Below are 57,671 nucleotides of genomic sequence, written 5' to 3' on the forward strand. Positions count from 1 at the left end.
CTGTTGATCTCGCTCCGGAACTTCTGGGCGATCTACGACATCTCCAAGAAGACCGGAAAGATCCGCTGGCAACTCGGAGGCAAGAAGAGCGACTTCACCCTCGGCTCCAACGCGGACTTCTACTGGCAGCACGACGCGCGATTCCGGCCGGGAAACAAGATCAGCATGTTCGACGACGGCTGCTGCAACCAGCCGGACGGTACACCGGAACAGGAATCTCACGGCCTGATCCTGGACCTGGACTTCGACCACCGCCGCGCTACCGCCGCGCGGACCTACTACCACCAGCCACCGCTGTTCTCGGCTTCCCAAGGGAACACCCAGGCCCTTCCCAACGGCAACGAGTTCATCGGATGGGGCCAGAGCTCGTACTACTCGGAATACGCGGGCGCAGGAAGCACCGAGGGCAACGGCTCACGGAACCTGCTGTACGACGCCCAACTGCCGGGCTCGAACATCTCCTACCGGGCCTTCCGGAACACGTGGGTCGGCAAGCCCTACTATCCGCCGAGCGCAGCGGCGAAGACCGAGAACAGGCACAGCGTCGTCCACGCCTCCTGGAACGGTTCGACGCAGACCACAGCGTGGCGCGTGCTCGCAGGCCGGAACCCCGATTCCCTGTCGGTGGTGGTACGACACGCCAAACGGACCGGGTTCGAGACGGCGATCCTGACGGACAACCCAGGACCGTACTTCCAGGTCGAGGCGTTGGATGAAAAGGGGCACGTCCTCAAGTCCTCCGCCATCGTGACCCTGGCCCGCTGAGGGCCGACACATGAAAAGCAGGTTTGTGTACATGATCAACCCACCCATACACACTCCTCCTCCCGGGCACTCGCCCCACACCGGCCCTCCGAAGGGGCCGGGCCGGCAGGGTCGCCGTCGGAGCGCCTTCCTGCGCAGGGAGCGAGCGTGCGTACTCGTGCTGCTGTTGGTCGCGCTCCTCACCGGCGGCTTCGTCGCTCCCTCCGGAGGAGGCCCGGTGGGCCCCGACGGCTCGACGGGGGCAGCGGGCAACGGAGACGTGGTAGGTACCCCCACCCCCCTGCGCAACCTGCCCCGGACGATATCCGCCGTGGCCAACGGCGAACTCGTCGTTTACCGGATGCCGGGCATCAAAGGCCACCAGATCAATGCGACGGCCATGCTGTTCCTTCCCGAGAAGCCACCTCCGGCGAACGGATGGCCGCTTGTCGTGTGGGGGCACGGCACCACCGGATGGGCGCCGGAGTGCGCGCCGAGCGTCCAGCTCCAGCAACACGGCACATGGGCCGACCATCCGAACGACGCCGTGCTGGCGGCCATCCTGAAGATGGGCATCGCCGTGGTCGCGCCGGACTACGAGGGGATGGGACCGGTGTCCGCGGGCGTCACGGAGGGACACGGCTACTACAACCTGTCGAGCGAGGGCAACTCCATGGTCTACGCCGCGGTCGCCGCGCGGCGCCACCTGGGCGACAGACTGTCCGGACAGTGGGCCCCGGCGGGGTGGTCGGAGGGAGGATTCGCAGCGCTTGCCGCCGCCTACACGTCCGGCTCGGCGGCGAAGGCGGACCCCGATCTGGAGTACCGGGGCACCATCGCCCTCGCCCCGGTTCCGGATGTTCCCGCCATGAACAAGATCTTGTGGCAGGACATCGACAACGCCTCCCAGTCCGGGCTCCCGCCGACAGAACACCAGCTTGAGCAACTGGTCTTCGCCAACGCGGAGACCGTCTACTTCACGAAGACCCAGCGCTACGCCGGCTACGACATCGACCCGGCGCAGATCTACGGCCCGAACATGCTGAAGATCTACCAACAGGACTGGCGGACCTGCTCGGACGACCTGAACGATCTCGTCAACCAGGATATCCAGGACTATCTGAACGCCTCTCCGTCCCACCGCCTGACCACTTATCCAGGGATCCGCGGAGACGCCCCCACCTCTCTTCCGGAGAACAGACGGTACTTCGAGCAGAACCAGGGCAGGCTCGAAAGCTCGACCCTGCCGGGTTCGGTCCTGTGGCTGTACGGGACCGACGACATCACCAGCCCGAACACCGTCACCTACAACGTCGTCAACAAGATGGTGGCCAACGGCAACGACATCAACCTCTCCGTCCTGGAAGGGGCGGGCCACTACGAGGTCCCCCTCGTCGGCCTACCGCTGGTCCAGGCCCGCCTCGAACAACTCTTCGGGGTGGGGTGATGACGCGTCGGCCCGGTCTCGCGCAGTCGGCCGAGCCCGCGGGCGGGGGGCGTCGTGGCGGCGGAACAGGGCGCTCGGCCACCACATCCAGCGGCCCGCGTCCAGGGTCAGCGCGGTGACCAGGACCGAGCGGACGACCAGGGTGTCCAGCAGCACCCCGAACGCCACCGCGAAGCCGAGTTCCGCCGCGAACACCAGCGGCAGTGAGGCCATCGCCGCGAAGGTGCCCGCCAGCACCAGACCCGCCGAGGTGATCACACCGCCGGTGGCGGACAGACCGGTGAGCGCGCCGCGCCGGGTGCCGTGCCGGAGGGTCTCCTCGCGCACCCGGGTGACCAGGAAGATGTTGTAGTCGATGCCCAGGGCGACCAGGAACACGAACGCCAGCAGCGGGAAGGAGGCCTCCTCCCCGGCGAAGTGGAACACGCGCTCGAACACCAGGGCGCTCACCCCCATCGCCGCCCCGAACGACAGCACCACCGTCGCCATCAGCAGCAGCGGGGCGACCACCGCCCGCAGCAGCAGCGCGAGCACCAGGAACACCACCACCAGCACGATGGGGATGATCACCGTCGAGTCGCGGTCGGCCGCCTCCCGGGTGTCGAGCAGCACCGCCGTGGTCCCGCCGACCTGCGCCCGCGCGCCCTCGACCTCGTGGACGGCGGCCCTGGCCCGCTCGACCGCCCGCATCGCGGCCGTACCGCTGGGATCGTCCCGCAGCTCCCCGAGCACCAGCGCCTCACCCCCCTTGACCACCGGCGCGGCGACCCGGGCCACCCCCGGGACACCGGACAGCGCGCTGCGCACGCCCTGCGCCGCGTCCGCCCGTGCCACCACGAGGACGGGGTCGCCCGAGCCGGCCGGGAAGTGTCGGGCGCGGATCTCCTCGCCGACGACCGTCTGCGGGCGGCCGGTGAACTGGTCCTTGCCGGCCAGCCCGTCGGCCCGCAGTGCGAACATCCCGAGCGTCATCGCGCCGAGGACCAGCGCGGTACCGGCCCACACGAGCCGCGGCCGCCCGGAGACCGCGGCGCCCACCCGGGCCCAGACGCCGTCCGTCACCGCACCGGCGGGTGTCGCGTCGTACGACGGGATCATCGGCCAGAAGATCCAGCGGCCGCAGACCACCAGCAGGGCCGGCATCAGGGTGGTCATGGCGAGGAGGCCGACGAGGACGCCGACCGCGCAGGCCGGGCCCAGCCCCTGGGTGGAGTTGAGGGAGGCCAGCATCAGCAGCGTCAGGCTGACCGCGACGGTCGCGGCGCTGGCGACGATCGCGGGACCGGAGCGCCGCAGGGCCCGGGCCATCGCCTCGTGCCGGTCCTCGTGCCGCCGCAGCTCCTCCCGGTACCGCGAGGTGAGTAGGAGGGCGTAGTCGGTGGCGGCGCCGAAGACCAGCACGGTCAGGATGAAACCGGTCTGCTTGTTGATGGTGAGTCCGGCGTTCTTCGCCAGGACGTAGATCACCGCCTCGGAGGTGACCAGCGCCGCGCCCGCGGTCAGCAGTGGCAGCAGGGGGAGGACCGGGCTGCGGTAGGTGAGCAGCAGGATCAGGACCACCACGGACGCGGTGATCGCCGTCAGCCCGCCCCCGCCGCCGAAGGCCTTGATCGAGTCGGCGGCCTGACCGGCCGGCCCGGTGACATGGAACCCGAGACCGCCGCCCGCGTCCCCCTTCCTCCCCTCACCCACCTCGGTCAGCGCGTCGACGACCTTGCCGATCCCCTCCCAGCCCGTCCGGTCCTTGTGCACCTGGACCACTGTCTGGATCGCCCGCCCGTCCGCCGACGGCACGGGGCCCTGCGGCGCGCCCTGGACCCCTTCGACCTCCCGGAAGGCCTCGGCGTCGGCCCGGGCCCTCGCCAGATCGGCGGCGGTGACGCCCCCGGGCCGGTCGTAGACCACGATCGCGGGCACGGTGTCGGCGGGCTGGAACCGCGCCACCCGCTCGACGACCCGCGTCGACTCCGCGTCGCCCGGCAGCCAGGCCGAGTTGTCGTTCTGCTCGACCTCGCCGAGCCGCCCGGCCAGCAGCAGGGCCGGGACCAGCAGGACCGCCCAGAGGGTGAGGACGACCCACTTGCCGACCCGCCCGCTCGGCAGGGTCGCCAGGGTGCGCGCCTTCACAGGGACCTCGCCGTGGTGTCGATGTGGGAGAGCTTGTCAGGGTTGGCGACGGCGTAGATCCCGCACACCCGGTCCCCGTCCGGGGTCAGGTCGAGGACCAGGACCGCGTACGGGGTGTCGCCGGCGAACAGCAGCGCCGAGGGATCGCCGTTGACGCTGCGGTAGGCGATGCGCAGGCCCTGCCCGGAACGCGGCGCGACCGAGGCGAGCAGCCGGGCCACCTTGTCCCGGCCCCGCAGCGGCCGGGGGCCTCCCGCGCCCTTGCCTCCGCCGTCGCCCCACAGGGTCACGTCCGGCGCCAGGAGCCGCAGCAGGGCGTCCAGGTCACCGCCGAGCGCGGCGTCCAGGAACCGTTCGGTCACCTCCCGCCGGACCTGCGGATCGGGCTCGTAGCGGGGGCGCCGGGCGTGCACGTGCTCCCGGGCGCGATGCGCGAGCTGACGGATCGCGGACGGGCTGCGGCCGAGGATCTCCGCGATCTCGGTGTGCGGGTAGCCGAACACCTCGTGCAGCACGAACACCCCCCGCTCCAGCGGGGTGAGGGTCTCCAGGACCACCAGCAGCGCCATCGACACCGACTCGGCGCGCAGGGCCGCGTCGGCGCCGTCGCCCGGGACCGGGACGTCGGTGAGGGGCCCGACGAGCGGCTCGGGCAGCCAGGGCCCCACGTACGTCTCCCGGCGGCGGCTGACGGCGGCCCGGTGGGCGAGGGCCCCGTTCACCGCGATCCGCACCAGATAGGCGCGCGGATGCCCGATCGCCTCCCCGCCCTCCGCCGCGTGCTCGTGCCGGGCCGCCCACGACAGCCAGGTCTCCTGCAGCACGTCCTCGGTGTCGGAGACGCTGCCGAGCATGTTGTAGACGATGGAGAACAGCAGCTCCCGGTGGTCGGCGAACACCTGGGTCGCGGTGTGCGCCCTCGGCTGCGATGGGTGGGACATCGTGGGCCTCCCGTAGTGGACGCTTCCGTCGCGGATGCTTTCCGAACCGAGAGGGCGCCGGGCGCCCGGAGTGTGACATCACCGGGTGGACATGTGACTCACCTCTCACTCATGGGGTGCTACAGCGACCGGGCCGCCTCCAGTACGGGGGTCAGCGAGGGCACCGTGACCTCGCAGCCCGCCTCGCGCAGCCTCTGCTCGACCGTGGGATTGCGGGCGAGGCCGATGAACCGCAGGCCCACCTGCTGGGCGGCGGTCAGCTCGGCGAGCGTGGAGCCGATCAGGACGCCGGTGCGGGCCGGGGTGCCCTGTGGGCGCAGGGCGCGCAGCAGACAGTCCGGGTGCGGCATGAGCCGGCCTAGGTCGTCGGCGCGGCCGTGCACGCCCGCGAGCAACGGCAGCCGCAGCGATTCCAGATGCCGCCGGACAGCCTGCTCGCAGACGTCCGTGGCGACCCCCACCCGGCGCCCGGCGGAGTGCAGGGCGCGCACCAGGGCCAGGGAGTGATGGGTCGTCGGCGCGTCCGGTACGGTCCTGAGCTCCAGCTGGTCCAGCCGTTCCCGCATGAGCGGCCCGAGCCGGTGGTGAGCGAAGGCCCGCAGGACGTCCAGCGGATGCACGAACAGCTCCCGGGCCGCCCCCGCCTCTCCGGCCGCCCGCCCGCGCGACGCGTCCTCGGGATCGCGGTGTTCCGCCACCACCCGCAGCAGCTCCAGAGCGGCCGCGCGGGCGCTCGTCGCCGTGAACAGCCGCACCAGCGGCCCGTCGAAGCCGAACAGGACGGTCTCGGCGTCCCCGAGCAGCTCGGAGAGGGGGCGGGCGGTGGTGGACGAGGGGGGGATCTCCGGCGGCGGGGCGTAGTCGGGCGCGAGAGTGACCGTGCACGTGACGTTCAGCCCCGGCACGGGCCACCGCCCCAGCTGCGAGTTGACGGCCCGCTGCGCGCCCGCGGGCCGCCGTACGGAGTGATGGCGGGTGATCCGGGGTGCCGCTTCCCGGAAGTGCTCCAGCAGCCGCTCCGCCACCCCGGTGACCTCCGCCCGCACGAACGCCACCGGATCGGCGACCCGCCACGACAGCTCCACGGCGGCGGTGAAGTCGCCCTTGCCGGAGCTGGGCAGGGAGACCTGGTGGACGGCGTGGTGCGGGGTGAGGTCCACCTCGTAGTACGTCACCGGCCGGGGCGTGCCGCCGCCGTGCGGGTCGGCCGGGTTCAGCGGGGTGAGCGGCCCCTCGGGACCGGTGTGCACGACGGCGGTGCGCCCCGGCGCGGGAATCCCGAGCCGCCCGAGATCGGCGACGACACCGGGCCCCTTCACCAGCTCCCGCTGCCCGCCGCCCGGGTGATACCAGGCGTTGGGCGCCCCCGAGTCCCCGTACAACGGATGGAAACGGTACGGCCCGGAGGCGGCGGAGCTCCCGATGAAGCTCCCGTAGAGGTCCGGGGAGACGACGATCAGCATCCGGCCCTCGGACCTCACACTCCGCCGCGCCGGAATCCCGAACGTCACCAGCAGCCGCGGCGGTTCGCCGAGCGTGGCCCAGTGATCCGGCAACCACCGCAGGGCCGCCACCAGGACGGGCAGCAGATCGATCCCGTACAGGACCCGCACGGAGTACCCGTTCGGCCGGACCTGCACCTCGTAATGCTGCGGGCTCAGCGCACCCCGGGCGAGCACCTGATGCACCGCGTACTCGAGGGTGATACGGCTTTCGGGGTGCGCGGAGAGGTCGGTGTCGGTCTCGAAGCGGAGGGGAGGGGGCGAGGCCTCCTCCAGGGCGGCGGTGAGGTCCCGGCGAAGGGAGTGGAAGCGCGTGCGGGCGGCTTCGGCGGCGGGACCGGGGACGCCTTCGAGGGGGTCGCCGTGGAAGAGGGCGAGGGTCTCCTGGAGGAGGGCGCGGCGTTGGCCGGTGCTCTGCGTGCGGGGGCGGTGGGCCAGAACCTCCTCGCAGGTGAACGCGTCGACGTAGGCGCCTGCCAGGTACAGGGCGTAGCCGTCGGTGATCAGGGCCAAGGTGCCCGGGCCCAGAATGCGGCGTAGCTCAGCGGCGAGGAGGTCGAGAGTGTGCCTGTACTCCCGCTCGGCGGGCGGCTGTTGCCACAGACCCGCCGCGAGTTCCTCATAGTTCATACGGCGCCCGCCGCTGAGCACCAGCATGCACAGCAGGGCTTGGGTGTACGGGGTGGGAAGGCCCAATGGCTCCGAGGAACGGCTGATCCGCAGCGGGCCCAGCATGCGGATCCGCAGCGGCTCGGCCTCCCGGGCCTCGGCGAGCTGGGTTGGTGCCGAGGACGGCACCGATCCCTGCTCGATCTGGTGCAGCAGCGGACGGAAGCGTTGCGGAGCCGGAACGTGCGGGGCCACATCCTGGAGCAGCAGGTTGAACAGGGCGATGTCCGAAGCCGCGTTCCGGTTCAGACGTTCCCTGCCCAGCGCGAACCGACTGATCACCAGGGTGCCGTCCGGGCGGAGCAACAGACCGTCCGGGCCCGCCTGCCCCCGTACCAGGCCCCGGTCGTGCAGTTCGCGCAGACCGGCGGTTCCGTCGCACACCAGCCGGGCGAAGACCTCGAAGGACACCCCCGGGCCGCTCCCGCCGACCAGCTCCGACAGGGTCACTCCCTCCATGAACTCCGCCACGAGGTAAGGGATGTCGTACTCCACCCCGAAGTCCCTGATCCGCGCGACATGCGGACTGTCGATCCGGCACAGAAGCTCCGCCTCCTGCCGGAACTGCGTCTGCGGGGCGGGCTCCTGTGGGTACAGGTGGACGACCACGGGCGCCTCGGTCCGGGTGTCCACCGCCTGCCACATCCGCCGCCCGGGCCCGCGTCGTCGCAGCAAGCGGTAGCGGCCGCCGATCAGTTGTCCCGAGAGCCGGTCGCGGAGATCCTCGGTCGCGTACGCCCGCGCGGTCTCGTAGCCGCTCGCGCCGGACGGTCCCCGCTGCTCACCCGGCTGCTCCCTCGTGATTCCGGCCCCGCCCAGCCGCAGCACCGTCTCCGGGCTCACCGTCGCGAACGCCGGGCCGTCGCTGTTTCCGTCGCTCCCGGAGGTCTCCGCGTGGAACTCGCCTGCTGTCAGGCCCGCCCGTTCGTCGATCAATCCGCCGATTCGGGCGAGGAGTTCGCGGGTGCGGCCGCGGGTCGAACGGGGGAGCGTGCGCAGGAGGAGGTCGCGTACGCCGGGGCGGAAGTCGTAGGAGCCGGGTGGGCCGGGGGCGGCGGTGAGCATGCCGCTGAGGATCACCTCGGCGAGGTGCTGGGGGCGCGGGTCGCGGTCGACGGCGCGTTGGACCAGGCGCATGACCGGCACGGACGGGACGGCCAGGGCCAGGTGACCGGCCAGGCGGAAGGCCTCGGGGGAGGCGGTGGCGCGGAAGCGGAGGACCAGGTCCTGGGCGGGGAGGTCCGTGGGGGAGGGGGCCGGGGCGGTGGGCGGTGGTGCCGGCGGCAGCCAGGCCGCCGCTCCGGGGGTGCGGGCACCGCCGGGGGACGCCACCAGCGCCGCCCAGTTGGCCAGCCACGGCGCGCCCGGTTCGAGCACGGGGAGGGGGAACGAGGAAGGGGCAGGGGGCGCGGCCTCCGAGGCGTACGGGGTGAACGCGAGTGCCGTGAGCGGGGCCGCCGCGGAGGGGGAGGACAGGACACCCGGTTCGACCGGGAGGGCGGTCGTCGGCCACAGGTGCTCCGGCAGCGGCTGTACGACGGCCAGCGGCATCCGGGACGCCCAGTGCCGCAGGGCGCGGTACCAGCGCTCGCCCGCCGGGCCGGGGCGCCACTGCGGGCCCATGCAGTCACTGACGACCAGGGTGACCGTCCGGCCGTCCCCCGGGTCGGGCACGTACCGGGCGCCCCCGTCGGGGCCGGCCGGGTGCAGGGTGACCGTGCGGAACACACCCGACTGGGCCAGCACGGTGTGCAGTTCGCGGACCAGGGGGCGCCAGACCGGCATGGTCGGGCCGGTGTCGTGGACCAGGTTCAGACGCAGCCAGCGGTCCCGGGCGGGGCGCAGCACGGGCAGCCAGCTGTCGGGGTGCGCGCCGAGCCGTGCGATGCGGTCCGCCGTCGCCCGCTCGTCGAGCAGCCGGGCGCGGGCCGCCGGCACGGTCCGCTTCAGCGGGCGCAGGGCGCGCTGGAGGGCCAGGGGGTGGGGGAGCATCGGGGGTGCGGGGGCGAGGAGGGGGGTGGTGTCGGCCGTTCCGGTGGACATCGGCTGACGTGGCGTCGGGAGGTGGAGGGGGACGCGGTCGTCGGTGGGGAGCGTGGGCGGGATCGGAGGTGTCGGGGACGCCTCCGGGGCGGCGGGCGGCGCCACTTCAGCGGCCTCGGTCGCCTCGGTCGCCTCGGTCGGCTCCGGCGTGCGTTCCGCCGTGCTTCCTCCGGCCGTCCTCGCCGAGAGCCTTCCGCCCTCCAACTCCCTTGCCAGCCATAGCAGTTCAGCCAGCTCCCGGGCCGTCGGCGGCGTGTCCGAGGCGGATGTCAGCAGGGCGGTCAGCCGGGCGAGTGCGGAGGTGTCGCCGCCGGACACCGTCTCGTCAGAATCCATCGCCGTCCGCCGTGCCGCCGAGATACGGCATCAGCTGCTCCGCCAGCGCGTCGCGCGAGTCGGCGTCCAGGCCCGCGACCCCGGTGAGATAGAGGGCGTTCAGCAACTGGTCGGTGGCGAGTTCGCCGTCGGCCGCGCGGGTCAGGAACCGGTTGATGAGGTGCTCCGCCTCGCCGGGCGGGGTGTCGAGATGGGCGCGGACGATCTCGGTGAGCTGCTCGCGGCCCGGGCGGCGCAGCTTCAGCCGGACACAGCGGCGCAGGAAGGCCGGCGGGAACTCGCGCTCGCCGTTGCTGGTGAGGACCACGAACGGGAAGGCCCGGCAGCGGATCCGGCCCCGGGTGACGGTGACCGGCGCGTCCGTGCCGTCGGCGAGGACCTCGGCGGTGACGCCCCCGCTGGAGTGGCGGGCGGCACGCATCAGTTCGGGGATCTCGTACTGGCCCTCCTCCAGGACATTCAGCAGGTCGTTCGGCAGATCGAGGTCGCTCTTGTCGACCTCGTCGACCAGAAGGGCGCGGGGACGGGCGTACGGCAGCAGGGCGGTGCCGAGGGGGCCGAGCCGCAGGTGGTCCTCGACGCCGCCGCCGGGCATGGCCTGCGGGGCGCGGGACGCCGCCTGCCGGGCCGCGTACAGCCGGGACAGCGGGTCGTACTGGTAGAGACCGTCGGCCAGGGTGGAGCGGCTGGTGATGTTCCAGCGCAGCACGGGACCGAGGCCCAGTTCCCGGGCGACCGCGTAGGCCAGGGAGGACTTGCCGGTGCCGGGCGGGCCGGTGACCAGCAGCGGGCGGCGCAGCACGAGGGCCGCGTTGACGAGCTGGACGCTCTCCGGGGTGGCGACATAGGTACGGGCGCGGTGGACCCGGTCGGGGGAGACGGCGGCCTCGTCCTCGCCGTCGCGCGGCGACGGGAGCACGGGCTCGCCGTCGAACGCCCGCCAGGGCGGCGGCGCCGGCAGCCGGTCGATGCCGTCGTGAGGCTCGCTGTTCCCGGTGTAGACGGTCCAGTGGGGCATGGTTCTCCGAAACTCTGCGGGACTCGGCGGGACTTGGCGGACGAAACCGTGGTGGTGGGGCGGCTCAGGAGACGGGGGAGCGGGGGAGGGCGGGGGCGTCGCCGTGCGGGTCGGTGAAGACGCGCGGGTCGTCCCACAGCAGCTGGATGTCCCGCGCCCAGTGGCCCTCCTCCGCGTCCGCCTCCTCGCGCAACGCCAGCACCTCACGCGGGAGTTCGGCGGGCGGCACCCCGGACACACAGGCGTCCAGCTCGTCCAGGAAGGACTTGCCGGTACAGCCGTCTCCGCCCGTACAGCCCTCGGGGCCGCCCGCGCAGCCGCCGCGCGACCAGATGACCACCGGGGCGGGCGCGGTGAGCGAGGTGTCGAAGTGGGGGCGGGTGCGCGAGGCGGCCGGGGCGGTCGCGAAACCGGCGAGGCAGGCGTCGGGCTTGCGCAGCTGTAGCCGCAGCCGGGCGGGTTCCTCGGTGCTGCCGCACTCCACGCGGTGCACGCGCGCCCCCGGCAGGGTGTCGAGCCGCTTCCAGGCGCGGGTCAGCTGATGCCGGGTGCCGGGCCGCAGCCGTGCCTGGTCGGTGACGACCAGCGGGTACACGGACCCCAGCGGGGTCTCGTCGTCGGGCGCGCTCGCCCAGCGGTCCACCGGCAGGTCGATCCAGTCCCGGGGCAGCGCGAACGCGATCAACTCGTCGCAGCCGGGCGTCAGATACCGGAACGCGGCCTCGATCCGGTCCTGCACATAGGCCCGCACCCTGGCCTGCGGCACGGTCTCCGAGCCGACCGGATGCCGGCGGCCCCCGCTGTACGCCGACACCTCCACGCGCACATGTCCGTCCCCGGCGCCGCTGTGCCGCAGGTCGACGAGGATCGGCGACCAGTCGGGCGCGGCGGCCGGCTCGGCGGGGGCCCGGAACAGGGCCTCCACCTCGGCGGTGAAGCGGGCGACGGTGGCGGCCGCGTCGGCGCCGTCGATCTCGCACAGCACGAACAGGGCCGCCGACCACAACGAGTCGAACCCCTCCTGCGGCGCGTCCGGGTCCAGCTGCCCCCGGGCGGCCTCGTAGAGCCGGACGAGCCGTACGGGATCGCAGTCGAGGCCCGCGCGGACGGCCCGCTCGACCAGGCCCCGCAGCCGGGCCCGGTCGGCCGCCCCGTGGTCGGAGGTGGGCACCAGGCCCTCCAGGCCGGGCCAGTAGCGGGCCATGACCTCGGTGGGCATCATCCGCCCGTTGTGCACCCCCTGCGCGCCGGCCGCCGCGGTGACCATGCCGACGACCTCGCCGGTGTCCACGAGAGTGACCGCCGCGCCGCTGAACCCGGGCGCGAGTGGCTGCCCGCCGGGCTGCCAGGCCTCCAGCTGCATCCACTCCCGGTTGAGCAACTGGGCGGCGGTGATGCGGTATTCGGCGAGCGTGCCCTCGTCGAAGCCGACGGGGAAGCCGTACACGACGAGCTTGCGGGGCCGGTCGGCGCGCTCTCCGTGCGCCGCTTCGACGGGGGCGAGCGCGGCCGGCGCGATCGGCACCTCGTACGCCAGCTCCAGTACGGCGAGGTCACCGAGGTCGGTCGGGCCGCCGCCCCAGCCGCCGTCGGCGATCACCCGGGCCGGTACGGCGGGGCAGCCGGGCCGCTCGGTGAACGTCACGGTCAGCTCGTCCGCCGCGCCGCCCTGGCCCACCACATGGGCGCAGGTCAGCACCGTGCGCGGGGTGACCAGGAAGCCTGCCCCGGCGACCTGGCCGCCGGTCTCGACCCGGGCGTGCCACTCGGCGCTGTTCATGAGGCGGCGACGGGCTCCGGCTCCGGCCCCGCCGCCGGCGAGGGGGTCCAGGTCAGCTTCACCACGAGGTGGCCCTCCGCCGTGCCCTTGGCGATGATCGCGCCGGTCTCCGCCGAGAGCTTCACCCCGAACTCGATCTCCACCCCGTCCGGCCGTAACGAACCGTCCCGGAACACCCGCAACGCGGACTCCGCCGCCGCGCGCACCCCCTCCAGCGCGTCCTCGAAGGTACGGGCCGCCTGGACCGTACCGTCGCCGCGCGCCACCAGCCGTGACCCGGGCCGCCGGTCGGCGGCCGCCTCGACGGAGACCACGGCCCCGTCGTCGGTCCTGAACTCCACGAGTCCTTCCACGGCGCCCCCGTAGCCCCTTCCCTCGGCTCCCGCAGCCTCTGCGGCTCTGTGCATCCTCATTGTTACGGACGGTGCGCGCGGTTGTCCTGTTCCTCCCTCGGTTTTCACTGCTTTCACGGCGCCTGCCACTCCTCCGACCGGATCACCCCCAGTTCCGTCAAGTCCTGGGGGCGGATCCGGAGTTGGTTGGCCGTCGCCTCCGCCTCCTCCGGTGGCCGTTTGAGGATCGCGGCGGCCAGTTCGGGCGCGATGACGGAGAAGTAGCTGTCCGGGGCCGCCCAGGTGCGGCCCGGCGCGGCCAGCGCGAGCGCCCCGCCGGAGCCGCCCTCACCGATCACCAGCGTGGTGACCGGGGTCCGTACGGTGGCGAGCACGCCGAACAGCTCGGCGATCGCCGCGCCCGCTCCCTGCCGCTCCGCCTCGGCGTCGTTGGCCGCGCCCGGGGTGTCCACCAGGGTCAGCACCGGGACGCCGAGCCGGTCCGCGAGCCGGATCAGCCGGGTCGCCGTACGGTACCCGGCGGGCCGGGTGGCCGCCCCGGTCTGCGCGGCGTACGCGACCGTACGGCCGCCGCGCTCCCCGAACCCGCACAGCATCCCGTCGGGGTCGACGCCGCCGCAGCGGTCGCCGGAGATCGCGACGCGGTGGGTGAAATACGCGTCCAAGTACTGTGCCGCGCGGGGACGTTGCGGCGAGCGGGCCCGGCGTACGGCCTCCCAGCCGGAGGCGGGCAGGTCCCGTGCGCCGAGGGGCGCCGGCACCGGGGCGGGCTCGCCCGACGCCCCGGTCAGCAGCCGCAGCCACCGCCCGAGCGTCTCCCGCAGCTCCCCTTCCGGTACGACGGCGTCCGCCGCCCCCGCCGCGACCTGCGCCTCGGCCGTGTACGCGGCGGGATCGGCGTCCGCGGGCCGCACCCGGGACCCGGCGAACCCGACCTGGGCGCCGGGCAGCGCGAGGACGACATCGGCACCGGCGCCGAGCGTGGCCCAGCCCCCGCCCGTCGTCGGGTCCCGCAGCACCGCGATCTGCGCCAGCCCCGCCTCCCTGGTCAGCGCCGACTGCCGGGCCACACGCTGGAGTTGGGTGAGGGCGAGCATGCCCTCCTGCATCCGGCTGCCACCGGTGGCGACCAACGGCACGACGGGCAGCCGGTGTTCACGGGCGTAGCGGTACGCCGCCTCCAGCCGGTCGCCGGTGCGCTCACCCAGCGAGCCGCCCAGGAACCCGAACTCGAAGGCGATCAGCACCACTTGGGTGCCCTCGACGCTCGCGGTGCCGCAGACGACGGACTCGGTCTCACCGGTGCGCTCGGCGGCACGGGCGCGCGAGAGGTCGTAACCGGGCCAGGCCAGCGGCCCGTCGGGGACGAAGTCCCGGGACGGGTAAGGGAGTTCGGTGAAGGTGAGGTGATCGGCGACGAGGGCGACGACCTCACGGGCGCTCGTGCGTTCCGTCATGACGACAGCGCCCGCTTCATGATCTTCCCCATGTCGTTGCGCGGCAGCGCGTCCAGGTACCGGACCTCGCGGGGCCGCTTGTGCGGCGCGAGCCGCCGGGCCACATGGTCGGCCAACTCGGCACTCCCCGGCGGCGCCTGCGGATCCACCGGGACGATCCAGGCGACGATCCGCTCCCCGAGATCCGCGTCCGGCGCCCCGGTCACGGCCGCCTCGCGCACCCCCGGATGCTCCAGCAGCGCGTTCTCGATCTCACCGGCCCCGATCTTGTACCCGCCGCTCTTGATGAGATCGGTGGCCTTGCGCCCGACGATCCGCACATAGCCGTCCGGGTCGAGCACGGCCACGTCACCCGTGCGGAACCAGCCGTCGGCGGTGAACGCGGCGGCGGTCGCGTCGGGCCGGTTGAGGTACTCGGTGAACAGGTTCGGCCCGCGCACCTGGATCTCGCCGACGGTCTCCCCGTCGTACGCCGCGACGGCCGCCCCGCCCTCGTCGACGAGCCGCAGCTCCACCCCCGGCAGCGGCACCCCCACGGTCCCCGCCCGCGCCTCCCCGTCGGCCCGCACGGCCGTGTTCATCAGGGTCTCCGTCATGCCGTACCGCTCGATCACCCGCCGCCCGGTCGCCGCCGCGATCCGCTCGTGGTCGTGCACGGGCAGCGCGGCCGACCCCGACACCAGCAGCCGCGCCCCCGACAGCGCCTTGACCAGCTCGGGGTCCTCCGGGAGCGCCTCGGCGATCCGGTGGTACATCGTCGGCACCCCGAACAGCATGGTCGCGCCGCCGTTCAGCTCCCGGGCCACGCCCTCCGGGGAGAACCGCCCCAGATGCCGTACGGACCCGCCCCGCCGCAGCGGCCCGAGCACGCCCAGCACCAGACCGTGCACATGGAACAGGGGCAGCCCGTGCACCAGCACGTCCTGTCCCGTCCACCGCCAGGCGTCGGCGAGGGCGTCCAGGGTGGCGGCGACGGCGCGGCGGGGGATGACCGCGCCCTTCGGGGGGCCGGTGGTGCCGGAGGTGTAGACGACGAGGGCCGGGTTCTCGTCGTCGTCCTCGTCGTGCACGGGCTCCCCGACGGGCACCGGCCCGACGGCGGACACATCGACGTCGACTCGCTCCAACCCGGCCAGAGCGGCGGGCAGTTCGTCACCGGGGGCGGCGAGCACGAGCCCCGGCGCGCTGTCGCCGAGGATGTGCCCGAGCTCCTTGTCCCCCGACTTCGGATTGAGCGGTACGGCGGCGGATCCGGCGAGCAGGACACCCACCACCGCCACGGCGGTCTCCAGGGCCGGCGTGGCCCACACGGCCACCCTGCCCGCCCCGCGCACCCGCTCCCCGACGGCCCCGGCCGCCGCCGCGAGCTCCGCGTACGTCAGGGCCCGCTCGCCGAACCGCAGCGCGACACGCTCGGAGGGATCACCCGTGAGAGCCGGGAAGAGAGAGGGCACGCGGACGCTCCTTGGACTTGTGGGCCTGTCGGACTGGTGAGGCTGTCGGACTGGTGAGGCTGTTGGACTCGTGGCCTTGTGCCACCGATCCTGCCCCGGGTCAGGCCGCCTCCACCACCTCCACCACGTCCGCCACGACACAGCTCACGTTGTCCGGTCCGCCGGCCGCGTTCGCCTCGGCGACCAGGGCGCGGACCGCGTCGTCCGGGACGGGCGCGGAGGCGAGGAGATCGTGGATGCGGTCGTGCGCGACGACACTCGACAGGCCGTCGGAGCACAGCAGGTAGCGGTCGCCGGGGCGGGCGTCGTGGAGGCGGAGGTCGGGGGTGGAGAGATCGCCGCCGGTCAGGGCCTTCAGCAGCAGGGCGCGCTGCGGGTGGCTGAGGGCCTCCTCCGGTGTCAGCCGGCCCTCGTCGATCATCGACTGCACGACCGTGTGGTCGTGGCTGATGACACAGAGGGCGCCGTCGCGCAGCACATAGGCCCGTGTGTCGCCGATGTGGACCAGGGCGAGCCGGGAGCCCGTCCACAGCAGGGCCGTCAGGGTCGTGCCGACCTGGTCCGAGCCGTCCGCGACCTCCCGCACCGCGGCGTGCGCGCCGCGCACGGCGTCCTCCAGCAGATTCAGCACGTTCCCCGCCGGGACCTCCTCGGTGTCCAGCACCCGCAGCGCCGCCACGGCCGCGCTGCTCGCGGGCGCCCCCGCCGGTCCGCAGCCGTCCGCGACCGCGAGCAGCCGTCCGCCCGCGTACGCCGTGTCCTGGTTCTCGGGGCGGACGAGCCCCCGGTCCGAGCGGGCGCAGTAACGCAGTTCCAGCATGGTGGTGTCCTTCCTCGGTGTCGTCGACAGCGTCGACAGCTGATCCACGAGGAACGCGGCGAGGTCCCGCCGTACGGCCGTCTCCGCCTCGACCCGCGCCCAGTACGCGCGGATCTCCCGCGCGGCCGCCGCCGGGTCGTCGAGAGCGCGGACCTCCCGTATCCGGGCCAGCGGCATCCCGAGCCGCCGCAGCCAGGCCACCAGCCGGGCCTGTTCCAGCTGGCCCGCCGCGTAGTAGCGGTAACCGGTGTCCGGGTCGACCCGTGCGGGCCGCAGCAGCTCCAGCTCGTCGTAGAGCCGCAGCGCCTTGGGCGACAGCCGGCACGCCTTCGCGAAGGCGCCGATCGTCAGCAGGTCCATGGGCAAACCCCCGCACTCCCTCGTGGTTCGTCGCGTCGTTCGCGTCGTTCGCGTTGTCCGTGTCACCGATGCTGTGGCTTCACCGAAGGGGAAGGTCAAGCGGCCTGTGAGGGTTCCGGCGGCGGTTGTTAGCCTTCCGGGGACCGATCATCGGACATCAGTACCAAGGGGGAGTCCGGCGTGCCACGTATCGCCCTCGTCACCTGCCGGCCCGGACCCGACGTCTCCGTCGACCAGGATCTGCCCGCACTGGTGGCGGCGCTGAGGGAGGCCGGGGCGGACGCGGAGGCCGTCGTCTGGGACGACCCCGACGCCGACTGGGCGGGCCACGACCTCGCCGTCATCCGCTCCACCTGGGACTACAGCTGGCGCGCGGCCGAGTTCCTGGCCTGGGCGGAGAAGACCGGCGCGGTCACCCGGCTGGCCAACCCGGCCGAAGTGATCCGCTGGAACAGCGACAAGCGCTACCTCGGCGCGCTCACGGCGGCCGGAGTGCCGACCGTCCCGACGCGCTACCTCGCGCCCGGTGAACCGGTCGCCCTGCCCGACGACCACGAGTACGTCGTGAAGCCGACCTCCGGCGGCGGCGCCCGCTTCGCCGCCCGCTACACGCCTGACGAGCACGACACCGCCGTACGGCACCTCGCGCGCATGCACGCCGAGGGTTTCACCGCGATGGTGCAGCCCTATGTGCGGGGCATCGACGTGGCCGGTGAGCGGGCGCTGCAGTTCTTCGGCGGACGTCTGCTGCACGCCAGCCGCAAGGGAGCCGTCCTCGCGCCCGGCACGCCGTACGACGAGCGCAAGGTGGCCCACCCGGGCCTGGAGCCCTGGCAGCCGACGGACGCCGAGCTGGCCGTGGCCGAACAGGCCCTGGCGGCCGTACCGGAGGCCCCCGAGTTGCTGTACGCGCGCGTGGACCTCGTGGACGGCGACGACGGGCGGCCCCAGGTCATGGAACTGGAGCTGGTCGAACCGAACCTGTTCCTGTCCCTGCACACCGGCTCGGTGACCGGGGTCGTGGCGGGGATCCTCGCCGCGGCCCGGACGCCGGACAGGCCCTAGTACTGCTGGTAGTCCCAGTACTGCTGGTAGTCCCAGTACCGCTGGGTAGTCCCAGACTGCTGGGTAGTCCTAGTACTGCCGGTGGTACGGGTACCGCTGGTGGTCCGGGTACTGCCCGGGCAGCAGGCCGTTCCCGTCCCTGACCGTCGTGCGCTGGAGCAGGCCCCAGGTGAACTCGGAGACCACCTCCCTGGGCACGCCCAGCGCGTCCGGCGCGGTGAACGCCAGTCCTGGGGGTCCCCCCACGCTTTTAGAGCTGTGGGGGAGGCCGGGGGCGGTCCCCTCCAGCGGGCGGGCCGGGGCGAAGGCGCGGGCGACCTCGTCGACCGTGCAGGACCAGGGGGCCAGGTCGTCCAGGGTCCGCGGCTCGGGGCCCGGCGTCTGCGGGGCGCGGACCAGCCAGTCGTTCCAGACCGACTTGTTCGGCGCGAGCAGCACCTCGAAGCGGAGGTCGGGCCACAGCGGGATCGGCCACTGCCAGGACTCGCAGTCGAGGTCACCGACGCGGCGGGCGGTCCTCGACTCGGGTTCACCGAGGACCGAGCGGTAACGGGAGAGGGCGCCCCGTGCGTGAGGGGAGTGGACCATGGCCTGCCAGCGCTTGTTGGCCTCCCTCATCTGCGCCAGGGACACCCCCAGGCCATGGCGGGCCTCATCCACCAGATCCGGGTTGTGGTCGGCCATACGGCGCAGCAGCACGAGTTGGAAGTCGGCGACACTGAAGGTGCCGGCGAGACGTTTCGGGGTCGGCATGCCCCCATCCTGGCCCACTGAGGCGATTCAGGACCATTGCCCAGCGCATCGTCATATGACAGCCTGTGTTCGCCATGCCGATCGCCTGTTGATATTTCGAACGCAGGCCAGGGACGAACAGGGAGGGGGCCGGTCGTGGGACGCCTCGTACCAGCCGTGACCCGAGCTCTCGACATTCTCGAGCTCTTCCTCGACGGGGACGGGACGCTCTCCGCCCCCGACATCGTGCGCAGACTCCAGCTCCCGCGCACCACGGTGCACGAACTGGTGACCACGCTCGCCGCGCGCTCCTACATCGTCCCCGTGCCCGGACAGCCCGGACGGTACCGCCTCGGTGTCCGCCCGTACCAGCTCGGCAGCCGGTACGCGGAGCAGCTCGACCTCGCCGCCGAGGGTCAGCAGGTCGCCCGCAGTGTCGCCGAGACGTGTGACGAGACGGTCCACGTGGCGATCCTCGAAGGGACGGACGTCATCTACATCGCCAAGGTCGACTCCACGCACGCGGTGCGGATGGTCTCGGCCGCCGGCCGTCGGCTGCCCGCCCACTGCACCTCCGTCGGCAAGATGCTGCTGGCGTCCCTCTCCGAGGCCGAGCTGACCTCGCGTGTCCCCGAGGACGCCCAGCTCGTGCGGATGACCCCGAACAGCATCACCGATCCCACCGCCCTGCGCGCGGCCCTCAGCGAGATCCGGGAGCGGGGCGTCGCGGTGGAGAGCCGTGAGTCGAACCCCGACGTCAGCTGTGTGGCGGCCCCGGTCCGCGACCGCACGGGCCAGGTTGTCGCGGCCCTGTCGATCTCCGTCCCGATGATCCGCTGGAGCGACGAGCGCCGCACCGAGCTGGAGCAGCTCGCCGCGAAGGGCGCCGCCGAACTGTCCGAGCTCCTCGGCTACCGGAGCGTGGCATGAGCACCTCGTACGACGTCGCGGTACGGGCCGAGGCCACGCTCGGCGAGGGCCCCACCTGGGATCCGGCCACCGGCCGCCTCCTCTGGCTCGACATCCTGGGCTCCCGGCTGCACACCTACGACCCCTCGACCGGCCGCCGCACGGTCCGGGTCACCGACCAGCACGTGGGCGCGGCCAAGCCGCGCGCGGGCGGCGGCCTGGTCCTGAACCTCCGCGACGGCGTGGGCCTCCTGGACGCCGACGGGGCGTTCCGCTGGCTGCACCACGAGCCCGTCCCGGGCCGCCGCGCCAACGACGCCGCCGTCGCACCCGACGGCTCCCTCTGGGCCGGCACCATGCGTTACGACGAGGCGCCCGGCGGCGGCACGCTGTCCCGCTTCACCGGTGACGGCACGGCCGAGGTGTTCCTCGACGACGTGGCGGTGAGCAACGGCACGGGCTGGAGCCCGGACCACTCGCTCATGTACTACATCGACTCGCCGACCCGCCGGGTGGACGTCTTCTCCTTCACCGACGGCCGGATCTCCGACCGCCGCCCCTTCGTCGAGATCGAGGAGGGCGCCGGCTTCCCCGACGGCCTGACCGTCGACGCGGACGGCTGTGTCTGGGTCGCCCTCTGGGACGGCGGAGCGGTACGCCGGTACACCCCCACGGGTGAACTCGACCGCGTCATCACCCTCCCCACCCCCCGGGTGACGGCCTGCGCCTTCGGAGGCCCCGACCTGACGGACCTCTACATCACCACGGCGCGAGTGGGCCTCTCGTCCCCCCACCCGGTGGCGGGCTCCCTACTGGTGATCCCGAACGCGGGCAAGGGCACACCCCAGCCGGCCTTCAAGGGCTGAGAAGACGCGGACGGCTGCGCCGGCTGCGGGCGGTCGTGCGACTGCGGCCCGGCGGGGGCTGATCGCGCAGTTCCCCGCGCCCCTTCAGGGCGTTCAGCCGCGGGCAGTCGTGCGACTGCGGCCCGGCGGGGGCTGATCGCGCAGTTCCCCGCGCCCCTTCAGGGCGCTCAGCTGCGGGCGGTCGTGCGACTGCGGTCCGGTGGGGGGCTGGTCGCGCAGTTCCCCGCGCCCCTTCAACTTGCGCAGCCGCGGGCAGTCGTGCCGCTGGGGCGGCACGGGTGGGCGCGGCGGCACCCCGCGAGCGCGGGTAAGCGGAACCCACCCCCGGCCGGCACCGGCGCCGGCACCGGCACAGCTCGGCTACCGCAACCCCGCCCGCTCGCGTTCGTCCCCCGTCAGCGGCGGCCCGCCGAGCGCCGGCTTCAGCGGCCCCACCGCGGCGGCCAGCAACACGGACGGCGTCAGCAGCACCTCCGCCCCCCGCTCCAACGACGTCACGTCCGTCACCCGCCGGGCGATCCGTCCGTTCCCGGTCGCCGTCAGCATCAGCCGCCCCACGTACGCCGACAGCACCCGGTCCCGCACCGTGGGCCCGCCCTCCGTCGCCCCCGGGTAGAACACGTCCTGCCCGACCGCGAGGTCCCACGCCGCCCCCGCCGGCCGCGCCACCGCCCGCTGGACCCGCCGCGCCAGCCCGGCCGCCCCCCACCCGTACCGCCGCACCACGTCCCGCAGCAGCACCGCGCTCTGCGCGGCGACGGCGAGACCATGCCCGTAGAGCGGGTTGAACGCGGCGAGCGCGTCCCCGAGCACCGCGAAGTTCTCCGGCCACACCGGCATCCGCTCGTAGAAATGCCGCCGATTGAGCGTGGCCCGCGTGTACGACACGTCGGTCAGCGGCTCGGCCCGCTCCAGCAGTTCCCCGATGATCGGATGCCGCAGCTCCTCCCGGGCGAACCGGACGAAGTCCCCGGCGTCGGCGGACGGTTCACCGCCGCGCGTACCGTTGAGGGTGACGATCCAGCGCCCGTCCTCGATGGGCAGCAGGAAGCCGGCCCGCCCGGGACGCCGGTCCCGCGGATCCGGCTGCACGTTCACGATCGGGTATCCGGACCGCGCCCGCTCGGGCGCGAGATACAACCGGCTCGCGTACGCCAGCCCGGAGTCGACCTCGCGCCGCTCCACCTCGGGCAGCCCCAGCTCCGTCAGCCACCGCGACGCCCGCGAGCCACGCCCGGTGGCGTCCACGACCAGCCCGGCCCGCACCACCCGTACGCCGTCGCCGTCGCCGTCCCGCTCCTGCTCCCGGCTGCGGACCCGCACCCCGGTGACCGCCCCCGCCGTGCCCTCCAGCCCCAGCACCTCCGTGCCGTCGAGCAGTTCGACCCGCTCGTCCGCGAGGACCCGCGCCCGGACCGTCGCGTCCAGCAGGTCCCGCCCGGCGAGGATCACGTGGTGCGACTCGGGCCAGCGCCGGAACCAGCCGCGCGCCCCCATGACGACCATGTCCGTGGTGACCGGATGCCGGCGCGCCCCGGCCGCCCACAGCGCCTCCGTGGCGCCCGGCAGCAGCTCCGTGAGCGCCCGCACCCCGCCCGACCACAGCATGTGGGCGTGGCGCGCCTGCGGCAGCCCCTTGCGGGGTGCGGGACCGTCGGGCAGCACGTCGCGCTCGACGACGACGACCCGCTCGGCGAGACCGGCCAGCGCGGCCGCCGCGAGCATCCCGGCATGGGATCCCCCCAGGACTACGGCGGTTCTGGCGGGGGTGGGATCTTCAGTCATGCGCGGACATGCTCTCTGCCGGGGCGGACCGCGAGCTCACGGACCGCGTCGATGTCATCGGGATACCGGAGAACCTCGGACACGGCCTGGATCTCCCGCAACAGATAAGTCGTATCCGGCCCGGAACCCCCGCCCGAGCCCGCCGCCCCGGACCCGCCCGAGCCCGACAGCCCCGAGGAGTCGGAGCCGGCCGACGCCCCGGAACCCCGGGCCGAGCCCGAGCCGACCGCCGAACGGGACACTCCGGGCGCACCCGCAGACCCGGCCCCGCCGGAAGGGCCGGACGAGGCGGCCACGTCAGAGGCGGCCGAACGAGCCGACGGACCGCCAGAGCCGGACCCCCCGCCCCGCCCGCCCACCGCACCCGCCCCCACAGAGCCCCCCGAGCCCGTGTTCCCGGTCACCGCGCCCGCCAGCCTCGGCCCCGCGCCCTCCAGCCTCGGCCCCGCGCCCCGTGCGCCGGCGACCGCGCCCCCCAGCCCGCTGCCCCCGGCCCCCGCTCCGGCGTCCCCGATCCGTGCGGCGGCGGCACCCGCGGCTCCGGCCGGCTCCGTCGACTCCCCCCGCCCCCGGGCCGCGACCGCCTCCTGGATCGTCACCGCTGCCGCCAGTGCCTGGGCGCGGCCGCGTTCGAAGCCGAGGGCGACCGCGGCGTCGTAGGAACGTACCCGCAGGTCGTCGTCGAGGTGGCGGGAGAGCTGGAGGACGGCGTCGCGGATGAAGGTCTCGCGACGGATCAGACGGAGTTCGGGGGTGGCCCGCAGGGCGAGGGGCTCGCGCGTGCCGACGACCGAGCGCATCAGCCGGGCCAGCGGCCTCAGACCGCGGTGCAGCCGGCGGACCCGCCAGCGTTCCTGGAGGTACTGGCCGGCGTGCGGGACGATGAAGCCGACCGCGACCAGGGTGGCCGCGACGCACGCGGCCGACGGCGCGATGTTGGTGTTCAGCCAGTCCAGGTCGTGCCCGGTCCAGCGGGCCACCACGGCGGTCAGCTTGGCCGCGCTGAACACCAGGTTCGTCACATACCCGGCCCCCAGGAAGCGCAGCCCCCAGCGCAGCCAGGCGTCGAGGCCCTCGGTGCGGCTCCAGTTCCAGATCAGCCCGGCGGTGACCGAGCAGGCCACCGTGTGCGCGAGCAGATAGAGCAGGATCTCCTCACGCATGAAGGGCGTGCCCGCGTAGTACGTGTCCAGGTCCCGGATCCGCTCCACGGGCACGTCGGCGAGCGCGAACAGCACCCACAGCGCGACCACGACCCCCGCGTACACGGAGACCACCCACCGGGTGGCCCGCCGGGTCTGGGCCGAGCGCTCGGTGAGGTTGTTGCGCCAGGCGATGACCAGCAGCAGCCAGGACGCGGAGAGCGCGGTGAGCAGGGAGTACACCCAGGGCGCCGCGATGTTGGGGACTCCGGTGACCCGGTTGGTCCAGGCGATCGTCTTCGGGGCGGCGAACACGAACACCGCGCAGGCGAACAGCAGCAGTCCGCCGACCGCCCGCAGCAACGGGTCCCGCCACAGCTTGAGGATGCTGGGCAGCTTGATCGCCAGGGCGGCGCCCAGCACCACTGTGGGCAGCCAGAAGGAGATGTACAGGCCGTGGATCACCGGGCCGCGCCCCCGCGCCCGCGGTAGCCCAGCGTCCGCTGCACCGGCGAGGTCTCCCCGCCGACCGCGGTGCCGGCCCCGTCCCCGGCCCCGTCCTCGCGGAGATAGCGCCGGAAGCGGGCCGCGAGCCGGTGGCCGAAGTCGTCGGCCTCGGCCTCGTCGGCCTCCCGGGAGCCGTTGCGGGCGGCCACCGTCAGCGCGACGGACTCCCAGCCGCGCCGTCCGGCGAGGGCCCCCGCCGCGTGCCGGCCGACGCCGTGATGGTGGTGCCGGTGCCCGGCGTGCAGATGCCACAGCTCATGGCCGAGGATGACCAGCTGCTGTACCGCCTCGGCCCGCTCCTCCACGATGACGAGGTCGAAGTCGCGGAACTCCACCCACAGCCCGGTCACCCCGATCTCGTCGGGGAACCGTTCGAACCGCAGCTTCACGGGGCGTCCGCCGCGCCGTGCGGCCATCGCCTCGCAGAGCGCCCGGGACACCTCCCGCACGCCGGCCGGCCGCCGGGGCCGGGCCCGCAGCGCGGCGGAGAGCTCGCCGGTCAGTTCGCGCATGGCCGGTCCGGTCCTCGGGCGCCGCAGCGCGGAGGCGATCCGGGCCGCCCTCCCGCGCGCGCCCGCGATGTCCATCAGGTCCCGCCCCCTTCTCACCGCCGTACGGCACCCGCCCGGCGCCTTCCGGCCGCGGCTTCGAGCCTACGCGGCTGGTTGTGTCCGCGTCACGAAAAGAATCGACGGGAGCGGGACAAGAGGCTGCGGGGGCAGGGGCCAGGAGGCTGCGAGGGCGAGGGGCGGAAAAGCGCGACCGGGATAGAAAGCGCTATCAGACTTCGTGTCGAAACCATTGACGCGCAAGCGCATCGATTTTACGGTCGCGTTCGAAGTTACGGGCAATATCCGAAATGCCGAACGACGCTGATGTGATGGAACCGACCGGACGACAGGGGCAAGGTATGGCACAACCTCGCCTGAACCGCAGGCAACTCCTCACCGCCGCCGGCGGCGCGGTGGTCGCGGGCAGCTTCGGCTTCGCCGCCCTCGGTACCGGCGCCGACGCGCTCGCGGCGGGCAGCCGCACCCGCGTCCGCTACTGGAACCTCTTCCAGGGCGGCGACGGCGCCAACCAGGTCGCGATGGTGGACGCCTTCCGCAAGGAACACCCGGACATCGCGGTCAAGGACGCCACCCTCACCTGGGGCGGACGGTACTACACCAAGCTCGCCATGGCAGCGGCCGGCAACCGGGCCCCCGAGCTCGCCGTCATGCACCAGGGCCGCATCCCCGGCTTCGCCCCGGGCCGCCTCCTGGACCCCTGGGACGTCGACCTCCTCGCCAGGCACGGCGTACGGGAGGCCGACTTCAACCCGGTCCTGTGGCAGCGCGGCATCGTGGACGGCAGGCTGTACGCCCTCCCGCTGGACATCCACGTCCAGCTCAGCTTCTACCGCAAGGACGTCTGCGAGAAGGCGGGCCTCCTCGACGCCGACGGCCGCCTGCCCACCGTCACCTCGCAGGACGACTGGTTCGCCGTACTCAAGGCGGCCAAGGGGCGGCTGAAGGACGGACAGCAGACCCTCGGTCTGCACGCCAACGACCAGAATTTCTGCTGGTGGTTCTTCGTCGCCTTCTACCAGCAGCTCGGCGGCACCTACTTCACCGACGACCGGACCGACGTCACCTTCGACACCGGCAAGGCCACCGAGGTCCTGGAGTTCTTCCGCAAACACGTCACCGACGGCTATGTCACGGTCGGCGAGGCCGACGCCGAGGCCTTCCTCGACGGCCGCTACTACTACCTCTTCGCGAGCTACGACCAGTGCTGCGCGGGCGTGAACTCCACGTACAGGATCAGGGTGGGGAGAGCGACTTCGGTGACGGGCCCGTACCTGGACAGCACCGGCAAGTCCCTGCTGGAGGGAGGCGGCGACCTCCTGCTGGCGGGCCACGGCAGAGACGTGGGCACCGGCGGAGAGTCGATCTTCAAGGACAGGGGCAGAGATGTCCTGGCGTACCACTACTACGACGCAGAGGACGATGGCACCCCGAAGCTGGGGCTGAACACCCTCACCTGGACAAGAGACGGCTGGCCCAACGTCCCTTAGGGGCGCGGGGAACTGCGCGAGCAACCACAACGAACCCGCACCCGCCGACGAACAAGAACCACCCACCTCGAAAGGCGCACCTTGCGATCCGCACGCTTCACCCTCGACCCCGCCTTCACCATAGGCGAAGTCAACCCCCGTATCTTCGGCTCCTTCGTCGAACACCTGGGCCGCTGCGTCTACACCGGCATCTTCGAACCGGACCACCCCACAGCGGACAAGGAAGGCCTCCGCCAGGACGTCCTCGACCTCGTCCGCGAACTCGGCGTCACCGCCATCCGCTACCCCGGCGGCAACTTCGTCTCCGGCTACAAGTGGGAGGACTCCGTCGGCCCGAAGGAGGACCGCCCCCGTCGTCTCGACCTCGCCTGGCGCTCCACGGAGACCAACCGCTTCGGCCTCTCCGAGTACATCGACTTCCTCCGTAAGGTTGGCTCCCAGTCGGAGCCGATGATGGCGGTGAACCTCGGCACCCGCGGCGTCGCCGAGGCCCTGGAACTCCAGGAGTACGCCAACCACCCCTCCGGCACCGCCCTGTCCGACCTCCGTGTCGCGCACGGAGACAAGGACCCCTTCGGCATCAACCTCTGGTGCCTCGGCAACGAGATGGACGGCCCCTGGCAGACCGGCCACAAGACGGCCCAGGAGTACGGCCGCCTCGCCGCCGAGACGGCCCGGGCGATGCGCCAGCTGGACCCGAAGGTCGAACTCGTCGTCTGCGGCTCCTCCAGCCAGTCCATGCCCACGTTCGCCGAGTGGGAGGCGACGGTCCTCGCCGAGACGTACGACCTCGTCGACTACATCTCCCTGCACGCCTATTACCAGCCCGAGAACGGCGACGTCGACTCGTTCCTGGCCTCCGCCGTCGACATGGAGTCCTTCATCGAGAACGTGGTCGCCACCGCCGACCACGTGGGCGCGAGGCTCAAGTCCAAGAAGAAGATCAACCTCTCCTTCGACGAGTGGAACGTCTGGTACATCTCGAAGTGGCACGAGATCGAGAACTCCGGCGCGCGGGACTGGGCGGAGGCCCCCCGTCTCCTGGAGGACAACTACAGCGTCACCGACGCCGTCGTCTTCGGCTCGCTCCTCATCGCCCTGCTGCGGCACGCGGACCGCGTCACGGTCGCCTGCCTCGCCCAGCTGGTGAACGTCATCGCCCCGATCATGACCGAGCCCGGTGGCCCGGCCTGGCGGCAGACGACGTTCTTCCCGTTCGCCCAGGCCGCCCGCCACGGCCGGGGCCAGGTGCTCGACGTACGGGTGGACTCGCCGACGTACGAGACGAAGAAGTACGGCGAGACCGATCTGCTGCACGCCACGGCGGTCCGGGCGGAGGACGGCACGGTCACCGTCTTCGCCGTCAACCGCGGCCGCACCGGGGCACTGCCCCTCGAAGTGGCCCTGAACGGGCTCGACCTGACGTCGGTCGTCGAGCACAGCGCGCTCGCGGACGCCGACCCGGACGCCCGCAACACCCTCGACGCGCCGGAGCGGGTGACTCCGCACACCGTCGAGGGCACGGCACTGCGGGACGGCACCCTCACCGCCGTACTGGAACCGCTGTCCTGGAACGTGATCCGGCTGGCCTGAGTCTCACCGGAAGGCGCGTCACAATGTCCGCATGAGGATCTCGGCACGGGCGGACTACGCGGTACGGGCGGTACTGGAGCTCGCCGTACGGCAGGGCGGTGACCCGGTGAAGGCGGAGACGGTCGCCGCCGCGCAGGACATTCCGCACAAGTTTCTGGAAGGGATCCTCGGCGACCTCCGCCGGGCCGGTGTGGTCGACAGCCGGCGCGGCGGAGGGGGCGGCTACCGCCTGGCCCGCGACGCCGCGTCGATCACCGTCGCGGACGTGATCAGGGCGGTGGACGGCCCGATCGTCTCCGTACGGGGCGAACGCCCCACTTCTCTCACCTACACGGGTTCCGCGCAGCCCCTGCTCCCGCTGTGGATCGCGCTGCGGGCGAACGTGCGCCGGATCCTGGAGGGCGTCACGGTCGCGGACATCGCGGCGGACGCGCTGCCGGAGCCGGTGAAGGACCTGGCGGCGGAACCGGCCGCCTGGGAGAACCCCTAGGTTTCACACGCTGCTCTCAGGTTGGCCCCCTACCCTCGCGTCCCGTTGATCCCCACTTAACCCGTGGGGAATGCAGGGAACGAAGAAGCAGGGAACAAGGGGACGGTATCCAGGATGCGCACGCTCGTACTGCTCGCCCTCGCGGGCCTCGGCGCCCAGCTCGTGGACGGCAGCCTCGGCATGGCCTACGGCGTGACCTCGACCACGCTGCTGCTGGCCATGGGCACCAACCCGGCCGCCGCCTCGGCCACGGTCCATCTCGCGGAGATCGGTACGACGCTGATGTCCGGAGCCTCGCACTGGCGGTTCGGGAACGTCGACTGGAAGGTCGTCGCGCGGATCGGCGTACCGGGGGCGGTGGGCTCGTTCCTGGGCGCGACCGTCCTGTCGTGGCTGTCCACCGAGGTGGCCGCGCCGGTGATGTCCCTGATCCTGCTGGGTCTCGGCCTGTACGTCATGTCCCGTTTCACGTTCCGGGGGCTGCCGAAGGACCGGCTGGGCAAGCCGCTGCGCCGCCGCTTCCTGACCCCGCTCGGTCTGGTCGCCGGATTCCTGGACGCGACCGGTGGGGGCGGCTGGGGCCCGGTCGGCACTCCGGCGCTGCTGGCCAGCGGCCGGATGGAGCCCCGCAAGGTGATCGGCTCGGTCGACACGAGCGAGTTCCTGGTGGCGCTCGCGGCCAGTCTCGGCTTTCTGCTCTCGCTCGGCTCGCAGGGCCTGAAGTGGCCCTGGGTGCTGGCCTTCCTGCTGGGCGGCATGGTCGCGGCGCCCCTCGCCGCCTGGCTGGTCCGGCTGCTCCCGCCGCGTGTCCTCGGCTCGGCGGTCGGCGGCGTCATCATCGTCACGAACGTCCGTACGCTCCTGAGGAGCGACTGGCTGGCGGCCCCCGCCTCGGTGAGCACGCCGGTCTACGTCGTCCTGTACGCGGCGTGGGCGGGTGCCCTCGCCTACTCGATCCGGGCGCACCTGAAGGAGAAGGCGGCCGAGTTGCCCGTCGCGGAACGCCAGCCGGCGGCGGCCTGAGGAAGGACCGCCGCCGGGCTTGCTCGATGCTTTCTCGACAAGAGGGCAGCTTCACCGAGAAGCCGAGAAGGCCCGCCGTTCCGCCGCGGCCCCGACCAGTGCGTGGCTGGCTGCGGGCCGCGGCGGGGGTGGGTGGGCACCGCCCTGGGGGTCAGGCGGAGTTGACGCCCACGGTGAGAGTGGCCTTGTAGCCGTCGGAGACGCTGGAGCCGAGGGCGGTCAGGGTCAGCAGGCCCGAGGAGGCGCCTCCGTCGTCGTAGATGCTGTCGTCGGCGAGGGCGGTCTCCTTGGTGGTGTTCGCGGAGTACGGCGAGGTCGCCTGGATCTCCTCGTTGATGTCCGGGTCGAAGAACAGCTGACCGGTGTGGATGATGTCGCCGCCGGTGTACGAGTCGTCGGTGAGCGTCACGTCCGTGTGCACTCGCATATGGACGTGCACCGCGCGGGAGACGTAGTGGCCGGGCCAGATCGAGGTGATGCTGCACTGGCCGTTCTCGTCGGTCATCTGACCGCCGCGCAGGAAGGTGCCGTTGTCCTCCTCCTGGTGGCCGTTGCCGCCGACGAAGCCGGAGTACTCGCCGAGGGCGTCGCAGTGCCAGATCTCCACGAGGGCGTCCGCGAGCGGCTCGCAGTCGTTGGCCTGGTCGACGACGGTGAAGGTGTACTGGACCTCGAAGCCCTCCTTGTCCTCCCGGATGTCCTCGCGGACGAGGGCGCCTTCCAGGGAGTACGGACCCTCCGTGACCTCGGCGTTCAGGGTGCAGACGGCGGTGGTGGAGGAGGTGGAGGTGTCGGCGTCGGCCGCGGCGGCCGAGGAGTCGGACTCACTGCTGCTGGTGTCGGCCGAGGCGATTCCGGCGATCGCCAGTCCGCCGGCCGCGGCGACCGCGCTGCCGCCGATCAGAACGCGGCGGCGCTTCATGCTCTTGTCGAGCCGGTGCTTGCCCGGCTGCTGGTTGTCGTTGTTGTCGAGGATCTCGTTGTGCTCGGTGTTTCCCGTCATGCGGAAGAAATTAGGAGCCCAGCTGAGGAAATCCTTAATGTGCGGCTGTGAAGGACCTGGGGATGCAACGCCCAACTGCCCCCCAATGCAAGAGAGTTCGGACATTAGGTCGCTTGCGGACCCGGCGTCGTTGTGAACGGGCCGGGGTGAATGGCCGGAGTTCGACCTGTCCGTGCCCCAGGGGTCTCCCTACGATTCCATCGCCGCGGTGCTTCACAGAAAACACACAGGTTCTCCACGCTTCAACGAAGAGGAGAGACCCCCCATGGCAAGTGGACTGCTCCTGGGTGGCGCCGTCGCCGCCCTCGTCACCGCGGCGGTGCCCGCGCACCAGCCGGGCGGGTTCGTCGACCCACCCCCGGACAAGATCGTCATCGATGTCGCCACGGTCAACGGCTCCGGCTGTCGCCCCGGTTCGGCGGCCGTCGCCGTCTCCGAGGACAACACGGCCTTCACCGTGACCTACAGCGAGTACCTCGCCCAGGTCGGCGGCAACTCCGACCCGACCGCGTTCCGCAAGAACTGCCAGCTCAGCCTGATCGTCCATGTCCCGCAGGGCTTCACGTACGCCATCGCCCAGGCGGACTACCGCGGCTTCGCCTCGCTCCAGTCCGGGGCGAACGCCGTGCAGCGGGCCTCGTACTACTTCCAGGGCTCGTCGCAGACGGTGTTCAAGAACCACACCTTCAACGGCGCGCTGAACGACAACTGGCAGGCGACCGACGTCACCGACTGGGCGAACCTGGTCTACGCGCCCTGCGGAGTCCAGCGCAACTTCAACATCAACACCGAGTTGCGCGTCAACGCGGGCACGTCCTCGCCGTCCAGGGTCAGCTTCATGACGATGGACTCGACCGACGGCGACATCAACACCGTCTACCACATGGCCTGGAAGGAGTGCCCCGCCAAGTGAGCCAACCCTGACTCTCGGGTCACCTCCCCGCGTGGGCCACGAAGTCGGCCCACGCGGTGGGGGAGAGGGCTAGCTGGGGGCCGGTCTTGTCCTTGGAGTCGCGGACGTGGACCCGGTCGGGGCAGGTGGCGATCTCTACGCAGTCACCGTCGCCGCCGCTGCTGTAGCTGGACTTGCCCCAGGTGAGTGCGACCTCGACACAGTCGTCCCCGGAGCCGCTGCTGTAGCTGCTCTTGAACCAGGCCAGTTCGGAGGTGTTCATAGGTCTCCTCGCATCTGTTTCAGGAGGCTCACCGAGTCCTGGAAGGTGAGAGCCTGTGAACGCATCCTGGCATACCGGTTCTGGAGCAGGCTGATCACTTTCGGGTCGAAGATGAACTGCCCGCTCGCTTGGCCCTCGCTGTACGCGTACCACTTGTGCTCGGGGGTTTCCAGCAAGCGGATGGGTCCGTGCAGCCCAGCATGTGATTCCTGGACCAACGGCATGATCTGGATCTCGACGTTCCGCAACTCCGGGATCTTCAGCAGGTGGTCGATGGATTCACGCGTGACCTGCACTCCGCCGGTCTGACGTAGCAACACGTGCTGCTCGATGATGAAGCTGAAGGTGGTGTTCGGCCGCTCCATGAGCAGCCGCTGACGCTCGGCTCGTGCTGCCCAGTTGGCCTCGATCTCCTCGCCGGTCAGCAGCGGTAGTTCGTCCATGAACAACTGCCGCGCGTACGCCTCCGTCTGCAATAGGCCCGGGATCATCCTGGACTCGTAGGTGAGGAGCGTGATTGCCTCCTTCTCCAGTCGAGCCCACCGACGAAACCAGGACGCCAGTCCCGGTTGCCTCTCCAAAAACCCCGACGCCCGCCTCAACGCCCCCGTGTTCCCCAGTGCCGTCTCCGCCGCCTCCACGAAGTCCTCGTCCGGCATTCGCCTCCCCAACTCCACGGATGCCACCGTGTGTTTGGAGAAGCCCACCACGTCGCCGAGTTCCTCCCTGCTCAGCCCGTGATGCTCCCGCAGGCCCTGGCGGTCGAGTAGGAGCCATGCAGAGAGTGCAGTTTGGTGTCACATGATTTGACACCCGGGTTGAGCGGGTTGTTCGCTGTGCCGTGTGGATGAGGTGAGTGACCCGCGGGTGGGGTTCCTGCGTTCGGATATGGAGCGGTTCTGTCAGCAACTGGACGGGCTGGCGCCGGCGTTGCGGATGCGGCTGCTGGAGGAGCTGCGGGGTGTGTTGGTGGGGGTGTTGGACGAGGCGCGGGTGGAGGCGATGGCGGCGGCTTCGGATGAGGGGTGGGGGCTGCGGCGGATCGGTACGTTCTGCGGGATCTCGCACGAGCAGGTACGGCGGCTGCTGGCCGAGCGGCAGGCCCAGGGCGGCCCGCCGGTCAGTTGACGGCGGTCTCTCGCGTGATCCGTAGGGGGCGGAGCTTGCCGGCGGCGAGTTCGGGTGAAAGCCGGAAGTGGTAGCGGCCGATCATGCGGATGTGGTCGTGGCCGAGCGGGGAGAGGCGGGCGAGGTCGGCGTCGGAGACGTGGTGGCCCTCGGCGCGGAGCTGGTTGACGGCCTGCTGGAGATACACCGAGTTCCACAGAACGCAGGCGTTCAGGACGAGTCCCAGTGCTGATAGCTGATCTTCCTGCCCCTCTTTGTACTTCTGTCGTAGTTCGCCTTTCTGTCCGTAGAAGATGCGGCGGGCGAGTTCGTGGCGGGACTCCTGCCGGTTGAGCTGGGTGTTGATCTTCCGGCGGAAGAGTTCGCTGTGGTAGTAGCGGGCGAGGAAGGCGGAGCGGTCCAGGCGGCCGATCTGTATGACGGCACGGCCGAGCGGGCTGGGGCGGCCCTGGCCGGCGAGGACGGGCAGGATCTGGGAGGCGCGGACGGTGCCTTCGCGCAGGGAGCCCGCCAGACGCAGTAGGTCGTCCCAGTTGTCGGTGATGGTCTGCTTGCGGATGCGGCCGGTGGTGAGTGGGTTGAGGGGGCCGTAGTCGGCTGCGGGGTCGGCGCGGTAGAGCAGGGTGTGTCCGGCGTCCGCGAGGCGTGGGGAGAACTGGTAGCCGAGGAGCCGGAACAGTCCGAAGATCATTTCGGAGGCGCCTGCGGTGTCGGTGGCGATCTCGGTGGGGTTCAGGCTGGTGGGCTGGTCGAGGATGCCGTCGAGCAGGTAGAGGCTGTCGCGGCGGGTGCCGGGGATGACGATGTGGTTGAAGCCGCTGTACTGGTCGGAGAGGTAGTTGTAGAGGGTGATGCCGCGGGCGGCGAAGTACTTCGGGTTGGGCCCGGAGTTGAGGACCCGCAGCGGGGTGGCGAAGCGCAGGCCGTCGGCGGAGGCGAGTTCGCCGCCGCCCCAGTGCCCGACGATCGGCAAGGTGGACTGGTGGTCGACCAGGACCGCGTTCGCGAGGCGCAAGGTCTCGGCACGCAGGTAGTTCTGCTCGGCCCAGAACATCTGGTCGCGGGAGCGGCCCGGCTCGTCCTCGGAGACCATCGCCTGGATCCCTATATTGCACGCCTCGGCCACGAGAACCGCCGCGAGGGAGACGATGAGATGTTCGGCGCGGCTGCCGGCCTCGGAGACGTGGTGGAAGTGGTTGAGGAACCCGGTCCAGGCGTGGACTTCGAGGAGAAGCTCCGGGAGGTCGACGGTGGGGATACGGGCGTCGACGGCGTCGCGCAGGGTGGTGAGGCTGGCGGGTTCGGTGAGCTTGTCCAGGCCGGTGAGGACGAGGTGGTCGCGCAGTCTGCCGCTCTCGGTGCGCTGCTCGATGCGGACGTGCGGGTTGTCGGCGAGGCCTGCGGCCAGGCGCCGGTAGTCGTCGTCGAGTTCGCTGCACCAGCGGTCCAGGTCGGTGCCGGGCTGTGCGGACAGGCCGAGGCTGCGGCACACCCGGGTGCGGGCGTTCTCCCAGGCGGCGCCGGTGAGCAGGGCTGTGCGGGGGTCGCCCCACTTGTCCAGGCCGGGTACGAACACGTCGTGGCGGCGTAGAGCGCCGCGCAGGGTTTCGGCGGTGCCGACGATCCAGGCGTGCTTGTCGACGCCGCCCGCGTGCTCGCCCTCGGCGGGGAACGCCTTCGTCTGCCAGGTGGGGCCGAGATGCTGGACGGGGACGGAGGGGAACAGCTCGCTCTGGCGGCTCCTGGCCAGGGTCCGCTCCAGCTTCGGCAGGAACGCAAGCGCCTCCATCAGGGGGCCTGCCTCTTCGAGGCCTTCCAGGCCGAGGTGTTTGGCCAGGCGCCGCAGGGGCTGGTTGACGGTGCGGTAGCGGGCGGTCAGTTCGGCGGCGATGGTCTCGGCCTCGGGGCGGGCGAGTTCACCGACGGTCCGGGCGGCCTGGTGCATGGCGGTGATGTCGAGCAGGTCGAAGCCGGATCGGACGTCGCCCTCGGGGTCGGCGGCGGCGTGGGCGAGGGTGATCCATGCCTCGCGCAGCATCAGGGCGGCGGAGTCGAGGTCGCCCATGGTGCGCAGGCGCTGCTTGGCGGCCAGGTGCGCGGAGGTGCGGGCCAGGTCGGACATCAGCATGTCGAAGACCTCGATCGCCTCGTCCGCCGCGCGGGTGCGCATCGCGGCGGCGAACGCCACCAGGGTGGCCGTCCGGCGCGGCTCGGCGAGGTCGGCGACCGCCTTCGCACGTACCTGGGAGGCGTAGCGGGACAGGGCGGTCAGGCGGCCGGCGGGAACGGCGGACAGGTCCCAGCCGGCGCCGCCGAGCTTGTCGAGTTCGACGAACCGGCCGATGGCCTTGACGGCGCCGGGGCCACTGATGTCGCGCGGGGAGCGCCGCAGCCGGTCCAGCCGGGAGGTGCGGCGGCTGTCCTCGACCGGCAGCAGCGCACTCAGGGCGGCCCGCTGGGCAGCATCCGGCTGGGCGGCCAGCATGCGCCAGGTCCTGCGGTTGGTGCGCTCCCGTACAGAGGAGACGAGGCGTTCGAGGACGGTGGCACCGGGCAGCAGCACCCCGTGCTCGACAAGGTGCAGGGTGGCGAGGTCGAACAGCGCGATCGGGCGCTCGCTGCCCGACCAGCAGCGGTCCCACAGCCAGCGGGTCAGCCTCCACCAGGCCTCGCCCTTGAAGTCGGTGTAGCCGTAGGCGTCTTTGATGGCGTTCTGGTGGTCGAAGCGGGTGCGTTCCCTGCCGTAGCCGGCCAGCGCGGACGTCGGGTAGCCGAGCTGCTCGGCGACGTAGGCGACGACCTCGCCAGGCGTGTCTTCGGGGTTGTCCAGGAAGGTGCCCAGGAACCGCACGGTGCCCAGCTGGAGCGCGTAGCCGAGCTGCGAGCGCGCGCCCCGGCAGGCCGTCGCCCGCCGCCGCGCGGCACGGTCCAGGAGGAAGTAGCCGGCCAGCTGCCCCTCGTCCGGAACAGCCCTGAACGTGCCGTAGCCGCGGCGCTGTCCGTCGGTCAGAAACGCCACCGGGCCCTGCCCCTTTGCCTCGCATCCTGCGCTGCCGTGACGGCACTCACCCTGGATCGACCTGTCCGACGCCGCCGAGAACCGAGGGCGCGGGCAGCGGTCGCCCGCCAAGGCGGAGCCGTGTGTGCGATCAGCCTACGGGGTAAGGGAGTTACTGCCATTGTGGTCGTGTATGTGACGGCTCGGGCAGAGGGGGAACCATGCAGCAAAATCTCCGGTGGGCAGCGGCGGGGCTGGTCACGATCGTGGTCTTCGTGGTGTGCACCTGGCTGTGTGGTGCTGTGCTCCTGCCCTCGGTGCTTCCCGATCCCGCGATCCGGTGGGGCGTCTCCTCGACGGCCGGCGTCGTGCTGGCCACGTTCGCCGTCGCGTGGGGCCAGATCTTCGCCACCCGCACCCGCCAGGAAGACCCCCCGGCCTTGCCGTCCGACGGCCCGGTCACAGCGTCCGGTCCGCGCAGCGTTGCCATCAAGGGCAACCCGACGGGCAACATCTCCACCGGTGACACCGGGGTACGCCAGTCTCCGGAGGTCGCTCCGGCCCGCCCGGAAGCCGCCGCACCGGCCGGTCCCGTACCTGCCGCGCCGCAGCCCGAACCCGGGCCGGGCTCGGTGACCGCGTCCGGGGACCGGTCCATCGCCATCAACGGCAACCCCGCCGGTACCCTCTCCACCGGCGACCAGCTCGGCCAGGACCCTGCCTGATGGGGTTTTTCAAGAAGGGGTCCGCGCAACCGCAGGCACCACAGGCCGCTGCCCCGCACCGGACGACGGCGTCCGGGCCACGGTCCATCGCGATCGACACCGGCGGCGGCGACTTCCTGGGCACCGCCCTGACCGGGGACAACGCCACCGCCGTCCACCTGCCGCCCGAGGCACTCGTGCCACCGGCCGAGGTCCAGGCCCCACCAGGGCTCGACAACCTGCCACTGCGCCCCGCTGCGTTCGTAGGCCGGGCCCGTGAACTGGAACAACTGGACGTCGCGTTCTCCTCCGACAACCAGGTTGTGGTCCAGGCCGTGCACGGCCTGGGCGGGATCGGCAAGAGCACCCTCGCCGCCCACTGGGCCGCCACCCGCCCCCACGGACACACACCCGTCCGGTGGATCACCGCCGACAGCCCCGCCGCCCTCCAGCAGGGTCTGGCCGACCTCGCCACCGCCGTCCAGCCCGTGCTGGCCCGCGTCCTGCCGACCGAGGCACTCGCCGAACGCGCCGCACAGTGGCTGGCCACCCATACCGGCTGGCTGATCGTCCTGGACAACGTCAACGACCCCGCCGACATCGCGGGCCTGCTCGCCCGCGCCCGAGGCGGACGCTTCCTGATCACCAGCCGTCTCGCCACCGCCTGGACCAACGCCGCCACCGTCCTGCGCCTCGACATCCTGGACCCGCACGAGTCCCTCGCGCTGTTCACCCGCATCACCGCCGCCGCCCACCCCGGGCGGGACCTCGACGGCGCCACCGACTTGTGCGAAGAACTCGGCCACCTCCCCCTGGCCATCGAGCAGGTGGCCGCCTACCTCGCCCAGGACCTGCTCACCACCCCCCGCGCCTACCTCGATCTGCTCGCCCAGTACCCGGCGGCGATGTACCGCAACGGCGCAGCCACCACCCCCGAACAACGCACCATCGCCCGCATCTGGAACATCACCCTCGACCGCATCACCCACCTCCAACCCCACGCCGCCGACCTGCTACGCACCCTCGCCTGGTACGCCCCCGACCACATCCCCACCACCCTGCTTGACACCGGCCCCGCCGACCCACCCACACGCAACGCCGCACTCGGCCTGCTCACCGCTTACAGCATGATCACCCCCGACCTCGCCACCAACACCCTCGCCGTCCACCGCCTCGTCCAAGCCCTCGCCCGCACCCCCGACCCCAACGACCCACACCGCACCCCCACACTCATCGACCAAGCCCGCCAACAGGCCACCATCCAGCTGGACACCGCTCTGCCAGCACGCTGGGACACACCTGCGGCGTGGCCCACTTGGCGCACCCTGCTCCCTCACATCGAGGCCCTAGCCGCCCACACCACCGAGAACACCGACACCGAAACCACCGCACACCTGCTCAGCTTCACCGGGAACTTCCTGGATAATCAGGGCCAGTTCACCCGCGCGATCCGCCTCCTCCAACGCGCCCTGGCCGGCTGGGCAGAGGTGCTGGGCGACGACCACCCTTCTACCTTGAGAATCCGCAGCAACTTGGCGCGTGTTTACGAGTCGGCCGGGCAGCCTGGCCGGGCCGTTCCGTTGCTTGAGCAGACCCTTGCGGACTCCGTACGGGCGTTGGGCAAGGACCACGTGATAACAGGAGCAGTCCGCAACAACCTCGCCTACGCCTACCGGTCGGCGGGAGATCTAGAACGGGCTATCCAGCTGTTTGAGGAGAATCTCACCGAACGGTTGCGAGTGCTAGGCGAGGATCACGCCGACACCCTCACCTCCCGTAATAACCTGGCCGACACCTACCGGCTGGCGGGGGATCTGAACCGGGCGATCCCACTGCTTGAGGAGAATCTCACCGAACGGTTGAGGGTGCTGGGCGACGATGACCCAGACACCCTGACCTCCTTCAACAATCTGGCGACCGCCTACGAGGTGGTGGGGGAACTGGGACGGGCCATCCCACTACATGAGCTGACCTTGAACGAACGGCTGAGGGTGCTGGGCGAGGGCCACCCCGACACCCTGGTCTCCCGCAACAACCTCGCCGGCGCCTACGAGTCGGTGGGGGATCTGGGGCGGGCGATCCCGCTGTTCGAAACGAACCTCACCAACACCGTGCGGCTGCTAGGCAAAGACCACCCCTCCACCCTGGACTCCTACGGCAATCTCGCATGCGCCTACCGGACGGCGGGGGACCTGAGCCGGGCTATCCAGCTGTTCGAAACGAACCTCACCAACACCGTGCGGCTGCTAGGCAAAGACCACCCCTCCACCTTTCTCTGCCGCAACAACCTCGCCTGCGCCTACCGGGAAGCAGGCGACCTGGAGCAGGCCATCGAACTGCACGAGCAGAACCTCACCGACTGCATGAGGGTGCTGAGTTTTGATCACCCCATGACTAAAGCTGCGCGAACCAATCTTGCTTACGCCATCACTCAACGCGACAGTGGTGGTATCGCCCGACCCTGACCGCGTGTCATAAGCATGGATGTGACACAAGTGGACGGCCGTCGGAACGTGATCTCGTTCCCGCAGGTCGCCCTGTATCAGAAGCTGGTGTCATAAGGCTTGGTCAAAACCCGCGCCACGACGTCAGGTTATGGGACAGTCGCGGGATGGATCTCGCATATTGCCGCGTCAGCACGACCGCGCAGGACCTCGCCCGGCAGATCGACGCCATGCGCGACGCCGGCGTCGCCGAGGAGCACATCTACGTCGACAAGCGCACCGGCGCGAACATGGACCGCGAGGGACTGACCGCACTGCTCGGCTTCGCGCGGCCCGGCGACCGGATCAACGTCCTTACCCTGGACCGGCTCGGCCGGAACATGCGCGAGACCCTCAACCTTGTCCACGACCTCACCGAACGCGGCATCTTCCTGCGCACCCTCGGCGACAAACTCGCCGTCGACACCAGTGAACCGGGACCCGGCACCGACATGGCCATCGCGCTGCTGGCGATGTTCGCCCAGATGGAACGGATCTACATGTTGGAGCGCGCCGCCGGCGCCCGCGCGGCCAAGCAGGCCCGCGGACTGCCGACCGGACGCCCGGCGAAGCTCAACGCGACCACCCGGGCCGGAGCCGCCCAGCGGATCAAGGACGGCGCCATTCCCGAACAGGTCGCCGCCGACCTCGGCATCAGCCGCTCCACGCTGTACCGCGAGCTACGCAAGCACCGCGAGAGCACCACCGCTGAACAAGTCGTACACGATGGTTGATCAGCTACCCGGTGTGCATCCCTGCTGGTCAGCGATATCCGTTGTTTTGCGGCCGTTATGATGGTTCCTCGGCCACGTCACCTGCCCGCCTCCTCCAGCGCGCGAGGTTATCCCGGACAGCGAGGGTCTGAGGGTGGTCCTCACCCAGCACCCGCACCTGGTCTTCCAGTAGTTCAGCAAGGACGGCAACGGCCCCAGCCGCATCACCCGCGCGTCCCCGCATAGCAGCAAGGTTGTTCCGGGTCGCAAGCGTGTCGGGGTGGTCTTCGCCCAGCACCCGGCGGCGGTGCTCCAGCAGCCCAGCGAACGCAGTGGCGGCCCCGGCCGCGTCACCCGCTTGCCCCCGCATAGCAGCAAGGTTGTTCCGGGTACCCAGGGTGTGAGGGTGGTCCTCACCCAGCACCCGCACCTGGTCTTCCAGCAGTTCAGCAAGGACGGCAACGGCCCCAGCCGCATCACTTCCTGNTCCTGCCCGCCACCGCCAGCGCGCGAGGCTGCCGCGGATGGCCAGGGTGTCGGGGTGGTCTTCGCCCAGCACCCGCACCTGGTCTTCCAGTAGTCGCTCGTAGGCCGTAGCGGCCCCGGCCGCGTCACCCGCTTGCCCCCGCATAGCAGCAAGGTTGTTCCGGGTCGCAAGCGTGTCGGGGTGGTCCACGCCCAAGACGCGCAGTTGGTCTTCCAACAGTTCGGCGAGAGCGGTAGCAGCCCCGGCCGCATCCCCCGCTTCCCCCCTCCAATGCGCGAGGCTGCCGCGGACGGCCAAGGTGGCGGGGTGGTCTTCGCCTAGCACCCGGCGGCGGTGCTCCAGCAGCCCAGCGAACGCAGTGGCGGCCCCGGCCACATCACCCGACTCCCCCCTCCAACGTGCCAGGTTGTTCCGGGTGGCCAGGGTGTCGGGGTGGTCTTCGCCCAGCACCCGCACCTGGTCTTCCAGTAGTCGCTCGTAGGCCGTAGCGGCCCCGGCCGCGTCACCCGCTTGCCCCCGCATAGCAGCAAGGTTGTTCCGGGTACCCAGGGTGTGAGGGTGGTCCTCACCCAGCACCCGCACCTGGTCTTCCAGCAGTTCGGCGAGAGCGGTAACGGCCCCGGCCGCGTCACCCGCCTCCCCCTGAATCGAGGCGAGGTTGTTGCGAGTGATGAGGGCGTCAGGGTGATCCTTGCCGAGCACCCGCTGCTGGTCTTCGAGCAGTTCGGCGAGAGCGATAGCGGCCCCGGCAAGATCGCCCGCCCGCCATCGCCAGCGCGCAAATTCGCCGCGGGCAGCAAGAGTGTCGGGGCAGTCGGGGCCGAGCTGAGTGGTTGTGATTTCGGCGAGGCGCTGGTAGTGGTCGCGGGCGGCAGTAACTTGGCCAGTCTCGCCGAGGCTGTGGCCGGTGCGGTAGAGCACCGCGTGCGCATCCGGCTGGTACAGGGCTGGGCCTGCGTGGCGGGCCAGCGCTTGTGCGTTGGCGCGCAGAGTCTGGGCTTGGTCAGTGTCACGTTCGCTGGCGGGCCAGACGGCCAGGAGGGCGTCGGCGGCAGTCCGCGCGACCTGGTGGTGCTGGTCGGGGAGGAGGCTGTCGCGGGTGGCGCGCTGGATGAGCTGGTGGACGCGGACGGTCCCACCACGAGCGTCGGGCGCATAGGGGGTGTGGTCAATGAGGCTGAGCCGGTGCAGAGCCCGCAAAGCGAGTACGGCGTCCCGGGCGGAGACCGTGGCCGATTCTCCGACCGGGGCCGGGCCGGTGCTCGTGCGGTATGTGGTGAGGTGAGTCAGCGCGGCGCTGCTGGTCAAAATGTCCTGGGGAATGCCGTTGGCGTCGAGGAGGGCTGCCAGTTGGAGCATGGGGCGAGCCAGGCCGACGGGGCGCAGAGAGTCGGCACGGTCGATGGACAGCGACCAGGCCGCAGCGACGGTGGTGGTCTGGTCGCCGGGCAGGACGTCCGGGGCGGCATCCGCGAGTGTCATAGTGCGGTCGGCCAGCAGTTCCCGGTAGGCGGCCGCGCTCTCGCCTGCGTCGACGAGATAGGCGGCGGCCTGAGCCAGCGCCAGCGGCAGGTGAGCCAGTTCTTCGGCGAGGGCGGCGAGCTGTTCGGCGGGCTCGCGGCGGTTACGGGCGGCCAGTGCGTCGGTGAGGTAGGCCAGAGATTCGGCCTCGGTAAACAGGCCGACCTCGATCAGCTGTCGTCCGCTTTCGGTGAGGGCGGCATCCTTGCGGCGGGTGGTGACCAGGGTCCGGCCGTGTGGGCTGGCAGGTGGCCACAGTCCTTTCAGATCCGTCGGGTCGGTGACGTCGTCTAGGACCACGAGCCACCGGCAGGGCCGTTCCTGCGCTTTGGGTTCCAGCCAGGCCAGGAAGGACCGCGCCGCCTGTTCCGGATTCGCCGGGTCCGCGCCCAGCACCTCCATGCCGGCCTGTGCGTAACCCGACACGGCGGCGGTGGCGTTGTCGGCGGTGGTCCACACCAGCACGTCCACTTCGCCGTTCTGCCAGGCGGTGCGGGCGTAGTCGGCGGCGAGCTGGGTCTTGCCGACCCCGCCCATCCCTGCCAGCACCTGCCCCGCCGCTGGCCGGGCTCCCACCAGTACCGCGGTGTCTCCGCGGGCCAGTGCTTCCCGCAGCCGTGTGACCTCGGCCCGGTCCTGGAAGCACTGCGCCAGTCCCGGCATCACACCTACCTGGTGCGGCCATGATGCCGGCGTGCGCGGCGGGGCATGGTGGTGCTGGTGAACCTCCCCGATGTTTTCGGCGACGACGGCGCCGCGTGTCGCGGTGAGGTTCTTGCCGCTTGTGGCGGGGGGCGAGCTGGCAGCTGGGCTGCTTGTGGTGGTGCCGGACCCGGTCAGCCCTTCTCCGGGCCCGGCGCCGAAGGGTTTCCCAGGGACACGTTCCCCATCCGCAGCGCGGCCGCCGATCCGCCCTCGGCGCGGATGTCCACGTTCCCGCCGATGGCCTGCCCGTCGCCGGACGCCGACACCACGCCCGCGCGAGCGGCTGCGGACTGCAGTTCCTTCACCGCACGCTCCAGGGCGTCGGCAAAGCTGCTGTCGTCCTCGGCCGCGTCCTGCAGTGCGTCGGTCAGCCGCCGACGCGTGCGTTCGGTCGGCTCCTCGCCGCCGGCTGCGGCCTCCTCCTGTGCCCGATCCAGCGCCCGCTCCAGAACCGGGTCCTGCCCCAGCCTGGAGCTGATCAGATCGTGCAGCCGGTCCATCCCGGCGTCCAGCCCGCGGTCGACCTCAGCGTCCGCTCGCCCCGCCACCCGCCGGGCCTTGCGCACCAGCCACGCGAACACGTACCCGGCCGCGATCTCCACGCCCGTCATCCAGCCCCCTCAATCCACAGTGACAGCACGTCAGACCGTACCCGCACACCACCCGGCCAAGACGCACCCCGGAACGAACGGTCAAACCCGAAACCACGACGATCACAACCCGCCCCCCACCCAGCGTCAAATCATGTGACACCAAACCGCACTCACTGCATGGCTCCTACTCGACCGCCGCCCTGGACGACCGCCCCGAACGTCCGCAGACTGTCCGAGGACTCCGGCTCACCGCTTTCGACCGCCATGGTCACCTCCCGCGCCCCATGGTCACGGCGAGTGACCGGTACTGTCCAGTGCGTCACCGCGTACGCTTGCACGGCGTACGCGCCTCCCACCTGGCGTGCCGGGTCCGGGCCCGACACCTTGGCCTCATGACAGTCCGCCCCACCCCCCAACCCCCGGTTACCGTACGTGTGTTCACCCAGCGTTTCAGTGCCACCCCGCGCGGCGCCCGCCTGGCAAGGCACCTCGCCCTGAACCAGCTCCACGCCTGGGGCGTCCCGTACGGCACTGGGGCCTCCGACGACGTCGCGCTGATCGTCGCCGAACTGGCCGCGAACGCCGTGACCCACGGCCGCGTCCCCGGCCGGGACTTCGAGCTGCGCCTCTCCCTCGTGACCGGAAGTGTCCGCGTCGAGGTCAGCGACACGCACACCGGGTCGCGTCCGCCCGGACCCGGTGCCGTACGTGCCCTGCGTCCGCTCGACGACGCCGGTCGGGGACTGCTCCTCGTCGATGCCCTGGCCGCCCGCTGGGAGGTGGTCGACCGGGAGCCGCCGCCGGGGAAGACAGTGCGTGCCGAGGTCGACGTACTTCCTGATAGTCATTTTTCGGAATGACGCTTCGAGCGCCCCTGTTCCACGCCCTGCCGCGAGCGGTCCGGCGCCATCACGCTGTGCGAGGAAGGGCCGCGCCCGCACCGGGCCGGCACAGACAGGGGGGAAGAACCTTGAACGTCCGCATACCGGTGGCGCTCCTCGCCGCGGCGGCACTGGGAATCGCCACGCCCATGACCGCCACCGCCGCCACGCCTCGGACCGCCGCGCCGCAGAACACCATCGTCGTCAACCGCAATGTCACATTCAGCGGCGGGGTGCCGGTCGGCGGCTGGACATCACTGACCCTGAACCGGAACGGGACCTACAACTGGTCCGGGCACATGCACGATTCCGGCGGGACCAGCTACAACTACAGCGGCGTGTGCGTCGTCCGTTTCTCGTCGGGCACGGCGTTCGTCTTCGAGACCAGGGGACGGGTCCACGGCACCTTCGACTCCGGGTCCCGCGACTACAACTGGAACAAGTCGGGGTACAACCGGGCTCTGCCCTCGGTGTGGAACGCGTCATCGAGCTACCGGTGGACCTGCAAGAACCGGACCACCCTCAACCTGGCCGGTGTGGTCGACTCGGCGCTGGCTGCCGTCGGATACGCCGCCAGGGTCGTCGCCATCGTCGCCTGAGCCGACGCGATCGTTTCTCTCCTCGGCGCCCGCCACCCCCGTCCACCGCGTGGTGGGGCAGGTCCCGCATCATCTACGTCTGTAGAAGTGGCTGCGGAATCAGCTGGGGAAGGGGAGTGGGCGCATGAGTCGGGGCACCGCGGTGGTCGTCGGTGGGGGGATAGGCGGGCTGGCCGCCGCGATCGGGTTGCGGCGGATCGGCTGGGACGTGACGGTCCTGGAGCGCGCGCCCGCCTTCGAGGACGTGGGCGCGGGCATCTCGATGCACGCCAACGGCGTACGGGCGCTGGATGCGCTCGGTGTCGGGGAGGCGGTACGGGCTGCCGTACGGCCCCTCTACACCGGCGGCACCCGCGCCCCCGACGGCCGCCTGCTGGCCCGGATGGACGGCGCGGCTCTGGAGCGTCGACTCGGCACCCCCGTCGTCGGTGTCCTCCGTGCCGACCTGCACCGCGTCCTGCGTGAGGCGCTGCCCACCGGATGTGTGCGGACCGGCGAGGAGGTGACCGGTCTCGACGGTCTGCCGGACGCCGATCTCGTCGTCGCCGCCGACGGCGTCCAGAGCCGGCTGCGCGCCGAACTGTTCCCCCGTCACCCCGGAGCCGTCTACAGCGGCACGACGGTCCTGCGGGCCGTCACCGAGCGGCCGCCCCTCGGCCCGATCGACGACCTGGCGCTGACGTGGGGGCCCGGCGCGGAGTTCGGGCACCTCGTGTTCGTCGACGGGCGGGTCGAGTGGCACGCGGTCCTCGACGTGCCGCCCGGCGTACGCCACCCCGACTCCCTCGCCGAGATGCGCAGGCGCTTCGGCGGCTGGCACGACCCCGTCCCCGCCCTGCTGGACGCGACCCGCCCCGAGGACGTCCTGCACCACGACATCCATGAACTGCGCACCCCGCTCCCGGCGTTCACCGTCGGCCGGGTCGCCCTCCTCGGCGACGCCGCCCACGCCATGACCCCGAACCTCGGCCAGGGTGCGAGCCAGGCGCTGGAGGACGCGGTGGTCCTGGCCGCCCGTCTCGCGGGCGCACCCACCGTCACCGAAGCCCTGCGCCGCTACGACGCCGAACGCCGGCGCCGCACGCAGTCCGTGGCCCGCGCCGCCCGCCAGGCGGGCCGGATGGGGCACGGCCTCACCCACCCCCTCGCCACCGCCCTGCGCGACACGGCCCTGTGGCTGGCCCCCTCCGAACTCACCCTCCGCGCGGCCCTCCGACACGCGGACTGGGCGCCACCGCGGTTGCGATGACGCCCAGCCGGAAGACAGAAAGGGTTCAGCTGTCGACACCCAGGGTCAGCGTCGCCGAGTACCCGGAGGACGTCGAGCTCCCGAGGGCGGTCAGCGTCATCAGACCGGAGGCGGCGCCTCCGTCGTCGTAGATGGAGTCCTGGGCGAGAGTGGTGCGGGTGACCGTGTTGGTCGAGTACGGCGAGATCTTCGCGACGGCGGTCGTGATGGTCTCGTCGATGAAGAGCTGGCCGGTGTGCAGCTCGTTGCCGCCGCTGAAGTGTCCGTCGGAGGAGACCGTGACGCCGGTGGCGACCTTGATGTGGATGTGGATGCAGCGGCCGCGGTACCAGCCGGGGTAGATCGTGGTGATCGAGGCGAGCCCGTTGGAGTTGGTGAGGACACCGCCGCGCAGGAAGGTGCCGTCGTCCGGCTCGCTGTGGCCGTTGTTGCCGACGTAACCGGAGTACTCGCCGAGGGCGTCGGCGTGCCAGATCTCCACCAGGGCGTTGCTGAGGGGGGCGCAGCTGCTGGAGTCGACCACGGTGAGGGCGAGCTTCAGCGGGATGCCGGCCTTGCCCTCGGTGACGTCGGAACGGACGTACTGTCCGTCGAGGTAGTAGGGGCCTTCGGTCATCTCCTTCGTGAGGGTGCAGACGGCCGCGGCGGCGACGGGGGCGGTGTCGGCCGTCGTGACGGTGGGGGCTTCGGTCGACGCGGCGGCGCCCACGGCGAGGGTGGCGGCGGTGGCGCCCGTCGCCACGAGCACCGTGCGGCGTCCGATGGGGCTGCGAGTTTCCGAGGTGTCTGTCATGAACACGGCACCGTAGGGAGCCTCCCTGTCGGGAGGCTGTCAGAACGGCAAAGTGAGCACCCGTCAAGTTACTTGCCGGGCAAAGTGTCGACAGGACCGGGTGGGCTCCCCAACGGCGCTACCCGACCTGCCCCATCCCCGCCGCGTTGGGCCAGGACTGCGCGTTGGGCTGGGTGTTGGGCCACCCGGTGGCCGCCGCGGGCGCAAGCCCGGTGGTCCCGCGCACCTGCGCGGCGGTGAGCCCACCTCGAGCCGGAACCCCCGGCGGGGTCGCGGCGGCGGGAGCCATCGGCGCCTGCATGGCCGGAGCCATCATCGGCGCGGGCGCGGGGACCGGCGCCGGGGCCGGAGCGGCCGCGGGCACAGGCTGGGGGAAGACCTGTGCGGCGGCCGGCAACGGCATCCCGGCGCCGTTGGACGGGGCGGCCGGCGCCATCATGGCGGGCGCCTGCATGGGCATGCCGGCGGCGGCCGGGGCCGCGACCAGCCCCGGCATGCCCATGGCCTGAGCGGCGAGGCCCTGCATACCCGCCCCGTTGGTCGCCTCGACCAGCAGCCGGTCCACGGCGGCCGTGCCCGAGCTGTAGCTGGTCCCGGCGCCCAGCTCGGGCACGGCGGCTCCTCTCCTGGTCCCGTAGAGCACCTGTTCCAGGCCGGACACCAGGCGACGTACGTCCACCTGGGGGCGCACCACGAGCCGCGCGAAGCGGCTGGAGGAGCCGATCTTGTTGCCGCACTCACGGATCAGGATGCGGTGCTCGGTGAGCAGCCGGTCCCGCACGACCGTGCCCTCGGCGCCGACGGGAAGGCGCACGAAGAGGAAGTTGCCCTGGGAGGGGTAGACCGTGAGGCCGGGGAGCGCCGAGAGCTGGCTGGCCATGTCGAGGCGGTCCCGGCGCACCTGCATCAGGCTCTGCATGTACTCGGGGCCGTGCTCCTTGAGCATGAAGACCACGTACTCGGCGAAGGCGTTGAGGTTCCACTTCGGCAGCATCGAGCGGACCTTGCCGGCCAGGGAGGGGTTGGCGACCATGTAGCCGAAGCGGATGCCGTGCAGACCGAAGTTCTTGCCGAGGCTGCGCAGGACGATGACGTTCGGCCGGATCATCGCCTCCTGCACGACGCTGGGCTCCTGCTCCGCGTCGGCGAACTCCAGGAACGACTCGTCGATGACGATCAGGTCGAGGTCCGCCATCGCGTCCATGAACTGCACGAGGGCGTGCTTGTGCAGGAAGCCGCCGTCGGGGTTGTTCGGGTTGCAGATGACCGCGGCCCGGGTCCCACGGGTGCGGATGAACTCGGCGTACTGGGCGAGGTCGAGGGCGAAGCCGCTGGACTCCTGGAGCGGGAACATGTCGACCCGCTTGCCGGTCTCCATCGGCTGGTCGGTCCAGCGGCCGAAGGTGGGCACGGGGACGGCGACGGACTCACGGATCAGCAGATGGTCGATCCAGGTGATCAGCTCGGTGGAGCCGTTGCCCATCGCGACGGCCGACGGCGGCAGCTGGAGGAGGTTGCACAGCTCGGCGGTGATCGTGTCGGCGCTGCTCGGGTAGTACGTGACGATGTCCCGGAGCTTCGCGGACATGGTGTCCATCATGGCCGGGGTGGGGAAGTAGGGGTTGCAGGGGATACAGAAGTCGACCGGGCCCGTCCCGTCGCCGCCTTCTCGTGTCAGTGCCGCCATCGACGGACTGTGGGCCGCCGTACTGCGGAACAACGAGGTGACGTTGTCGGCCATGGAACCTCCGTATGGGGCGGGCCCGTTGGGGACGACCGGGCCCGTCTGTCGCGGGTGGCCCGCGCGGGGGAGCACGGGCCACCTCTACATACGCAGGTGTGAGTTACCCCGTTCAACCGGTGTGAAAAAAATGTGAGTTGCGGAACCGGGAACCCGGGTTTCGCATCCGCGTTCCCGGACCAGGGGTGCTACACCCCGAAGGTGTGCACCGTCGTCGACCGGTACGTCTCCCCGGGGCGCAGGGTCGTCGACGGGAACGACGGCTGGTTCGGGGAGTCCGGGAAGTGCTGGGTCTCCAGGCAGAGCGCGTCGCCCTGACGGTAGACGCGGCCGGCCGGGCCGGTGAGGGTGCCGTCGAGGAAGTTGCCGGAGTAGAACTGCAGCCCCGGCTCGGTCGTGGCGACGGTCAGGGTGCGGCCCGAGGAGGGGTCGCGCAGGAACGCCACCGGGACGGGCTCCTCGGTGACGCCCTTGTCGAGGACCCAGTTGTGGTCGTAGCCCTGCCCGTGCAGCAGCTGCGGGTCTGCGATGCGCAGGTCCCGGCCGATCTCCTTGGCCTCGCGGAAGTCGAAGGGGGTGCCCGCGACGTCGGCGAGCTCGCCCGTGGGGATCAGTCCCGGGCCGACCGGGGTGTAGCGGGAGGCGGCGAGGGACAGTTCGTGGCCCGCGACCGAGCCGCTGCCCTCGCCGGCCAGGTTCCAGTAGACGTGGTTCGTGAGGTTGACGACGGTCGTGCGGTCGGTGGTGGCCTCGTAGTCGATCCGCCAGTCGCCGGCCGCGGTGAGGGTGTACGTCACCCGGACCGTGAGCGTGCCGGGGTGGCCCATCTCGCCGTCGGGGCTCGTGCGGGACAGCCGCAGGCCGACGTCCCCGCCCTCCCCGCCCTCCCCGAAGGGCGCCACGTCCCAGACCCGGCGGTCGAAGCCCTGCGCGCCGCCGTGCAGGCTGTTCGGCCCGTCGTTGACGTCGACCCGGTGGGTCTCGCCGTCGAGGGTGTACGTCCCCGCGCCGAGCCGGTTGCCGTAGCGGCCGATCAGCGCGCCGAAGTACGGGGTCTTCTCGACGTACTCCTCGATGCTGTCGAACCCGAGGCTGACGTTCGCGAGGCGGCCCTCGCGGTCGGGGATCTCCAGGGACTGCACGATCCCGCCGTAGGAGAGGACCCGCAGCCGGGTCCCGCCGTTCTCCAGCGTCCAGCTGTGGATCTCGGTGCCGTCGGCCAGCTTGCCGAAGAGCGACTTCACCGGCATTTCGCCTCCCTGTTCATGGTTCCTGCTCATGGGAAGGGCCCCGCCGCACGGCGGGGCCCGATCCGTTCTGCTCGGCCGATTCCGCTCGGCCGATCCGGTCTACGAACCGGACTTGCGCTTGTTCCAGACGTCGAAGCCGACCGCGAGCAGCAGGGCGAGGCCCTTGATGACCTGCTGCCAGTCGGTGCCGACGCTCAGGAGGTTCATGCCGTTGTTGAGGACACCGAGGACGAGACCACCGATGATCGCGCCGAGGACGGTGCCGACACCGCCGCTCATCGACGCGCCGCCGATGAACGACGAGGCGATCGCCTCGAGCTCGAAGTTCAGACCGGCCTTCGGCGAGGCCGCGTTGAGCCGGGCCGCGACCACCAGACCCGCCAGGGCCGCCATCACGCCCATGTTGAGGAAGACGTAGAAGGTGACCTTCTTGTCCTTGACGCCGGACAGCTTGGCCGCCGGCAGGTTGCCGCCGATCGCGTAGATGTGCCGGCCGAAGACGGCGTTGCGCATGACGTAGCCGTAGCCGACCACCAGCAGGCCCAGGATCAGCAGCACGATCGGCGCGCCCTTGTAGCTGGCGAGCAGCATGGTGACGGTGAGGATCGCGGCGGCGATGGCGACGAGCTTGAGCAGGAAGGCGTTGCGGGGCAGCACGTCCAGCGAGAACTCCTGCTGGCGCTTGCGGTCGCGGACCTCCTGCAGGACCACGAAGGCCAGCAGGGCGAAGCCCAGCAGCAGCGTGATGTTGTGGTAGTTGGTGTTCGGGCCGACCTCCGGCAGGAAGCCGTTGCCCATCTTCTGCAGTCCGTCGGGGAACGGGCCGAGGGTCTGGCCCTCCAGGAAGATCTCCGTCAGACCGCGGAAGAGCAGCATGCCCGCCAGGGTCACGATGAAGGACGGTATGCCGAGATAGGCGATCAGGACGCCCTGCACCGAGCCGGCCACCGCGCCCACGACGAGGCACAGCACCAGCGCGACGGGCCACGCCACGTCGTGCTCCACGGTCAGCACGGCCGCGAAGGCGCCGATGAACGCGGTCAGTGATCCGACCGACAGGTCGATGTGACCCGCGATGATCACCAGCATCATGCCGATCGCGAGGATCAGGATGTAGCTGTTCTGCAGGACCAGGTTGGAGACGTTGCGCGGCAGCAGCAGGTCACCGCCGGTCCACACCTGGAACAGGACCACGAGCAGGCCGAGCGCGATGAGCATGCCGTACTGCCGCATGTTGGCGCGCAGACCGCTCAGCATCAGCTGCAGCAGCCCGCCGCCGGTGGCCTGGCCCCCGCTCTTCCCGGGCGGCGCCGCCGCCGGAGACTTGTCGGTGACGTCCGTGCTCATCGCGTTACCTCTTTGTCCTTCGTCATCTGGCGCATCAGCACTTCCTGCGTGGCCTCGGCCCGCGGGAACTCACCCGTGAGCCGTCCGGCGGCCATGGTGTAGATGCGGTCGCACATGCCGAGCAGTTCGGGCAGCTCGGAGGAGATGAAGACGACCGCCTTGCCCTGGGCGGCCAGCTGGTCGATGACCGTGTAGATCTCGAACTTGGCGCCGACGTCGATACCGCGCGTGGGCTCGTCCAGGATCAGCACGTCCGGACCCGCGAAGATCCACTTGCTGAGGACGACCTTCTGCTGGTTGCCGCCGGACAGCTTGCCCACCGGCTCGAACACCGTGGGCGCCTTGATGTTCATGGACTTGCGGTAGCCCTCGGAGACCTGCCGCTCCTCGTGCTCGTCGACCACGCCCCGCTTGGCGACCTTGGCCAGGGCGGTCAGCGAGATGTTGCGGTTGATCGTGTCGATGAGGTTGAGGCCGTAGTGCTTGCGGTCCTCGGTGGCGTACGCGATCCCGTGCCCGATCGCCTCCGCGACCGTCTTCGTCCGGATCTCCTTGCCGTCCTTGAGGACCGTTCCGCCCGCGTGCCGGCCGTAGCTGCGCCCGAAGACGCTCATCGCGAGCTCGGTGCGGCCCGCGCCCATGAGGCCGGCGATGCCGACGATCTCCCCGCGGCGCACCTGGATCGAGACGTCGTCGACCACCTTGCGCTGCTGGTCGATCGGGTGGTGCACGGTCCAGTTGCGGATCTCCAGGGCCGGAGCCGCGCCCACCTCCGCCTCGTGCGGGGTGCGCTCGGGGAAGCGGTGGTCGAGGTCGCGGCCGACCATGCCGCTGATGATCCGGTCCTCGGTCGTCTCCGCGGCCTTCACATCGAGCGTCTCGATGGACCGGCCGTCACGGATGATCGTCACCGAGTCGGCGACCTTGCGGATCTCGTTGAGCTTGTGGGAGATGATGATCGAGGTGATGCCCTGCTTCTTCAACTCCAGGATGAGGTTGAGGAGCTTGTCGCTGTCCTCGTCGTTGAGCGCCGCCGTCGGCTCGTCGAGGATGAGCAGCTTCACCTTCTTCGAGAGCGCCTTCGCGATCTCCACGAGCTGCTGCTTGCCCACGCCGATGTCGGTGACGCGGGTCTCCGGGTGGTCGTCGAGACCGACCCGGCGCAGCAGTTCGGTGGCGTGCCGCAGGGTCTCCCGCCAGTCGACGAACCCGCCCTTGGCGTGTTCGTTGCCGAGGAAGATGTTCTCCGCGAGGGAGAGGTACGGCGACAGCGCCAGTTCCTGGTGGATGATGACGATGCCGCGGTGCTCGCTCGCCCGGATGTCCCTGAACGAGCAGACCTCTCCCTCGAAGAGGATCTCGCCCTCGTAGCTGCCGTGCGGATGGACGCCGGAGAGCACCTTCATCAAGGTGGACTTGCCGGCGCCGTTCTCACCGCAGATGGCGTGGACCTCGCCCTGGCGGACGGTCAGTGTGACGTCCGACAGCGCTTTCACACCGGGAAAGGTCTTGACGATCGAGCGCATTTCCAGGACGGGTCCCGCCATGGTCGTGCCTTCCAATCCTTAAGGGTCGACGCTTACTTGAGCTGGTCGGCCGTGTAGTAGCCGCCGTCGATCAGGACCGACTCGTAGTTGGTCTTGTCGACGCTCACCGGCTCCAGCAGGTAGGCCGGGACGACCTTGGTGCCGTTGTCGTACGACTTGGTGTCGTTGATCTCGGGCTTCTTGCCGTTGAGGGAGGCGTCGACCATGTCCGTGGCCACCTGGGCGAGCTTGCGGAGGTCCTTGTAGACCGTCTGCTGCTGCTCACCGGCGATGATGGACTTCACGGAGGCGAGCTCGGCGTCCTGACCGGTGATGACCGGCAGCGGCTTGGCCTTGGTGCCGTAACCGTCCGACTTCAGCGCGGCGATGATGCCGATGGAGATGCCGTCGTAGGGCGAGAGCACCGCGTCGACCCGGCCGCTGGTGTAGGACGAGGTGAGGTTGTCCTCCATGCGCTTCTGGGCGGTGGTGCCGTCCCAGCGCAGGGTGGTGACCTGGGTGAGCGCGGTCTGGCCGGACTTGACCACCAGCTTCTTGCTGTCGATGTACGGCTGGAGCACGCTCATCGCGCCGTTGAAGAAGTACTTGGTGTTGTTGTCGTCGTTGGAACCGGCGAACAGCTCGATGTTGAAGGGGCCCTTGCCGCTCGCCAGGCCCAGCTTGTCGACGATGTACTGGCCCTGCAGCTTGCCGACCTTCTCGTTGTCGAAGGACGCGTAGTAGTCGACGTTCTTCGTGCCGAGGATCAGGCGGTCGTAGGAGATGACCGGGATGTCGGCGTCGGCGGCCTGCTGGAGGACGTTGTTCAGGGACTTGTTGTCAATGGCGGCGATGACCAGCGCCTTGACACCCTGGGTGATCAGGTTCTCGATCTGGGAGACCTGCTGGTCGGGGTCGTCCTCACCGAAGACCAGCTTGGTCTTGTAACCCTTGGCCTGCAGGTCCTTCTCGACGTTGGCGCCGTCGGCGATCCAGCGCTCGGAGGACTTGGTCGGCATCGAGATGCCGATGGTCCCGCCCTTGGCGCTGCCCTTGTCCTCGTTGCTGCCACCCTCGCTGTCCTGGCCGCAGGCGGTCAGGGTGAGGGCGAGGGAGGCGGCTCCGGCGATGGCGGCGAGGGCGGCTCTGCGGTTACGCATGTTCATCATCCTTGATGTGTGTTGCAGGGCTCGGTCTCGCCGTATGGACGGCGCCCCCAGGATGGGAGGCGCCGGGAAGACCGAGAGAAAGAGGTGTGTCGGATTCTGGTCGCCTGTGTCGGCTTGTGTGAAGCGAGGTTTCCGGAACGTTATGACCGGGCATCAAACCTGTTCAGTTCGCCGGGCAGCCGGGAGCCCAGCGGGGCCATGTCGCCGTCCGCTCCGTGCCGCGCGAGCAGGTCGAGAGCGAGCCGGCCGCGCCGGACCCGTTCCCGCGCGGTGGACAGGGTCAGATCCCGCATGTGGTGGCCGTAAGGGTAGATCCCCGGGGCCTTGGACAGACCGAACTTGAGGTACAGGGGTGCGCCGCGCCGGATCAGCTCGGCCACTTCGTACATCCGGATGTACCCGCCGAGGTCGTCGGGTGCCTCGATGTACATGTCCATCGGGGCAGCGGAGACCCGGCGGATCTCGGTGAGATGGTCCAGCGTGAGGTCGCTGGGCACATTCAGCGAGTCGCCGCCCAGCCGCTCGTAGACGGCGTACGAGGCCGGGTTCACGGGGCCGATCAGCGCCGACACCTTCAGCGTCGTGTCCGCCGGGATGATGCCGGCCCCACGGGCCTGGTGCAGCGTCCACAGCACGCCCTCGTCGGCGACGAGGAGGCACTTGACGCCCAGCTCGGTGGCCCGGACGGCGTCCTCGACACACCCGGCGACGGCGTCGTGCCCACGGGCGCGCAAGCCCCCGCCGCGCGAGTCGGTGCGGGTGGAGCCGCCGATGTCCCAGGTGCCGCGCGGGCCGGTGAACAGGCAGAGCTCGATGTCACGCTCGCCGGTCGCCTCGACCATCTCGGTGATCTCGGCGTCGGTCAGCATCCACACGCCGCTGCCCTGGCTGATCCGGTGGATCGGCACGTCGAGCCGCGAGGCCTCCTTCAGGATGACGGCCAGCGCCTCGGGACCCTCGCACGAAGGGACCTCGGTGCGCCAGCGGCCGCCGCCCGGGAAGGAGTGGGGCGAGGCGTCGGCGGGGTCGAGGGCGGGTGCGCCCAGGCCGAGTGCGGCGAGCGCCTGCTCACCGGGTCGACGGGCTGCCGGGGCGGAAGCGTCGGTCACAAGGTGTCCTTAGGTGTTCGGTATTTCGGACGAGGTTCGCGGCTCAGGGTGCGGGTGGGTCTGGATGTACGCCGGTGCGGCGACCGTCAGGTTGCCCCCGCACCGGCGTACGACTTTGGGGTGCTAAGGCCTGAGCAGCACCTTGCCCACCTTCGGGTCGCCGGATCCCACCAGTTCGATGGCCTCGGGGAACTCGGCCAGCGGCAGTTCGTGCGTGACCAGCGGCAGCGGGTCCAGCAGCCCGGCCCCGAACACCCGTACCGTGTGCGACCAGGCGTCCGGCGGTGCCCCGAAGACGGTGTGCACCTCCAGCTGCCGTACTACCAGGTCCGTCGGGTCGAGACCGTCGGCGCCCGGAGCAGGAATGCCCGTGAGGACCAGCCGCCCGCCCCTGCGGAGCAGCGAAGCGGCCGTCTGGGCAGCACTCGCGGACCCGGCGGTCTCGATCACGACGTCGAAGTCGTCGGGGAGCTCCTGGTCCTTGGTGCGGAAGTCGGTCGCCCCGAACCGCCGTGACAGCGTTTCCCTGTCGTCCCGGGTGCCCACGACCAGCAGCTCCGCCGGCGAGCCCGCCTTCAGGAACTGCACGGCGAACATGCCCAGCGTCCCGGTGCCCACCACGGCCACCTTCTCGCCCGGCAGGGCCCGCGCCTTGATGGCGGCGGCCGCGATGCACGCGGCGGGCTCCAGCAGGGCGGCGGCCGTGAGATCGGCGTCCTCGGGCAGTACGTGCAGCAGCCGCGCCGGGAGGGTGAGGGTGGTGGCCATCGCCCCCGGCTGGGTGAAGCCGGTCTCCTCGTACCCGTCCGTGCACAGCGTCGTCTCGCCCGCGTGACAGCGGTCGCAGACCTGGCAGTTGCGGAAGCCCTCGCCCACGACCTTCCGGCCGACCATGCCCTCGGGCACCCCGGCGCCCACGGCCTGCACGGTCCCGGACCACTCGTGGCCGGGGGTCAGCGGGTAACGGACGTACCCCTCGGGCCGGTTGCCCTGGTACACCTCGCGGTCGCTGCCGCAGATGCCCACCGCGTGGACCCGGACCAGCGCCTCGCCCGGACCGGGCTCGCGCGGGGTGTGCTCGGTGAGCCGGTGCTCGCCGGGCGCCTCGATGACGACTTCGGTGCTCACTTCGCGCCCTTCGGCTTCCGCTGCTCCCAGCCCTCGGCCCACAGGTCGAAGCGGGCCTGCTGCTGCGGGAACTCGGCGGCGGCGTCCACGTCCAGCTCGACGCCGAGACCGGGCTTGTCGGAGAGGTGGAAGTAGCCGTCGACCACCTCGGGCGCGCCCTTGACGACCTTCTTGATCTCCGCGTCGGCGAAATCGTTGAAGTGCTCGAGGATCTTGAAGTTGGGGGAGGTGAAGCCGACCTGGAGGGAGGCGGCGGTCAGCACCGGGCCACCGACGTTGTGCGGGGCGACGAGCACGTAGTGCGTCTCGGCGGTGGCGGCCAGCTTCCTCGTCTCCCAGATGCCGCCGATGTGGCCGACGTCCGGCTGGATGATGTCCACGGCCTGGCTCTCGAACAGCTCGCGGAACTCGATGCGATCGTGGATGCGCTCACCGGTGGCGACCGGGATGTCGACCTTGGCGGCGACCTTCTCCAGCGCCTTCAGGTTCTCCGGCGGGCAGGGCTCCTCCAGCCACGCGGGCTTGAAGGGGGCCAGCTCCTTGGCCAGTCGCACCGCCGTGGCGGGGGAGAACCGGCCGTGCATCTCCAGCATCAGCTCGGCGTCCGGCCCGATGGCGTCGCGCACGGCCTCGATGAGGGAGACGGCGTACAGGGTCTGCTGGTGGTCCAGCTCGAAGTGGCCGGTGCCGAAGGGGTCGATCTTGAGCGCCTTGTAGCCGCGCTCCACGACCCCCTGGGCGGCCTTGTGGTACGCCTCCGGGGTGCGCTCGGTGGTGTACCAGCCGTTGGCGTAGGCCTTGACCTTGTCGGTGACCTTGCCGCCGAGCAGCTGCCACACCGGTACGCCGAGGGCCTTGCCCTTGATGTCCCAGCAGGCCATCTCGACCACGGCGATGCCGGACATCACGATCTCGCCGGCGCGCCCGTAGTCGCCGTACTTCATCCGGCGGGTGAGGTCCTCGACAGCGAACGGGTCGGAGCCGAGAATGTGGTTCTGCTCGGCTTCTCTCAGGTAGCCGATCAGCGCGTCGGTGTGACCCAGCATGCGGGTCTCGCCGACACCCGTGATGCCCTCGTCGGTATGCACCAGGACGTAGGTCAGGTTGCGCCACGGCGTCCCGACCACGTGCGTGCTGATTCCGGTGATGCGCACGGAAGTTACCCTTCGGCTGTTCGAGATTTCGTCACACGTTCGAAATGCTGGCCAGACAGTAAGGATGGCGTGAGCCGAGTGTCAATGGGTCGAACAGGTAACGGTTTCGACGGTTTCGATGACCCTTTCGACACAGGGGTGTTGAGCGGTGTGTGACAGGTCACTCAAGCCGCCGCGCCGGTATGGCCGGTTTCCCACACAACTTTCACAGGGCGGCCTCGGAACGTGACCGCCCGGGAACCTAGTCTTCCCACGTCATGGACTACTGCCACCCGTGCCGAAGGCACCTCAACGGCGCCCTCGCCTGCCCGGGGTGCGGCGCACCTGCCGATCAGCTACGCGCGTATCCCCAGGATGCGTACGCGCCGGAGCCGCCGCGCGGCGTGTCCCGCGTGTCCGACGATCATGACACGTCCGGCGGAGCCGCGGGCGGTGCCGATCACGCCAATCACGCCAATCACGGCCCGCACGGCGAAGACGGCGCCGTCGGCCGGGACGCCTACCCCGACCACGGGTCGTATGACGCCGGGCGGGACGCCCACCCCGGCCACGGGCCGTACGCCGCCGGCCGGGACGAGCACGCCGACCACGGGGCCTACGGCGGTGGCGGCGGCCGGGACGAGCCCGCCGGGCACGAGGTCTACGGCGGTGGCGGCGGCCGGGACGAGCACGCCGGGCACGAGGTCTACGGCGGTGGCGGCGGCCGGGATGAGCCCGCCGGGCACGAGGTCTACGGCGGTGGCGGCGGCCGGGACGGCTACCCCGACCGCAGGTCGTACGAAGTCGGCCGGGACGAGCACGCCGGGTACGCCGACCCCGACGGCCGGAGTGCCCGTGAGGGCGGCGACGGCGAGCCGCAGGGGCGTGCCGCGCGGCGGCGCGGACAGGGCCGGGGTGGCCGCAGGGGTGGCGAGGACGCCGCCGGGGCGGGCCCGGCCGACGCCTCGGAGGCGAGCCGACGGGACCGCAAGGCCGCCGTCCACCGCAAGCGCC

44 protein-coding genes and 2 pseudogenes (2 of these 46 cut by a window edge) are annotated in these 57,671 nt (G+C 71.2%); 18 read left to right on the forward strand and 28 right to left on the reverse strand.

Going from position 1 to position 57,671, the window contains the following annotated elements; translation table 11 throughout:
- A protein-coding gene (locus ACLZN2_RS39655; protein ID WP_416984461.1) for an arylsulfotransferase family protein crosses the window boundary here: on the forward strand, positions 1–765 show its final stretch. Its footprint begins 906 nt before the window's first position; 765 of the gene's 1,671 nt are visible here — the last part of the coding sequence; its start codon lies beyond the left edge, outside the window; it ends in the stop codon at positions 763–765.
- 157 nt (positions 766–922) lie between these two features.
- Complete coding sequence (locus ACLZN2_RS39660) at positions 923–2,191, forward strand: alpha/beta hydrolase family protein (protein WP_416984462.1); 1,269 nt, start codon at positions 923–925, stop codon at positions 2,189–2,191.
- On the opposite strand, the gene ACLZN2_RS39665 is transcribed toward ACLZN2_RS39660, so the two are convergent.
- From ACLZN2_RS39665 to ACLZN2_RS39705, 9 genes are all read right to left on the reverse strand, one after another.
- Positions 2,144–4,318, reverse strand: coding sequence for an MMPL family transporter (locus ACLZN2_RS39665; RefSeq protein ID WP_416984463.1), 2,175 nt, complete (start codon positions 4,316–4,318; stop codon positions 2,144–2,146). The genes ACLZN2_RS39660 and ACLZN2_RS39665 overlap by 48 nt on opposite strands.
- Positions 4,315–5,259 (reverse strand): RNA polymerase sigma factor SigJ, encoded by a 945-nt coding sequence (gene sigJ / locus ACLZN2_RS39670; protein WP_416984464.1) that lies wholly within the window; start codon positions 5,257–5,259, stop codon positions 4,315–4,317. The genes ACLZN2_RS39665 and sigJ overlap by 4 nt, the downstream gene beginning before the upstream one ends.
- Positions 5,260–5,378: 119 nt before the next feature.
- Positions 5,379–9,809 (reverse strand): SAV_2336 N-terminal domain-related protein, encoded by a 4,431-nt coding sequence (locus ACLZN2_RS39675; protein ID WP_416984465.1) that lies wholly within the window; start codon positions 9,807–9,809, stop codon positions 5,379–5,381.
- Positions 9,799–10,827 carry an AAA family ATPase gene (locus ACLZN2_RS39680; RefSeq protein WP_416984466.1) on the reverse strand — a complete coding sequence of 343 codons (1,029 nt, stop codon included), beginning with the start codon at positions 10,825–10,827 and terminating at the stop codon, positions 9,799–9,801. Before ACLZN2_RS39680 ends, ACLZN2_RS39675 begins: the two co-directional genes overlap by 11 nt.
- A 64-nt stretch (positions 10,828–10,891) precedes the next feature.
- Positions 10,892–12,607 carry a trypsin-like peptidase domain-containing protein gene (locus tag ACLZN2_RS39685; RefSeq protein ID WP_416984467.1) on the reverse strand — a complete coding sequence of 572 codons (1,716 nt, stop codon included), beginning with the start codon at positions 12,605–12,607 and terminating at the stop codon, positions 10,892–10,894.
- On the reverse strand, positions 12,604–12,960 hold the full coding sequence (locus ACLZN2_RS39690; protein WP_416984468.1) for a CU044_2847 family protein: 357 nt from the start codon (positions 12,958–12,960) through the stop codon (positions 12,604–12,606). The genes ACLZN2_RS39685 and ACLZN2_RS39690 overlap by 4 nt, the downstream gene beginning before the upstream one ends.
- A 113-nt stretch (positions 12,961–13,073) precedes the next feature.
- A complete protein-coding gene (locus ACLZN2_RS39695; RefSeq protein ID WP_416984469.1) occupies positions 13,074–14,417 on the reverse strand; it encodes a carboxyl transferase domain-containing protein in 1,344 nt (447 codons plus the stop codon).
- Complete coding sequence (locus ACLZN2_RS39700) at positions 14,414–15,871, reverse strand: acyl-CoA synthetase (RefSeq protein ID WP_416984470.1); 1,458 nt, start codon at positions 15,869–15,871, stop codon at positions 14,414–14,416. Before ACLZN2_RS39700 ends, ACLZN2_RS39695 begins: the two co-directional genes overlap by 4 nt.
- 100 nt (positions 15,872–15,971) lie before the next feature.
- Positions 15,972–17,051 carry a MerR family transcriptional regulator gene (locus tag ACLZN2_RS39705; protein ID WP_416984472.1) on the reverse strand — a complete coding sequence of 360 codons (1,080 nt, stop codon included), beginning with the start codon at positions 17,049–17,051 and terminating at the stop codon, positions 15,972–15,974.
- A 180-nt stretch (positions 17,052–17,231) separates the two neighbouring features.
- On the opposite strand from ACLZN2_RS39705, the gene ACLZN2_RS39710 reads away from it, so the two are divergent.
- Complete coding sequence (locus tag ACLZN2_RS39710; protein WP_416984473.1) at positions 17,232–18,116, forward strand: ATP-grasp domain-containing protein; 885 nt, start codon at positions 17,232–17,234, stop codon at positions 18,114–18,116.
- A gap of 69 nt (positions 18,117–18,185) precedes the next feature.
- Here ACLZN2_RS39710 and ACLZN2_RS39715 read toward each other — a convergent pair whose 3' ends face one another.
- Entirely contained in the window at positions 18,186–18,869 is a 684-nt protein-coding gene (locus ACLZN2_RS39715) for a hypothetical protein (RefSeq protein WP_416984474.1), read from the reverse strand.
- A gap of 135 nt (positions 18,870–19,004) precedes the next feature.
- Here ACLZN2_RS39715 and ACLZN2_RS39720 point away from each other — a divergent pair, with 135 nt between their 5' ends.
- Together ACLZN2_RS39720 and ACLZN2_RS39725 are read left to right on the forward strand one after the other, a co-directional pair.
- A complete protein-coding gene (locus tag ACLZN2_RS39720; RefSeq protein ID WP_416984476.1) occupies positions 19,005–19,778 on the forward strand; it encodes an IclR family transcriptional regulator in 774 nt (257 codons plus the stop codon).
- Entirely contained in the window at positions 19,775–20,623 is an 849-nt protein-coding gene (locus ACLZN2_RS39725) for an SMP-30/gluconolactonase/LRE family protein (protein WP_416984477.1), read from the forward strand. The genes ACLZN2_RS39720 and ACLZN2_RS39725 overlap by 4 nt, the downstream gene beginning before the upstream one ends.
- 360 nt (positions 20,624–20,983) lie before the next feature.
- On the opposite strand, the gene ACLZN2_RS39730 is transcribed toward ACLZN2_RS39725, so the two are convergent.
- The 3 genes and pseudogenes from ACLZN2_RS39730 to ACLZN2_RS39740 form a co-directional block, all read right to left on the reverse strand.
- Positions 20,984–22,408 carry an NAD(P)/FAD-dependent oxidoreductase gene (locus ACLZN2_RS39730; RefSeq protein ID WP_416984478.1) on the reverse strand — a complete coding sequence of 475 codons (1,425 nt, stop codon included), beginning with the start codon at positions 22,406–22,408 and terminating at the stop codon, positions 20,984–20,986.
- Positions 22,409–22,947: 539 nt separating this feature from the next.
- Positions 22,948–24,015: pseudogene (locus tag ACLZN2_RS39735) on the reverse strand (MAB_1171c family putative transporter); the annotation flags it as partial.
- Complete coding sequence (locus ACLZN2_RS39740) at positions 24,012–24,644, reverse strand: toxin-antitoxin system, toxin component family protein (RefSeq protein ID WP_416984480.1); 633 nt, start codon at positions 24,642–24,644, stop codon at positions 24,012–24,014. The pseudogene ACLZN2_RS39735 and the gene ACLZN2_RS39740, both read right to left, overlap by 4 nt.
- A 323-nt stretch (positions 24,645–24,967) precedes the next feature.
- Between ACLZN2_RS39740 and ACLZN2_RS39745 the strand changes: the two genes are divergently transcribed.
- The 4 genes from ACLZN2_RS39745 to ACLZN2_RS39760 all read left to right on the forward strand — a co-directional run bounded on the left by ACLZN2_RS39745 (position 24,968) and on the right by ACLZN2_RS39760 (position 29,222).
- On the forward strand, positions 24,968–26,116 hold the full coding sequence (locus ACLZN2_RS39745; protein WP_416984482.1) for an extracellular solute-binding protein: 1,149 nt from the start codon (positions 24,968–24,970) through the stop codon (positions 26,114–26,116).
- An 81-nt stretch (positions 26,117–26,197) separates the two neighbouring features.
- A complete protein-coding gene (locus tag ACLZN2_RS39750; protein WP_416984483.1) occupies positions 26,198–27,709 on the forward strand; it encodes an alpha-N-arabinofuranosidase in 1,512 nt (503 codons plus the stop codon).
- 31 nt (positions 27,710–27,740) lie between these two features.
- Positions 27,741–28,199, forward strand: a complete 459-nt coding sequence (locus tag ACLZN2_RS39755) for an RrF2 family transcriptional regulator (RefSeq protein ID WP_416984484.1) — start codon at positions 27,741–27,743, stop codon at positions 28,197–28,199.
- A 114-nt stretch (positions 28,200–28,313) separates the two neighbouring features.
- Positions 28,314–29,222 (forward strand): sulfite exporter TauE/SafE family protein, encoded by a 909-nt coding sequence (locus tag ACLZN2_RS39760; RefSeq protein WP_416984485.1) that lies wholly within the window; start codon positions 28,314–28,316, stop codon positions 29,220–29,222.
- 151 nt (positions 29,223–29,373) lie between these two features.
- Here ACLZN2_RS39760 and ACLZN2_RS39765 read toward each other — a convergent pair whose 3' ends face one another.
- Complete coding sequence (locus ACLZN2_RS39765) at positions 29,374–30,225, reverse strand: intradiol ring-cleavage dioxygenase (RefSeq protein ID WP_416984486.1); 852 nt, start codon at positions 30,223–30,225, stop codon at positions 29,374–29,376.
- A gap of 265 nt (positions 30,226–30,490) precedes the next feature.
- Between ACLZN2_RS39765 and ACLZN2_RS39770 the strand changes: the two genes are divergently transcribed.
- Positions 30,491–31,138, forward strand: a complete 648-nt coding sequence (locus tag ACLZN2_RS39770; protein WP_416984487.1) for a DUF4360 domain-containing protein — start codon at positions 30,491–30,493, stop codon at positions 31,136–31,138.
- Between the two features lie 19 nt (positions 31,139–31,157).
- Here the strand turns inward: ACLZN2_RS39770 and ACLZN2_RS39775 are convergent, their stop codons facing one another.
- Positions 31,158–31,400 (reverse strand): DUF397 domain-containing protein, encoded by a 243-nt coding sequence (locus ACLZN2_RS39775; RefSeq protein WP_416984488.1) that lies wholly within the window; start codon positions 31,398–31,400, stop codon positions 31,158–31,160.
- Positions 31,397–32,158: pseudogene (locus ACLZN2_RS39780) on the reverse strand (helix-turn-helix domain-containing protein); the annotation flags it as partial. The pseudogene ACLZN2_RS39780 and the gene ACLZN2_RS39775, both read right to left, overlap by 4 nt.
- 85 nt (positions 32,159–32,243) lie before the next feature.
- Between ACLZN2_RS39780 and ACLZN2_RS39785 the strand changes: the two are divergent.
- Positions 32,244–32,528, forward strand: a complete 285-nt coding sequence (locus ACLZN2_RS39785; RefSeq protein WP_416984489.1) for a hypothetical protein — start codon at positions 32,244–32,246, stop codon at positions 32,526–32,528.
- On the opposite strand, the gene ACLZN2_RS39790 is transcribed toward ACLZN2_RS39785, so the two are convergent.
- Positions 32,521–35,547 (reverse strand): Tn3 family transposase, encoded by a 3,027-nt coding sequence (locus ACLZN2_RS39790; protein ID WP_416984490.1) that lies wholly within the window; start codon positions 35,545–35,547, stop codon positions 32,521–32,523. The two genes, ACLZN2_RS39785 and ACLZN2_RS39790, sit on opposite strands and share 8 nt — an antisense overlap.
- 200 nt (positions 35,548–35,747) lie before the next feature.
- Here ACLZN2_RS39790 and ACLZN2_RS39795 point away from each other — a divergent pair, with 200 nt between their 5' ends.
- The 3 genes from ACLZN2_RS39795 to ACLZN2_RS39805 all read left to right on the forward strand — a co-directional run bounded on the left by ACLZN2_RS39795 (position 35,748) and on the right by ACLZN2_RS39805 (position 39,447).
- A complete protein-coding gene (locus ACLZN2_RS39795) occupies positions 35,748–36,251 on the forward strand; it encodes a hypothetical protein (protein WP_416984491.1) in 504 nt (167 codons plus the stop codon).
- A complete protein-coding gene (gene fxsT / locus ACLZN2_RS39800) occupies positions 36,251–38,695 on the forward strand; it encodes an FxSxx-COOH system tetratricopeptide repeat protein (RefSeq protein ID WP_416984492.1) in 2,445 nt (814 codons plus the stop codon). Before ACLZN2_RS39795 ends, fxsT begins: the two co-directional genes overlap by 1 nt.
- 146 nt (positions 38,696–38,841) lie before the next feature.
- On the forward strand, positions 38,842–39,447 hold the full coding sequence (locus tag ACLZN2_RS39805; RefSeq protein ID WP_416984493.1) for a recombinase family protein: 606 nt from the start codon (positions 38,842–38,844) through the stop codon (positions 39,445–39,447).
- A 55-nt stretch (positions 39,448–39,502) separates the two neighbouring features.
- Here the strand turns inward: ACLZN2_RS39805 and ACLZN2_RS39810 are convergent, their stop codons facing one another.
- A complete protein-coding gene (locus ACLZN2_RS39810; protein WP_416984494.1) occupies positions 39,503–42,097 on the reverse strand; it encodes a tetratricopeptide repeat protein in 2,595 nt (864 codons plus the stop codon).
- Between the two features lie 173 nt (positions 42,098–42,270).
- Positions 42,271–42,750 carry a hypothetical protein gene (locus ACLZN2_RS39815; protein WP_416984495.1) on the reverse strand — a complete coding sequence of 160 codons (480 nt, stop codon included), beginning with the start codon at positions 42,748–42,750 and terminating at the stop codon, positions 42,271–42,273.
- A gap of 374 nt (positions 42,751–43,124) precedes the next feature.
- On the opposite strand from ACLZN2_RS39815, the gene ACLZN2_RS39820 reads away from it, so the two are divergent.
- From ACLZN2_RS39820 to ACLZN2_RS39830, 3 genes are all read left to right on the forward strand, one after another.
- Positions 43,125–43,592: an ATP-binding protein gene (locus tag ACLZN2_RS39820; protein ID WP_416984496.1), complete on the forward strand. Its 468-nt coding sequence runs from the start codon at positions 43,125–43,127 to the stop codon at positions 43,590–43,592.
- Between the two features lie 110 nt (positions 43,593–43,702).
- A complete protein-coding gene (locus tag ACLZN2_RS39825) occupies positions 43,703–44,212 on the forward strand; it encodes a hypothetical protein (RefSeq protein ID WP_416984497.1) in 510 nt (169 codons plus the stop codon).
- A gap of 124 nt (positions 44,213–44,336) precedes the next feature.
- On the forward strand, positions 44,337–45,461 hold the full coding sequence (locus ACLZN2_RS39830; protein ID WP_416984498.1) for an FAD-dependent monooxygenase: 1,125 nt from the start codon (positions 44,337–44,339) through the stop codon (positions 45,459–45,461).
- A gap of 25 nt (positions 45,462–45,486) precedes the next feature.
- Here ACLZN2_RS39830 and ACLZN2_RS39835 read toward each other — a convergent pair whose 3' ends face one another.
- From ACLZN2_RS39835 to ACLZN2_RS39875, 9 genes are all read right to left on the reverse strand, one after another.
- Complete coding sequence (locus ACLZN2_RS39835; protein WP_416984499.1) at positions 45,487–46,254, reverse strand: intradiol ring-cleavage dioxygenase; 768 nt, start codon at positions 46,252–46,254, stop codon at positions 45,487–45,489.
- 118 nt (positions 46,255–46,372) lie between these two features.
- On the reverse strand, positions 46,373–47,995 hold the full coding sequence (locus ACLZN2_RS39840) for a pyridoxal phosphate-dependent aminotransferase (RefSeq protein ID WP_416984500.1): 1,623 nt from the start codon (positions 47,993–47,995) through the stop codon (positions 46,373–46,375).
- Positions 47,996–48,183: 188 nt separating this feature from the next.
- Positions 48,184–49,275: an aldose epimerase family protein gene (locus tag ACLZN2_RS39845; protein WP_416984502.1), complete on the reverse strand. Its 1,092-nt coding sequence runs from the start codon at positions 49,273–49,275 to the stop codon at positions 48,184–48,186.
- Positions 49,276–49,344: 69 nt separating this feature from the next.
- Positions 49,345–50,592 (reverse strand): multiple monosaccharide ABC transporter permease, encoded by a 1,248-nt coding sequence (mmsB, locus tag ACLZN2_RS39850; RefSeq protein ID WP_416984503.1) that lies wholly within the window; start codon positions 50,590–50,592, stop codon positions 49,345–49,347.
- A complete protein-coding gene (gene mmsA / locus ACLZN2_RS39855; RefSeq protein WP_416984504.1) occupies positions 50,589–52,139 on the reverse strand; it encodes a multiple monosaccharide ABC transporter ATP-binding protein in 1,551 nt (516 codons plus the stop codon). Before mmsA ends, mmsB begins: the two co-directional genes overlap by 4 nt.
- 32 nt (positions 52,140–52,171) lie before the next feature.
- A complete protein-coding gene (gene chvE, locus ACLZN2_RS39860; RefSeq protein ID WP_416984506.1) occupies positions 52,172–53,278 on the reverse strand; it encodes a multiple monosaccharide ABC transporter substrate-binding protein in 1,107 nt (368 codons plus the stop codon).
- 149 nt (positions 53,279–53,427) lie between these two features.
- Positions 53,428–54,396: a hypothetical protein gene (locus ACLZN2_RS39865; protein WP_416984507.1), complete on the reverse strand. Its 969-nt coding sequence runs from the start codon at positions 54,394–54,396 to the stop codon at positions 53,428–53,430.
- A 123-nt stretch (positions 54,397–54,519) separates the two neighbouring features.
- Complete coding sequence (locus ACLZN2_RS39870; protein ID WP_416984508.1) at positions 54,520–55,524, reverse strand: zinc-dependent alcohol dehydrogenase; 1,005 nt, start codon at positions 55,522–55,524, stop codon at positions 54,520–54,522.
- Positions 55,521–56,678 carry a mandelate racemase/muconate lactonizing enzyme family protein gene (locus ACLZN2_RS39875; RefSeq protein WP_416984509.1) on the reverse strand — a complete coding sequence of 386 codons (1,158 nt, stop codon included), beginning with the start codon at positions 56,676–56,678 and terminating at the stop codon, positions 55,521–55,523. The genes ACLZN2_RS39870 and ACLZN2_RS39875 overlap by 4 nt, the downstream gene beginning before the upstream one ends.
- A 257-nt stretch (positions 56,679–56,935) precedes the next feature.
- On the opposite strand from ACLZN2_RS39875, the gene ACLZN2_RS39880 reads away from it, so the two are divergent.
- On the forward strand, positions 56,936–57,671 hold the 5' portion of the coding sequence (locus ACLZN2_RS39880) for an SCO2400 family protein (RefSeq protein WP_416984511.1). It continues 437 nt past the right edge of the window; 736 of the gene's 1,173 nt are visible here — the first part of the coding sequence; its start codon is at positions 56,936–56,938; its stop codon lies beyond the right edge, outside the window.

This window comes from Streptomyces sp. T028 (genome assembly GCF_048159505.1).
Classification (GTDB): domain Bacteria; phylum Actinomycetota; class Actinomycetes; order Streptomycetales; family Streptomycetaceae; genus Streptomyces.

Excerpts from the sequence above, each read along its gene's own strand:
- ACLZN2_RS39755 (WP_416984484.1), top strand. The coding sequence starts at position 27,741 with ATGAGGATCTCGGCACGGGCGGACTACGCGGTACGGGCGGTACTGGAG.
- fxsT (WP_416984492.1), top strand. The coding sequence starts at position 36,251 with ATGGGGTTTTTCAAGAAGGGGTCCGCGCAACCGCAGGCACCACAGGCC.
- ACLZN2_RS39760 (WP_416984485.1), top strand. The coding sequence starts at position 28,314 with ATGCGCACGCTCGTACTGCTCGCCCTCGCGGGCCTCGGCGCCCAGCTC.
- ACLZN2_RS39715 (WP_416984474.1), bottom strand. The coding sequence starts at position 18,869 with ATGCCGACCCCGAAACGTCTCGCCGGCACCTTCAGTGTCGCCGACTTC.
- chvE (WP_416984506.1), bottom strand. The coding sequence starts at position 53,278 with ATGCGTAACCGCAGAGCCGCCCTCGCCGCCATCGCCGGAGCCGCCTCC.
- mmsA (WP_416984504.1), bottom strand. The coding sequence starts at position 52,139 with ATGGCGGGACCCGTCCTGGAAATGCGCTCGATCGTCAAGACCTTTCCC.
- ACLZN2_RS39775 (WP_416984488.1), bottom strand. The coding sequence starts at position 31,400 with ATGAACACCTCCGAACTGGCCTGGTTCAAGAGCAGCTACAGCAGCGGC.
- ACLZN2_RS39805 (WP_416984493.1), top strand. The coding sequence starts at position 38,842 with ATGGATCTCGCATATTGCCGCGTCAGCACGACCGCGCAGGACCTCGCC.
- ACLZN2_RS39820 (WP_416984496.1), top strand. The coding sequence starts at position 43,125 with ATGACAGTCCGCCCCACCCCCCAACCCCCGGTTACCGTACGTGTGTTC.
- mmsB (WP_416984503.1), bottom strand. The coding sequence starts at position 50,592 with ATGAGCACGGACGTCACCGACAAGTCTCCGGCGGCGGCGCCGCCCGGG.
- ACLZN2_RS39770 (WP_416984487.1), top strand. The coding sequence starts at position 30,491 with ATGGCAAGTGGACTGCTCCTGGGTGGCGCCGTCGCCGCCCTCGTCACC.
- ACLZN2_RS39730 (WP_416984478.1), bottom strand. The coding sequence starts at position 22,408 with ATGACTGAAGATCCCACCCCCGCCAGAACCGCCGTAGTCCTGGGGGGA.
- ACLZN2_RS39680 (WP_416984466.1), bottom strand. The coding sequence starts at position 10,827 with ATGCCCCACTGGACCGTCTACACCGGGAACAGCGAGCCTCACGACGGC.
- ACLZN2_RS39740 (WP_416984480.1), bottom strand. The coding sequence starts at position 24,644 with ATGGACATCGCGGGCGCGCGCGGGAGGGCGGCCCGGATCGCCTCCGCG.
- sigJ (WP_416984464.1), bottom strand. The coding sequence starts at position 5,259 with ATGTCCCACCCATCGCAGCCGAGGGCGCACACCGCGACCCAGGTGTTC.
- ACLZN2_RS39840 (WP_416984500.1), bottom strand. The coding sequence starts at position 47,995 with ATGGCCGACAACGTCACCTCGTTGTTCCGCAGTACGGCGGCCCACAGT.
- ACLZN2_RS39695 (WP_416984469.1), bottom strand. The coding sequence starts at position 14,417 with ATGACGGAACGCACGAGCGCCCGTGAGGTCGTCGCCCTCGTCGCCGAT.
- ACLZN2_RS39835 (WP_416984499.1), bottom strand. The coding sequence starts at position 46,254 with ATGACAGACACCTCGGAAACTCGCAGCCCCATCGGACGCCGCACGGTG.
- ACLZN2_RS39675 (WP_416984465.1), bottom strand. The coding sequence starts at position 9,809 with ATGGATTCTGACGAGACGGTGTCCGGCGGCGACACCTCCGCACTCGCC.
- ACLZN2_RS39725 (WP_416984477.1), top strand. The coding sequence starts at position 19,775 with ATGAGCACCTCGTACGACGTCGCGGTACGGGCCGAGGCCACGCTCGGC.
- ACLZN2_RS39765 (WP_416984486.1), bottom strand. The coding sequence starts at position 30,225 with ATGACGGGAAACACCGAGCACAACGAGATCCTCGACAACAACGACAAC.
- ACLZN2_RS39745 (WP_416984482.1), top strand. The coding sequence starts at position 24,968 with ATGGCACAACCTCGCCTGAACCGCAGGCAACTCCTCACCGCCGCCGGC.
- ACLZN2_RS39685 (WP_416984467.1), bottom strand. The coding sequence starts at position 12,607 with ATGAACAGCGCCGAGTGGCACGCCCGGGTCGAGACCGGCGGCCAGGTC.
- ACLZN2_RS39795 (WP_416984491.1), top strand. The coding sequence starts at position 35,748 with ATGCAGCAAAATCTCCGGTGGGCAGCGGCGGGGCTGGTCACGATCGTG.
- ACLZN2_RS39705 (WP_416984472.1), bottom strand. The coding sequence starts at position 17,051 with ATGGACCTGCTGACGATCGGCGCCTTCGCGAAGGCGTGCCGGCTGTCG.
- ACLZN2_RS39815 (WP_416984495.1), bottom strand. The coding sequence starts at position 42,750 with ATGACGGGCGTGGAGATCGCGGCCGGGTACGTGTTCGCGTGGCTGGTG.
- ACLZN2_RS39830 (WP_416984498.1), top strand. The coding sequence starts at position 44,337 with ATGAGTCGGGGCACCGCGGTGGTCGTCGGTGGGGGGATAGGCGGGCTG.
- ACLZN2_RS39845 (WP_416984502.1), bottom strand. The coding sequence starts at position 49,275 with ATGAGCAGGAACCATGAACAGGGAGGCGAAATGCCGGTGAAGTCGCTC.